This is a genomic window from Methylobacterium nigriterrae, assembly GCF_037106235.1.
Classification (GTDB): domain Bacteria; phylum Pseudomonadota; class Alphaproteobacteria; order Rhizobiales; family Beijerinckiaceae; genus Methylobacterium; species Methylobacterium nigriterrae.
The window spans coordinates 1-54,531 of record NZ_JBAWTG010000014.1 but is presented as its reverse complement, the minus strand read 5'-3'; the positions used below and the strand labels follow the sequence as shown (position 1 = coordinate 54,531).

General features: G+C 73.8%; 52 protein-coding genes and 3 pseudogenes (1 of these 55 only partly in view). 42 read left to right on the top strand and 13 right to left on the bottom strand.

The genetic code is table 11. From position 1 onward, the window contains the following. A protein-coding gene (locus WDW90_RS10390) for a sensor histidine kinase (RefSeq protein WP_336487306.1) crosses the window boundary here: on the bottom strand, positions 1–272 show its beginning. 772 nt of this gene lie to the left of the window's left edge; the window shows 272 of its 1,044 coding nt (coding positions 1–272); the start codon lies at positions 270–272; the stop codon falls past the left edge of the window. 337 nt (positions 273–609) lie between these two features. Between WDW90_RS10390 and WDW90_RS10385 the strand changes: the two genes are divergently transcribed. From WDW90_RS10385 to WDW90_RS10360, 6 genes are all read left to right on the top strand, one after another. After that, positions 610–897 (top strand): hypothetical protein, encoded by a 288-nt coding sequence (locus tag WDW90_RS10385; RefSeq protein ID WP_336487305.1) that lies wholly within the window; start codon positions 610–612, stop codon positions 895–897. Between the two features lie 256 nt (positions 898–1,153). Further along, on the top strand, positions 1,154–1,918 hold the full coding sequence (locus WDW90_RS10380; RefSeq protein WP_336487304.1) for a hypothetical protein: 765 nt from the start codon (positions 1,154–1,156) through the stop codon (positions 1,916–1,918). Next, entirely contained in the window at positions 1,863–3,140 is a 1,278-nt protein-coding gene (locus tag WDW90_RS10375) for a DNA-packaging protein (protein ID WP_336487303.1), read from the top strand. Before WDW90_RS10380 ends, WDW90_RS10375 begins: the two co-directional genes overlap by 56 nt. Positions 3,141–3,470: 330 nt before the next feature. Then, entirely contained in the window at positions 3,471–4,634 is a 1,164-nt protein-coding gene (locus WDW90_RS10370) for a phage portal protein (protein WP_336487302.1), read from the top strand. A gap of 119 nt (positions 4,635–4,753) precedes the next feature. Further along, positions 4,754–5,272 carry an HK97 family phage prohead protease gene (locus tag WDW90_RS10365; RefSeq protein WP_336487301.1) on the top strand — a complete coding sequence of 173 codons (519 nt, stop codon included), beginning with the start codon at positions 4,754–4,756 and terminating at the stop codon, positions 5,270–5,272. A 26-nt stretch (positions 5,273–5,298) separates the two neighbouring features. After that, positions 5,299–6,582 carry a phage major capsid protein gene (locus WDW90_RS10360; RefSeq protein ID WP_336487300.1) on the top strand — a complete coding sequence of 428 codons (1,284 nt, stop codon included), beginning with the start codon at positions 5,299–5,301 and terminating at the stop codon, positions 6,580–6,582. Positions 6,583–6,605: 23 nt separating this feature from the next. Here WDW90_RS10360 and WDW90_RS10355 read toward each other — a convergent pair whose 3' ends face one another. Both WDW90_RS10355 and WDW90_RS10350 read right to left on the bottom strand, forming a co-directional pair. After that, positions 6,606–7,484 carry a S1 family peptidase gene (locus tag WDW90_RS10355; RefSeq protein ID WP_336487299.1) on the bottom strand — a complete coding sequence of 293 codons (879 nt, stop codon included), beginning with the start codon at positions 7,482–7,484 and terminating at the stop codon, positions 6,606–6,608. Positions 7,485–7,630: 146 nt separating this feature from the next. Then, positions 7,631–8,455: a S1 family peptidase gene (locus WDW90_RS10350; RefSeq protein WP_336487298.1), complete on the bottom strand. Its 825-nt coding sequence runs from the start codon at positions 8,453–8,455 to the stop codon at positions 7,631–7,633. A gap of 34 nt (positions 8,456–8,489) precedes the next feature. On the opposite strand from WDW90_RS10350, the gene WDW90_RS10345 reads away from it, so the two are divergent. The 12 genes and pseudogenes from WDW90_RS10345 (at position 8,490) to WDW90_RS10290 (ending at position 19,362) form a co-directional block, all read left to right on the top strand. Further along, the gene (locus tag WDW90_RS10345) at positions 8,490–9,092 is read left to right on the top strand and encodes a head-tail connector protein (RefSeq protein ID WP_336487297.1); all 603 of its coding nucleotides are present in this window, start codon (positions 8,490–8,492) and stop codon (positions 9,090–9,092) included. 53 nt (positions 9,093–9,145) lie between these two features. After that, complete coding sequence (locus tag WDW90_RS10340) at positions 9,146–9,499, top strand: head-tail adaptor protein (RefSeq protein WP_336487296.1); 354 nt, start codon at positions 9,146–9,148, stop codon at positions 9,497–9,499. Between the two features lie 77 nt (positions 9,500–9,576). Further along, on the top strand, positions 9,577–9,966 hold the full coding sequence (locus tag WDW90_RS10335) for a DUF3168 domain-containing protein (RefSeq protein WP_336487344.1): 390 nt from the start codon (positions 9,577–9,579) through the stop codon (positions 9,964–9,966). A 17-nt stretch (positions 9,967–9,983) separates the two neighbouring features. Beyond that, complete coding sequence (locus WDW90_RS10330) at positions 9,984–10,394, top strand: phage major tail protein, TP901-1 family (protein WP_336487295.1); 411 nt, start codon at positions 9,984–9,986, stop codon at positions 10,392–10,394. An 11-nt stretch (positions 10,395–10,405) separates the two neighbouring features. Next, positions 10,406–10,789: a gene transfer agent family protein gene (locus WDW90_RS10325; protein ID WP_336487294.1), complete on the top strand. Its 384-nt coding sequence runs from the start codon at positions 10,406–10,408 to the stop codon at positions 10,787–10,789. Further along, the gene (locus tag WDW90_RS10320; RefSeq protein ID WP_336487343.1) at positions 10,759–10,938 is read left to right on the top strand and encodes a phage tail assembly chaperone; all 180 of its coding nucleotides are present in this window, start codon (positions 10,759–10,761) and stop codon (positions 10,936–10,938) included. The genes WDW90_RS10325 and WDW90_RS10320 overlap by 31 nt, the downstream gene beginning before the upstream one ends. A gap of 207 nt (positions 10,939–11,145) precedes the next feature. Then, positions 11,146–11,721 carry a phage tail tape measure protein gene (locus WDW90_RS10315; protein ID WP_336487293.1) on the top strand — a complete coding sequence of 192 codons (576 nt, stop codon included), beginning with the start codon at positions 11,146–11,148 and terminating at the stop codon, positions 11,719–11,721. A 17-nt stretch (positions 11,722–11,738) separates the two neighbouring features. Then, positions 11,739–12,374: pseudogene (locus WDW90_RS10310) on the top strand (phage distal tail protein, Rcc01695 family); the annotation flags it as partial. A gap of 20 nt (positions 12,375–12,394) precedes the next feature. Beyond that, positions 12,395–13,282: a DUF2163 domain-containing protein gene (locus WDW90_RS10305; protein ID WP_336487292.1), complete on the top strand. Its 888-nt coding sequence runs from the start codon at positions 12,395–12,397 to the stop codon at positions 13,280–13,282. A gap of 24 nt (positions 13,283–13,306) precedes the next feature. Next, positions 13,307–13,780 carry an NlpC/P60 family protein gene (locus WDW90_RS10300; protein WP_336487291.1) on the top strand — a complete coding sequence of 158 codons (474 nt, stop codon included), beginning with the start codon at positions 13,307–13,309 and terminating at the stop codon, positions 13,778–13,780. Between the two features lie 44 nt (positions 13,781–13,824). After that, positions 13,825–17,730, top strand: a complete 3,906-nt coding sequence (locus WDW90_RS10295) for a baseplate multidomain protein megatron (protein WP_336487290.1) — start codon at positions 13,825–13,827, stop codon at positions 17,728–17,730. A gap of 63 nt (positions 17,731–17,793) precedes the next feature. Then, entirely contained in the window at positions 17,794–19,362 is a 1,569-nt protein-coding gene (locus tag WDW90_RS10290; protein WP_336487289.1) for a DUF2793 domain-containing protein, read from the top strand. Positions 19,363–19,387: 25 nt separating this feature from the next. On the opposite strand, the gene WDW90_RS10285 is transcribed toward WDW90_RS10290, so the two are convergent. Beyond that, positions 19,388–19,639 carry a hypothetical protein gene (locus tag WDW90_RS10285; RefSeq protein ID WP_336487288.1) on the bottom strand — a complete coding sequence of 84 codons (252 nt, stop codon included), beginning with the start codon at positions 19,637–19,639 and terminating at the stop codon, positions 19,388–19,390. Positions 19,640–19,765: 126 nt separating this feature from the next. On the opposite strand from WDW90_RS10285, the gene WDW90_RS10280 reads away from it, so the two are divergent. The 16 genes from WDW90_RS10280 to WDW90_RS10205 all read left to right on the top strand — a co-directional run bounded on the left by WDW90_RS10280 (position 19,766) and on the right by WDW90_RS10205 (position 34,679). Continuing rightward, positions 19,766–20,401, top strand: coding sequence for a lysozyme (locus WDW90_RS10280; protein WP_336487287.1), 636 nt, complete (start codon positions 19,766–19,768; stop codon positions 20,399–20,401). 50 nt (positions 20,402–20,451) lie between these two features. Next, positions 20,452–21,003 (top strand): hypothetical protein, encoded by a 552-nt coding sequence (locus WDW90_RS10275; protein ID WP_336487286.1) that lies wholly within the window; start codon positions 20,452–20,454, stop codon positions 21,001–21,003. A 30-nt stretch (positions 21,004–21,033) separates the two neighbouring features. Continuing rightward, a complete protein-coding gene (locus WDW90_RS10270; protein WP_336487285.1) occupies positions 21,034–21,387 on the top strand; it encodes a hypothetical protein in 354 nt (117 codons plus the stop codon). 15 nt (positions 21,388–21,402) lie between these two features. Further along, entirely contained in the window at positions 21,403–21,660 is a 258-nt protein-coding gene (locus tag WDW90_RS10265) for a hypothetical protein (RefSeq protein WP_336487284.1), read from the top strand. A gap of 140 nt (positions 21,661–21,800) precedes the next feature. Next, positions 21,801–22,178 carry a hypothetical protein gene (locus WDW90_RS10260; RefSeq protein WP_336487283.1) on the top strand — a complete coding sequence of 126 codons (378 nt, stop codon included), beginning with the start codon at positions 21,801–21,803 and terminating at the stop codon, positions 22,176–22,178. Positions 22,179–22,216: 38 nt separating this feature from the next. After that, complete coding sequence (locus WDW90_RS10255; protein WP_336487282.1) at positions 22,217–22,894, top strand: response regulator transcription factor; 678 nt, start codon at positions 22,217–22,219, stop codon at positions 22,892–22,894. A 171-nt stretch (positions 22,895–23,065) separates the two neighbouring features. After that, positions 23,066–25,018, top strand: a complete 1,953-nt coding sequence (locus WDW90_RS10250) for a methyl-accepting chemotaxis protein (protein ID WP_336487281.1) — start codon at positions 23,066–23,068, stop codon at positions 25,016–25,018. Positions 25,019–25,154: 136 nt separating this feature from the next. Beyond that, a complete protein-coding gene (locus WDW90_RS10245; protein ID WP_336487280.1) occupies positions 25,155–26,573 on the top strand; it encodes a sensor histidine kinase in 1,419 nt (472 codons plus the stop codon). 179 nt (positions 26,574–26,752) lie between these two features. Then, the gene (gene ccmI, locus WDW90_RS10240; protein ID WP_336487279.1) at positions 26,753–28,249 is read left to right on the top strand and encodes a c-type cytochrome biogenesis protein CcmI; all 1,497 of its coding nucleotides are present in this window, start codon (positions 26,753–26,755) and stop codon (positions 28,247–28,249) included. A 193-nt stretch (positions 28,250–28,442) separates the two neighbouring features. Continuing rightward, entirely contained in the window at positions 28,443–28,967 is a 525-nt protein-coding gene (ccmE, locus tag WDW90_RS10235) for a cytochrome c maturation protein CcmE (protein WP_336487278.1), read from the top strand. A 32-nt stretch (positions 28,968–28,999) separates the two neighbouring features. After that, positions 29,000–31,003, top strand: a complete 2,004-nt coding sequence (locus WDW90_RS10230; RefSeq protein ID WP_336487277.1) for a heme lyase CcmF/NrfE family subunit — start codon at positions 29,000–29,002, stop codon at positions 31,001–31,003. An 11-nt stretch (positions 31,004–31,014) separates the two neighbouring features. Then, complete coding sequence (locus tag WDW90_RS10225; RefSeq protein WP_336487276.1) at positions 31,015–31,479, top strand: cytochrome c-type biogenesis protein; 465 nt, start codon at positions 31,015–31,017, stop codon at positions 31,477–31,479. Positions 31,480–31,731: 252 nt separating this feature from the next. Further along, positions 31,732–32,088: a hypothetical protein gene (locus tag WDW90_RS10220; RefSeq protein WP_336487275.1), complete on the top strand. Its 357-nt coding sequence runs from the start codon at positions 31,732–31,734 to the stop codon at positions 32,086–32,088. Positions 32,089–32,216: 128 nt separating this feature from the next. Beyond that, entirely contained in the window at positions 32,217–32,888 is a 672-nt protein-coding gene (locus WDW90_RS10215; protein WP_336487274.1) for a DUF1007 family protein, read from the top strand. After that, the gene (locus tag WDW90_RS10210; protein ID WP_336487273.1) at positions 32,879–33,904 is read left to right on the top strand and encodes a nickel/cobalt transporter; all 1,026 of its coding nucleotides are present in this window, start codon (positions 32,879–32,881) and stop codon (positions 33,902–33,904) included. The genes WDW90_RS10215 and WDW90_RS10210 overlap by 10 nt, the downstream gene beginning before the upstream one ends. Before the next feature lie 61 nt (positions 33,905–33,965). Next, positions 33,966–34,679: a hypothetical protein gene (locus tag WDW90_RS10205; protein ID WP_336487272.1), complete on the top strand. Its 714-nt coding sequence runs from the start codon at positions 33,966–33,968 to the stop codon at positions 34,677–34,679. 19 nt (positions 34,680–34,698) lie between these two features. On the opposite strand, the gene WDW90_RS10200 is transcribed toward WDW90_RS10205, so the two are convergent. Both WDW90_RS10200 and WDW90_RS10195 read right to left on the bottom strand, forming a co-directional pair. After that, entirely contained in the window at positions 34,699–35,286 is a 588-nt protein-coding gene (locus WDW90_RS10200) for a histidine phosphatase family protein (RefSeq protein ID WP_336487271.1), read from the bottom strand. Continuing rightward, a complete protein-coding gene (locus WDW90_RS10195) occupies positions 35,283–35,900 on the bottom strand; it encodes a cysteine hydrolase family protein (RefSeq protein WP_336487270.1) in 618 nt (205 codons plus the stop codon). Before WDW90_RS10195 ends, WDW90_RS10200 begins: the two co-directional genes overlap by 4 nt. 200 nt (positions 35,901–36,100) lie before the next feature. On the opposite strand from WDW90_RS10195, the gene WDW90_RS10190 reads away from it, so the two are divergent. Together WDW90_RS10190 and WDW90_RS10185 are read left to right on the top strand one after the other, a co-directional pair. Beyond that, positions 36,101–36,340, top strand: coding sequence for a hypothetical protein (locus tag WDW90_RS10190; protein WP_336487269.1), 240 nt, complete (start codon positions 36,101–36,103; stop codon positions 36,338–36,340). Then, positions 36,325–37,440 carry a glycosyltransferase family 4 protein gene (locus WDW90_RS10185; protein WP_336487268.1) on the top strand — a complete coding sequence of 372 codons (1,116 nt, stop codon included), beginning with the start codon at positions 36,325–36,327 and terminating at the stop codon, positions 37,438–37,440. Before WDW90_RS10190 ends, WDW90_RS10185 begins: the two co-directional genes overlap by 16 nt. Before the next feature lie 115 nt (positions 37,441–37,555). Here the strand turns inward: WDW90_RS10185 and WDW90_RS10180 are convergent, their stop codons facing one another. Then, positions 37,556–38,524, bottom strand: coding sequence for an SDR family oxidoreductase (locus WDW90_RS10180; RefSeq protein ID WP_431311012.1), 969 nt, complete (start codon positions 38,522–38,524; stop codon positions 37,556–37,558). Positions 38,525–38,634: 110 nt separating this feature from the next. Next, a pseudogene (locus WDW90_RS10175) lies at positions 38,635–39,142 on the bottom strand (ferritin-like domain-containing protein). Positions 39,143–39,638: 496 nt separating this feature from the next. On the opposite strand from WDW90_RS10175, the gene WDW90_RS10170 reads away from it, so the two are divergent. The 4 genes from WDW90_RS10170 (at position 39,639) to WDW90_RS10155 (ending at position 45,596) form a co-directional block, all read left to right on the top strand. Then, complete coding sequence (locus WDW90_RS10170) at positions 39,639–40,646, top strand: chemotaxis protein CheB (protein WP_336487266.1); 1,008 nt, start codon at positions 39,639–39,641, stop codon at positions 40,644–40,646. Between the two features lie 209 nt (positions 40,647–40,855). After that, positions 40,856–44,455: a CheR family methyltransferase gene (locus WDW90_RS10165; protein WP_336487265.1), complete on the top strand. Its 3,600-nt coding sequence runs from the start codon at positions 40,856–40,858 to the stop codon at positions 44,453–44,455. After that, positions 44,452–44,853 (top strand): response regulator, encoded by a 402-nt coding sequence (locus tag WDW90_RS10160; protein WP_336487264.1) that lies wholly within the window; start codon positions 44,452–44,454, stop codon positions 44,851–44,853. Before WDW90_RS10165 ends, WDW90_RS10160 begins: the two co-directional genes overlap by 4 nt. 14 nt (positions 44,854–44,867) lie before the next feature. Continuing rightward, positions 44,868–45,596, top strand: coding sequence for a Crp/Fnr family transcriptional regulator (locus WDW90_RS10155; protein ID WP_336487263.1), 729 nt, complete (start codon positions 44,868–44,870; stop codon positions 45,594–45,596). Positions 45,597–45,612: 16 nt separating this feature from the next. Here the strand turns inward: WDW90_RS10155 and WDW90_RS10150 are convergent, their stop codons facing one another. Beyond that, positions 45,613–46,008 carry a VOC family protein gene (locus WDW90_RS10150; protein ID WP_336487262.1) on the bottom strand — a complete coding sequence of 132 codons (396 nt, stop codon included), beginning with the start codon at positions 46,006–46,008 and terminating at the stop codon, positions 45,613–45,615. A 133-nt stretch (positions 46,009–46,141) separates the two neighbouring features. Here WDW90_RS10150 and WDW90_RS10145 point away from each other — a divergent pair, with 133 nt between their 5' ends. Beyond that, positions 46,142–47,128 carry a tyrosine recombinase XerC gene (locus WDW90_RS10145; RefSeq protein WP_336487261.1) on the top strand — a complete coding sequence of 329 codons (987 nt, stop codon included), beginning with the start codon at positions 46,142–46,144 and terminating at the stop codon, positions 47,126–47,128. A gap of 172 nt (positions 47,129–47,300) precedes the next feature. Continuing rightward, positions 47,301–48,179, top strand: coding sequence for a response regulator (locus WDW90_RS10140; protein ID WP_336487260.1), 879 nt, complete (start codon positions 47,301–47,303; stop codon positions 48,177–48,179). Positions 48,180–48,287: 108 nt separating this feature from the next. Here WDW90_RS10140 and lpdA read toward each other — a convergent pair whose 3' ends face one another. The 4 genes and pseudogenes from lpdA to WDW90_RS10120 form a co-directional block, all read right to left on the bottom strand. Then, positions 48,288–49,691, bottom strand: a complete 1,404-nt coding sequence (gene lpdA / locus WDW90_RS10135; RefSeq protein ID WP_336487259.1) for a dihydrolipoyl dehydrogenase — start codon at positions 49,689–49,691, stop codon at positions 48,288–48,290. Positions 49,692–49,855: 164 nt separating this feature from the next. Then, entirely contained in the window at positions 49,856–51,154 is a 1,299-nt protein-coding gene (odhB, locus tag WDW90_RS10130) for a 2-oxoglutarate dehydrogenase complex dihydrolipoyllysine-residue succinyltransferase (RefSeq protein WP_336487258.1), read from the bottom strand. Between the two features lie 92 nt (positions 51,155–51,246). After that, the gene (locus WDW90_RS10125) at positions 51,247–54,231 is read right to left on the bottom strand and encodes a 2-oxoglutarate dehydrogenase E1 component (protein WP_336487257.1); all 2,985 of its coding nucleotides are present in this window, start codon (positions 54,229–54,231) and stop codon (positions 51,247–51,249) included. A gap of 202 nt (positions 54,232–54,433) precedes the next feature. Next, a pseudogene (locus WDW90_RS10120) lies at positions 54,434–54,531 on the bottom strand (succinate--CoA ligase subunit alpha); the annotation flags it as partial.

Below are 54,531 nucleotides of genomic sequence, written 5' to 3'. Positions count from 1 at the left end.
GTGAAGGGCTTGCGCGCCGCGAAGGCCTCGGAGACGAGGGCGGCGTGGCGCTCGAAATCGTCCGGGTGCAGCCCGCGGCGCCAGCCATCGCCGATCTCCTCCTCGGCGGAGCGCCCGGTGAATTCGAGCCAGCACTCGTTGTGGTGGACCGCCTGCCCGTTCGGACCGGCCCGCCACATCATCAGCGGCACGAAGTCGGCGAAGCGCCGGAAGGCATCGCCGACCTCCAAGCGGCCCGGTGCCGGCCCGTTCGATGGTGTGTCCGCTGCCATGATGCTCCCGATTCGCCCGTTGCTCCTGGCTGATGTGCGCAATGCAGGCGCCGGTCAACGTGCCGAGACCGGCGCCGTTCCGGCCCCGCATGCCGGCCGGCGGATGGGGGCCGACAGCTCATCCGCAGGTTGCATCACGCGCAGCGCGGTCGCGTCCGCAGGCCGGCCGCCCTGCCGCGACCGGCTCGGATCCCGGCGCGGACCGGCCAGGAGCCGCAGGCACCGGGCGGCAGGTCAAGGTCACCAGGCCAAGGTCAGGAGGCCAACGGCCGGAGGCAAGCGCGAGGCTCGGGCCGTCCGCGGCCGGCGGACGGTTTCCAGCGCACCGGCACGGCCCGTGGTCGCGCCGGGCCGCCCGCCCCATATCGACGCCATGGCAGCCCTCGACATCATCCTCCAGACCCTCGACGGCCTGATCGCGGCGGACGACCCGGTCGGGGTCGAGAACGCCGACCGCGCCGTCTGGGACTACCTCTCCGCCTTCGACGGCCTCAGCGCCCAGCAGCGGGCCGCCGACGACCTCGCTCAGGCGATCGAGAGCTGGCCCGTGCGCTCCTCCCTGACGCCGGCGATCCGCGACCTCGTCGCCCGCCACCGGGCGCGGCTGGCCGAGCCGTCGGCTTAAGGTAGTCCGCGCGGATCATGCCATGGCCGGACCTGTCCGCCGTGCCGAGACGGCGGCGGTGCCTGACGGAACCGGGACGAGCGCGGCGTCGAGGGCTCGGAGGGCGCCGCGCGGGCCCACGGAGACGGGCGCCCCTGGCCCGGATCGCACATACAGAAAAAAAGCCGTTCCTAGGTTTTTATGGTTGACAGCGGCGCGCTCCTCGGGTACCTGTATCCCACGCTCCAGAAGTGTGACGAGACGGGCGGAGGCGGAGATGGCACGGCCCGCCCACCCGCCCGAACTGCGCGAGGCCGCCGCGCGGCTCCTGCGGGAGACCGACCGCACCCTGGCCTCGATCGGCGCGGAGGTCGGCGTCGCCAAGAACACGATCGGCACCTGGAGCCGGCGCTTCGGCTGGCGCCTGCCGACCTACGCAAAGGCTCCCGTCCTGGCGCCGGCCCTGTGGCCCGAGGCGCGCCGCGCCGCGCTCGCCCGGCTCTATCAGAACCCGGCGGTCGATCCGGACGATCTCGCGGCGGCGCTCGGCGCCTCGCGTCGGGGCGGGCGCTCGCTGTTCAAGGCCTGCGGGCTCGGCCCGCGCCGGGTTCGGCGCAGGGGATTGCCGCCGGTCCGGGCGGAGGCCGGGCGCACCGGCGACGGGCCGAGCCTGCGCGCGGCCCTGCGCGGCCACGTCGCCCGCCAGATCGCGCTGTTCGATGCCGGCCTCGACGCCGCCCTGCGGGGCGAGGCGCCGGGGGCCACGGATTCGGCGCGGGTCCTGCGCGACCTCGGCGGCCTGAAGCGGATCCTCGACGAGCTGGACGCAGCGGGAGGCGGGCATGCGGGAGGCGGGCTTGCGGGAGGCGGGCTTGCGGGCGGCGCGGCAGCGGACGAGCCCCAGTCCGCCCTCGCCGCCCTCGATTTGCCCGCCCTGCGCGCGAGCATCGCGCGGCGCTATGCGGCGTTCGCAGGCGAGCGGCCGGATGCCGGCCTTCCTGGCGAGCCTGCCGGCCCCGCTGCTGGCGGCGCTGGAGCGTGACTGGCTCCACCTCGCCCGGCCCGACCAGCTGCCGCCCTGCCCCGCCGCGCCCTGGACCACCTGGGCGGTGATCGGCGGCCGCGGCTGTGGCAAGACCCGCACCGGCGCCGAGTGGGTGAGCGCACTGGCGCTCGGCGACCCGGCCTTCACGGAGCGGGCGGTCGGCCGCATCGCGCTCGTCGGCGAGACCCTCGCGGATGTGCGCGAGGTGATGGTCGAGGGCCCCTCCGGCCTGCTGAGCCTGCCGCCCCGCGGCCCGCGCCCGCGCTGGTCCCCGGCCCGGCGGCGGCTCGAGTGGGAGAACGGCGCCGTGGCGCTGGCCTTCTCCGCCGAGGAGCCGGATTCCCTGCGCGGCCCCCAGTTCGGGGCGGCGTGGTGCGACGAGATCGCCAAGTGGCGCGCCCCCGAGGCCGCCTACGACATGCTGCTGTTCGGGCTGCGCCTCGGCGCCCGCCCGCGCAACCTCGTGACGACGACGCCGCGGCCGATCCCGCTGATCCGGCGGCTCATGGCCGATCCCCGAACGGTCGTGAGCCGGGCCCGCACCGCCGACAATGCCGGGAACCTCGCCCCCGCCTTCCTGGAGGAGGTGGTCGGCCGCTACGCCGGCACCCGCCTCGGGCGCCAGGAGCTCGACGGCGAGCTGATCGAGGACCGGGCCGACGCGCTCTGGACGCGGGCCGCCCTCGAGGCCGGCCGCCGCGAGCGGGCGCCGCCGCTCGCCCGCATCGTCGTCGCGGTCGACCCGCCGGCGAGCTCGGGCGCGCGGGCCGATGCCTGCGGGATCGTGGCGGCGGGCAGCGACGGCGGGCGCGCCTACGTGCTCGCCGACGCCACGCTCCGCCGCGCCACGCCCCAGGCCTGGGCCTCGGCGGCGCTCGCGCTCTACCGGCGGCTCGAGGCCGACAGCCTCGTCGTCGAGGTCAACCAGGGCGGCGAGATGGTGGGCGCCGTGCTCGCCGAGATCGACGCGAGCGTGCCCGTGACGCCCGTGCGGGCGACGCGCGGCAAGTACCTGCGGGCCGAGCCGGTCTCGGTGCTCTACGCGCAGGGCCGCGTGCACCATGTCGGCGCGCATCCCGCGCTCGAGGACGAGATGTGCGATTTCGGGCCGGACGGGCTCTCCTCGGGCGCCTCGCCGGACCGCCTCGACGCGCTCGTCTGGGCGGTGACGCACCTCCTGCTGCGGCCGGGGCCCGAGCCGCGCATCCGCCGGCTGTAGGGGCTCAGCCCGCGCCCTCGTCGCGCTCAGTGCGGCCCCTGCCGTTCGGCACGTCGGATACCCAAACCGCGCGATCCCTCGGCGTGGGTGAGGATTCCTGTCCTCGCCCTCATCCAGAGGCGCCGCGCCAGCGGCCTCGAAGGAGGGGTCCAGGACCTGCAGAGCCGCCTTGGAGGGATCCTTCGAGGCCTCCGCTGTGCTCCGGCACCTCAGGATGAGGGCGCGTGCAGGCGAGGAGCTGCGCCCTGCCCCGAGGCCGCGAACCCCTCCCCCCGATCCTCTCCCGCACGGGCGAGGGAGCGCCTCACATCTCTCGTGGAAGGCTTCTCAATGCCGAACCTCCTCGACCGGCTGGCGCGCGCCGCCGGCTACGTGCCGGCTGCCAAGGCCGCTCCGCTCGCGCCCCCCCTCACAGGCCCGAGCTTCGCCCTCTATTCCGAGGGCCGGGCCGTGTGGACGCCGCGGGACGGCACCGCGCTCGCCCGCGAGGGCTTCCAGCGCAACGCGGTGGTGCACCGCGCCGTGCGGCTCGTGGCGGAGGCCGCCGCCGCGCTGCCGCTGATCCTGACGGGGCCGGGTGCCGAGGCCGCGCGCCCGCTCGCCGCTTTGCTCGCCCGCCCCAACCCCCGCGAGGGCGGGGCGCGGCTGATGGAGGCGCTCTACGGGCACCTGATGGTCTCGGGCAACGCCTATCTCGAGGCGGTCGGCCTCGACGGGCGCCCGCGCGCGCTCTACGGCCTGCGGCCCGATCGGATGCGGGTGGTGGCGGGTGAGGACGGCTGGCCGGCGGCCTACGAGTACGGCGTCGGCGGGCGCACGCTCCGCTACGACCAGACCCGCGAGGGCGTGCCGCCGATCCTGCATCTGAGCCTGTTCCACCCGCTTGACGACCATTACGGCCTCTCGCCCATGGAGGCGGCGGCGGCCGCCCTCGACATCCACAACGCGGCCGGCGCCTGGAACAAGGCGCTCCTCGACAACGCGGCGCGCCCCTCCGGCGCCCTCGTCTTCGCGGGCGCGGCGCTGAGCGAGCCGCAATTCGCCCGGCTGAAGGGCGAGCTCGAGGCGAACTACCAGGGCGCCGGCAATGCCGGGCGCCCGCTGCTGCTCGAGGGCGGGCTCGACTGGAAGCCGCTCGCGCTCTCGCCGAAGGAGATGGACTTCGTCGAGGCGAGGGCGGCCGCCGCCCGCGAGATCGCGCTCGCCTTCGGGGTGCCGCCGCTGCTGCTCGGCCTGCAAGGCGACAACACCCACGCCAACTACGCCGAGGCCAACCGCGCCTTCTACCGCCAGACGGTCATCCCGCTGGTGCGCCGCACCGGTGATTCCATCGCCCACTGGCTGGAGCCGGCCTTCGGCCCGGCGAGCCTGGAGCCCGACCTCGACGCGATCGAGGCGCTGGCGCCGGAGCGCGAATCCCTCTGGCGCCGGGTGCAGGGGGCGGACTTCCTGAGCCCGGCCGAGAAGCGGGCGGCGGTCGGCTACGAGCCCTGAGGCCGCCGCGTCGCGGCGGCGGCGGGCTCACGAGCCTGCGCGGCGCCGGGATCAGGATCTCGCATGATTGTCCGGGCCGCTCGCCCCGGCGGCCCGGTCCCACGCTCGAGGAGCCCGCCATGGACGGCCACTTCACCGGCTATGCCAGCCTGTTCGGCGTGCCCGATCTCGGCCGCGACGTGGTGGCGCGCGGCGCCTTCGCGGAGTCTCTGCGGCGGCGGGGCGCGGGGGGCGTACGCCTGCTCTGGCAGCACGACCCGGCCGAGCCGATCGGCCGCTGGCTCTCGCTCGACGAGGACGCGCGCGGCCTCCGCGTCGAGGGCCGGCTCAACCTCGCCGTGCAGCGCGCCCGCGAGGTCGACGCGCTGATGCGCGAGGGCGGCCTCGACGGGCTCTCGATCGGTTTCCGGACCGTGCGGGCGAGCCCCGACCGGGCGGGCTACCGCCACCTCCAGGCGGTCGACCTCTGGGAGATCTCCCTCGTCACCTTCCCGCTGCAGCCCGGCGCCCGCGCCGATGCGGGCGCCGTCCCGCTCGCGGCCGAGATCCGCTCGCTCGCCCGGCGCCTCGCGCCGCGCCGCCGCTGCGCCCCCCTCCCGCGCCCCGCGCCGAAGCTGCGCCCGGCTGCGCGGGCCTGATCCCCACCCCCAGCCGAGAGGCCCCCATGACGCGTCAGCACGCCACCGAGACCGGATCCGCCACCGCCCTCGAGAACAAGGCCGGCACCGGCCGCGAATCCCCCACCGAGGTGAAGGCAGCGCTCGCCGAGCTCGCCACCGCCTTCGAGGCCTTCAAGGAGACGAACGACAGCCGCATCGCCGGGATCGAGGGGCGCCTCTCGGGCGACGTCGTGACGGAGGAGAAGCTCGCCCGCATCGACGCGGCCCTCGACGCCGCCCGCACCCGGCTCGACCGGCTCAGCCTGGAGCGGGCCCGGCCGCCGCTCGCCGGGCCGGAAGCCGTGGGCCGCGACGGGCTCGGCGCCGAGCACAAGGCGGCCTTCGACCTCTATGTCCGGGCCGGCGAGAGCGCCCGGCTGAAGCGGCTCGAGGAGAAGGCCCTCTCGGCGGGCTCGGGCCCCGACGGCGGCTACCTCGTGCCGCCGACGATCGAGCGCGAGGTGCTGCGGCGACTGGCCGCCCTCTCGCCGATCCGCGCCGTCGCCAGCGTGCGGGCGATCTCGGGCGGCCAGTACAAGCGAGCCGTCTCGACGGGCGCCGCCCAGGCCGGCTGGGTGGCCGAGACGGCGCCCCGGCCCCAGACCGACGCGCCCGTCCTCTCGGAGCTCGCCTTCCCGGCGATCGAGCTCTACGCCATGCCGGCCGCGACCCAGACGCTTCTCGACGACGCCGTGGTCGACATCGACGCCTGGCTCGCCGACGAGGTCGAGACGGCCTTCGCCGAGCAGGAGGGCGCGGCCTTCGTGACCGGCAACGGGGTCAGCCGCCCGCGCGGCTTCCTGAGCTACGACACCGTGGCGAACGCGGCCTGGGTGCCGGGCAAGATCGGCTTCGTGGCAACCGGCGCGGCCGGCGCCTTCCCGGCCGCGAACCCGGTCGACGTCCTGTTCGACCTCGTCTACGGGCTGCGCGCCGGCTACCGCCAGAACGCGGGCTTCGTGATGAACCGGCGTGTGCAGAGCGCGATCCGCAAGTTCAAGGACGCGGACGGCAACTACCTGTGGCAGCCGCCCGCCGCCGCCGACCGGGCCGCGACGCTGCTCGGCTTCCCCGTGACCGAGGCCGAGGCGATGCCCGACCCGGCCGCCGGCAGCCTCTCGCTGGCCTTCGGCGATTTCCGCCGCGGCTACCTCGTGGTCGACCGCACCGGCCTGCGCGTGTTGCGCGACCCCTACTCCGCCAAGCCCTACGTGCTGTTCTACACGACCAAGCGCGTCGGCGGCGGCGTGCAGGACCACGAGGCGATCAAGCTCCTGAAGTTCGCCTGAGCGCGGCCGGGGCGGCGTCCGCCCTACCGGCGCCGGGCCGGCCGGGCCATCCAGTCGGCGCGGCCGGCGCGCTCGCGCGGGGCCTCGCTCACCTGCAGGCGGGCGAGCTCGGCGGCGCGCGAGGCGATCCAGCCCGCGTGCTCGCCGATCGGCGTCACCGCGGTGAAGCCGCCGCAGGCGGTGCGCATGCGGGTGTTCTGCTGCATGGCGCCGCTCGACCAGCTCACCACGCCGACGATCTGGTAGCCGCCGGGGCCGCCGCGCAGGATCGGGCCGCCGGAATCCCCGAGGCACGCCCCGGCGCCCGCCGTCTCGGCCATCCGCCGCCGGTCGGTCACCACGGTGACGCGGTTGGCCACCTGCAGCGAGCCGATCGAGACGAGGTGCGCCTGGCGCAGGGTGCGGGCGGTGTTGCGCCGGTTCTCGGCCACGACGCCGAAGCCCGCGATGTCGACGCTCTCGCCCGTGGCGATGGAGCCGCCGCCGCGCGGGTCGAGGGGGAGGAAGTCGGCGCCGAGAGGCTCGGAGAGCTTGATCAGCGCGAGGTCGACGCCGGGCTGGTCCTCCGGCGTGGTGCCGGGCACGAAGTCGGGATGCATCGAGGCGGCCGCCGCGCCGACGCGGCGCGGGCGGAACTGGCGGTCGACCACCACGACGCTGTAGCCCGCCCGGTGCATCACGCAATGGGCGGCGGTGAGCACGAGGTCGGGGCCGATCAGGGTGCCGGAGCAGATCTCGCCCTGCGTGCTCTCGATGCGGACGACCGAGGCGCGCAGGCCGTTCGGGTCCCGCGAGACCTCCCCCTGGATCACGGCCCGCGCCGGCGATGGCAGCAAGGCGGCACCCGCGAGCACACCCGAGAACGCACCGAGGAACGCCTTGCGGAGGGGGCTCACCAGCATCTGTCTCTCCCGCATCCGGCCGTGCGCCGGGGCCAAGGCCCGAGAAGCGTAACGTAAGCCAATCGACCGGCCAAGCTCTGGTTCCCACCGGCGCGGCGGGCAGAAGGCCACAGCCCGTCCACAGGGCTGTCTACCGAGATTCGGGGCTACTCCCAGCTGGCGCCGCGGCCCCAGGCAGCGAGCGTGCGGTCGAGCCAGTCCCGCTGCGGCCCGACGAGCACGCCCTGCGAGACCGCCCCGCAGGCGCCCCCGCCGACCCAGGCGGAGACCGCCAGCACGGCGCCGGAGGCCGTCGCGATCGGGCCGCCGGAATCGCCCTGGCAGGCGCCGGCCCGGCCCGATCCCGGCTTGAGCCAGACCAGGATGCGGCTCGGGCCGTACGGCTCGACCACGGGAAGCGCGACGGACCGGAAGGTGCCGGTGGAGCGCGCCTCGCCCGGCCGCGCCGCGCCGTAGCCCGAGAGCGTCAGGCTCTCGCCGGCCCGCGGCATCGCCGCGCTCAGGGTCGCGGCGGCAAAGCGCGGCGGCAGCGGCGTCGCGGTGCGCAGGAGCGCGAGGTCGATCGAGCGCCGCCGCCCCGCGATGGCGCCCGCGTCGTAGCCCGGATGCACCGCGCGGGCCGCGAGCGCGACGAGCACCGGCTGCCCGGCCTCGTCCCGGAAATGCACCCGGTGCTCGGCCGGGCCGGCCGCGCAATGGCCGGCGGTGAGGACCGTGTCGGGCGCCAGCACCACGGCGCTGCAGACCCCGCCATTCGAGGACAGCACCATCACGCTGGCGCTCGCCCCCTCGGGCGCCTCGCGGCCCCCGATCACGGCCGCGGCCGGCCCGGCCCCGCCCGCGAGCGACAGGGCCGCCGCGGCCGCGCGGCAGGCCCGGCCAAGAGACGAGGCCCCGCCAAGAGACCAGGCCCGGCCGGGAGACAAGGCCCGGCCGGGAGACCGGGCCCGGCCGGCACGAGTCAGCAGCATCCCTTGTCCCTCCCCGCGCGCCCGGAGGCCCGCCATGAATCCCGCCATGAATCCGGCAACGAACCCTATCGCGAGCCCGATACGCGTGGAGGCGCCGGGCGTCGAGCCGGTGAGCCTTGCCGAGATGCGCGCCTACCTGCGCCTCGATCCCGACGACGGCGGCGCCGAGGACGCGCTGCTGGCCGCGCTCGTCGCCGCGGCCCGCGCCGCCCTGGAGCGGGAGACACGCCGCATCCTCGTGCCCGGCCGCTTCCGGCTGACGCTCGCGGCCTGGCCGCCGGGCGGCCGGCTTCCCCTGCCCCTCTGCCCTGTCACCGCCCTCTTGCGCGCCGGCCTCGCGGGACCGGACGGCGCGCTCGAAGAGCTCGCGCCCGGCCTCGTGCGGCTCGGCGGGGACGCTTTCGAGGCACCCTGTCTCCTGGTCGACCCGGCCGTCCCCCGCCTTGATGGGCACCGGGCGATCGTCGAGGTCGCGGCCGGCTTCGGCGGAGACGGGCCAGCTCTGCCCGAGCCGCTCGGCCTCGCCATCCGGCGCCTCGCCGCGGGCTGGTTCGAGCATCGCGGCGACGAGCCGGGCGGAGCAGTGCCGCCCGACGTCGCCGCGCTCGCCGCCCCCTTCCGGCGCCTGCACCTGTGAGCGGCCGCGCCGGCGCGACCGGAATGCCGCCCGCCCAAGCCAGGATCGATCCCATGACCAACGCGGCGGCACAGGCCCGTCCCCCGATCGGGGCGCGGCGACGGCGGTTCGTGCTCGAACGCCCGGTCGACGAGCCGGACGGGTTCGGCGGCACCTACCGGCGCTACGTGGCGGGGCCGCTCCTCTGGGGGGCGATCGAGCCGCTCGGCGCGGGGGAACGCCTGCGCGGCGGGCGCGCCGAGAGCGTCGCCAGCCACAGGATCACCCTGCGGGCCAGGCCCGGTCTCGCGCCCGACATGCGGCTCGCGGCCGGGCCGCGCCGCTTCCTGATCCGGAGCGTCGAGGAGCTGGGCCCGCGCGGCCGCGACCTCGTCTGCCGGGTCGAGGAGATGGAGGCCGCCGCGTGAGCCCGCCGACCTCGCCCCAGGCGCCGACCTCGCCGCCGCCTTCGCCGTCCTCGCCGCCGCCCTCGCCGCTCTTGGCCATGCGGGCCGCGATTCTGGCGCGGCTCGCCGCGGATCCCGCGCTCGCCCGCGTGATGGGCGGGAGCGCGCGCCTCTACGACGAGCCGCCGCGCGGGTCGCTGCCCGTCTACGCGCTGTTCGGGGACGCGGAGATCCGCGACGCCTCGGTCGACGGCGCCGAGCGGCACGCCCACACGCTCGCCCTCGTGGTCTTCGCCCGGCCCGGCTCCGCCCGCACCGCGGTCGACGCGGCCGACCGCATCGCCGCGCTTCTCGCCGGGTCCGACCTCGCGCTCACGGGCCACGCCCTCGTGACGCTTCGCGTCGCGGCCCTCGCGGTGACCCGCGACGCGCGCAGCGGCGAGGCCCGCGCCACCCTCACCCTCGAGGCCGTCACGGAGGCGGCCTGAACCCAGCGGAGCCCGCCATGACCGCCCAGAAAGGCAAGGACCTCCTCATCAGGGCCGGCACCGGCGCCGGCGGCTTCACGGCGGTGGCGGGCCTGCGCGCCCGCCAGATCGCCTTCAACGCCGAGACCGTCGACGTCACCAACGCCGATTCCGCCGGGCGCTGGCGCGAGCTGCTGGCGGGCGCCGGGGTGCGGCGCGCCGCGATCTCGGGCTCCGGCGTGTTCCGCGACGAGGCCTCGGACCTGCGCCTGCGCCAGCTCTTCTTCGACGGGGCGATCGAGACCTTCCAGATCGTGGTTCCGGCCTTCGGCACGATCGAGGGCCCGTTCCAGATCACCAGCCTCGAATATCGCGGCGACCATTCCGGCGAGGTGACCTTCGACATGGCGCTCGACTCGGCCGGGGCGCTGGCCTTCACGGCCTCGTGAGGAGCCGCCCCATGGCGAACAGCAGGCGCGGCGAGGTGCCGCTCGATCTCGGCGGCAGCCGCTACACCCTCTGCCTGACGCTCGGGGCGCTCGCCGAGCTGGAGGCGGCCTTCGACGCGCCGGACCTCGCGGGGCTCGCCGCGCGCTTCGCGGCGGGGCGGCTGGCGAGCCGCGACCTGATCGCGATCCTGGGCGCGACCCTGCGGGGCGGCGGCCACGACCTCGACGACGCGGCGGTGGCGAGGCTGCCGCTCGCCGGCGCCCTCGAGCCGGTGGCGGAGGCGCTCGGCGCCGTCCTCGTCGCCGCCTTCGGGGAGGCCGAACCGGACCCTACCCCGCCACGGGACGGGGCGCCCGGGGAGCAATCCCCGCCTTCCCGTGGGACGACGCGCTGAGGCTCGGCCTCCATGGCCTGCGCTGGCGCCCGCAGGATTTCTGGCGCGCGACGCCCCGCGAGCTCGCCTGGGCGGCGGGGCTTCCGCGGGAGGGCGCGATGGGGCGCGGCGACCTCGCCCGGCTCATCGCGGACTTTCCGGACAGGTGACGCGGCGCCGACCTCATCACCTCTCCCGTGCGGGAGAGGTCGAGTCCGCGAAAGCGGACCGGGTGAGGGGTGCGACCTCTCCGGATGAACCTGAACCCTCACCCTGTCCCTCTCCCGCACGGGAGAGGGGACCTGCGCTCGATCCGGCCACCCGCGGCTGGGTCGGGCCGCACGTCCCCGCAGCTCGCACACAGGCAAGATCCGACCATGGCCGACGATCTCGACCGCGCCAACGCGGCGCGCATCAAGCAGCTCGATACCCTCGACCGGCTCGCCCAGCGCTTCGGCCAGAGCCTGTCCTCGGCGCTGGCCCGCAATCTCGGGGCCGGGCGCCAGCTCGACAGCGTGCTCGGCTCGCTCGCCACGCGCCTGTCCGGCCTCGCCGTGAAGGCGGCGCTGAGCCCGGTGAAGCAGGGCATCGCGAGCCTCGTCAACGGATTGCTGAGCACGCCCTCGCTCGGCGGCGAGAGCAGCTTCGCGCGGGGCGGCGTGATCGCGTCCGGCCGGGTGCGGCCCTTCGCGGAGGGCGGGATCGTGGCGGCGCCCACCTACTTCCCGATGCGCGGGGGCGCCGGCCTGATGGGCGAGGCCGGGCCCGAGGCGATCCTGCCGCTGCGGCGCGGCAGCGACGGGCGCCTCGGCGTGGCGGCGGGCGCCGCCGGACGGCCGGTCGCCGTCACGGTCAACATCGCGACGCCGGACGTCGCGGGATTCCGCCGCTCCGAGGCGCAGGTCGCCGCCGCCCTCGCCCGCGCCGTCGCCCGCGGCCAGCGCGCGCTCTGAACCCCGGAGCTGCCCCGATGCCCGCCGACTTCCACGAGGTCCGCTTCCCCCTCGACGTCAGCCTGCGCGGCAGCGGCGGCCCGAGCCGGCTCACCGAGATCGTGACGCTGGCCTCGGGCCGCGAGCACCGAAACAGCCGCTGGGCGGATTCCCGCCGCCGCTACGATGCCGGCTTCGGCATCCGGACCCTCGACGCGCTGCACGCGGTCGTGAGCTTTTTCGAGGAACGGCGCGGGCGCCTCTACGGCTTCCGCTACCGCGACCGGGTCGATTTCCGCTCGGGCCCGCCCGGGCGCGTGATCGCGCCGACGGACCAGCCGCTCGGCACGGGCGACGGCGCCGCGCGGGCCTTCGCCCTCGCCAAGATCTACGGCGGCGGCGGCCCGGCGCCCTACCGCCGCGCCATCGCCAAGCCCGTGGCCGAGACCGTGCGGGTCGCGGTGGCGGGCCGGGAACTCGCGCGGGCCGAGTTCGCCTGCGAGGCCGCCACCGGGCTCGTGACGCTCGCCGCGGCCCCGCCGCCCGGCGCGTTCGTGACGGCCGGGTTCGCGTTCGACGTGCCCGTCCGCTTCGACACCGACGAGCTGACCGTGAACCTCGAGGCCTTCGCGGCGGGCGAGATCCCGCGCGTGCCGCTCGTCGAGATCGTGCCCAGAGCGCGGGAGGAGACCCGATGCGCGACCTGCCTCCCGCTCTCGCGGCGCGCCTGGGCGGCGGCGCCACGACGCTCTGCCATTGCTGGTCGCTGCGGCGCCGCGACGGCCTCGCTCTCGGCTTCACCGACCACGACCGCGACCTCCGGATCGCGGGCCTCACCTACGCGGCCCGGACCGGACTCGAGGCCGCCGAGGCGAGCGCGGAGCTCGGCTTCGCGGTCTCGGGCGGGGAGGTGGCCGGCGCGCTCTCCGCCCTCGGCCTCACCGAGGCGGACGTGGCGGGCGGCCTCTACGACGGCGCCGCCGTCGAGACCTGGCTCGTCGACTGGTCGGAGCCGGAGGCGCGCCTCCTCCTCGACCTCGGCACGATCGGGGAGATCCGCCGCGCCGGCAACGCCTTCGTGGCGGAGCTGCGCGGGCTGATGGACCGGCTCGACGAGGAGCGCGGGCGCAGCTACCGGGCGACCTGCGGGGCGGATCTCGGGGACGCGCGCTGCCGCGTCGACCTCGCCGGCTTCCGCACCGCCGGAACGGTCGCGGGGCTGCCGGGGCCCGGGACGCTGGCGGTGGCGCTCGCGGGCGCCTTCGCGGACGGGCTCTTCACGGGCGGGCGGCTCGCCTGGACGACGGGGGCCAATGCCGGGCTGGCGATGGACGTGCGGGCGCAGGCCGGCGACCTCCTCGAACTCTGGGAGGCGCCCCCGCGGCCCGCGGTGCCCGGCGACGCCTTCGCGCTGAGCGCGGGCTGCGACAAGCGGCTCGCCACCTGCGCGGGCACCTTCGCCAACGCCGCGAACTACCAGGGCTTCCCGCACCTGCCGGGCAACGACTTCGTGCTGCGCCAGGCCCCGGGCTCCGGCCCCGGCCTCGACGGCGGCAGCCTGTTCCGCTCAGGGACCGCCTGAGGATCATTGAAGGAGGGTCATGCCATGGCGCGGCGCGGGATCGGCCCGGACGAGATCGTGGCCGAGGCGCGGGGCTGGCTCGGCACGCCCTACCGGCACCAGGCCTCGCTGAAGGGGGTCGGCTGCGACTGCCTCGGCCTGGTCCGGGGCGTCTGGCGCGGTCTCCTCGGGCCCGAGCCCGAGGCCGCCCCGCCCTACTCCGCCTCCTGGGCCGAGTCGGCGCCGCCGGGCAGCGACCCGCTGGCGGAGGCCGCCCGGCGCAACCTCGTGCCCGTCGAGACCGCGCTCACCCGCTACGAGCCGGGGCCGGGCGATGTCCTGCTCTTCGCCTTCCGGGCCCACCTGCCGGCCCGCCACTGCGCCATCGCGACGGGCGCGGCCCGGATGATCCACGCCCATGACGGGGCCGCGGTGACCGAGGTGGCGCTGACGCCCTGGTGGCGCCGCCACCTCGCGCACGCGTTCCGGTTCCCCGGGACGGCGCCGCCGGACGGGTGAGCCCGCCTGCCTTCCGCACTGCACCGCAACGCCCGGAGCCCGCCATGGCCACCCTGATCCTGTCGACGGCGGGGGCTGCGGCCGGCACGGCGCTCGGCGGCCCCGTCGGCGGACTGATCGGGCGGGCGGCCGGCGCCGTCGCCGGCTCGCTCGCCGACGGCGCGCTGCTCGGCGGCCGGACGCCCGCGCGCTTCGTCGAGGGGCCGCGGCTCGCCGACGTGGCCGGCCTGACCTCCACCGAGGGCGACCCGATCCCGCGGGTCTACGGGCGGGCCCGGATAGGCGGCACCCTGATCTGGGCGACGCGACCGCTCGAGGTCGCCAACACCTCGGTCGAGCGCGCCTCGACCGGCGCCAAGGGCGGCGGCGGCCAGAAGACCGTGCGGACGGCCTACGCCTACTACGCGAACCTCGCGATCGGCCTGTGCGAGGGCGAGATCGCCTTCGTGCGGCGCGTCTGGGCGGACGGGCGCGAGGTCGACCTCACCGCGCTGACGCACCGGGTCCATGCCGGCGGGCCGGACCAGGAGCCCGACCCCCTCATCGTCGCCAAGGAGGGGGCCGACCGGGCGCCGGCCTACCGGGGCCTCGCCTACGTGGTGTTCGAGCGCCTGCCGCTCGCCGATTTCGGCAACCGGGTGCCCCAGTTCGCCTTCGAGGTGGTGCGGCCGGTGGCGGGGCTTGCCGGCATGATCCGGGCCGTGGATCTCATCCCGGGCGCCAACGAGTTCGGCCTCGACCCCGACCTCGTCACCGAGGATGCGGGCTTCGGCCTGAGCCGGCCCGCGAACCGCTTCCAGCTCCAGCGCGCCACCGACGTCGTCGCCTCCCTCGACGCGCTGCAGGCGCTCTGCCCGCGGCTGGCCCAGGTCTCCGTCGTGGCGTCCTGGTTCGGCGACGACCTGCGGGCCGGCCGCTGCACGGTGGCGCCGAAGGTCGACCAGGCCGGCAAGGCGACCCGCGGCGACGTCTGGTCCGTGGCGGGCCTCGACCGGGCGCATGCGGGCGTGGTCTCGCGGGCGCCGGGCGGCGGCCCGGCCTATGGCGGCACGCCCTCCGACGCCGGCCTCTTCCGCCTCGTCGCCGACCTCCACCGGCGCGGCCTCAAGGTCGTGCTCTATCCCTTCGTGATGATGGACGTGCCCCACGGCAACGCCCTGCCCGACCCGCGCGACCCCGCGGCACCCGGCCAGCCGCCCTATCCCTGGCGCGGGCGCATCACCTGCTCCCCGGCCCCCGGCATGCCCGGCAGCCCAGACGGCAGCGCGGCGGCCCGGGAGCAGGTCGCCGCCTTCTTCGAGGGACCGCTCGGCTTCGCCCGCATGGTCCTGCACTACGCCGATCTCGCGGCCGGCTGGGCGGCGGCGGGCGTTCCGCTGGCGGGCTTCATCGTCGGCAGCGAGCTGATCGGTCTCACCCGCGTGCGGGACGAGGGCGGGCGCTACCCGGCGGTCGCGGCGCTGGCCCGGCTCGCCCGCGCGGTGCGGGAGCGGCTCGGCCCGAGCGTCAAGCTCGTCTACGCCGCAGACTGGACCGAGTACGGCGCCCATGTCCGCGACGGCGGCGCCACCATCCGCTTCCCCCTCGACGACCTCTTCGCCGACCCGGCGATCGACGCCGTCGGCATCGACTACTACCCGCCGGTCACGGATTGGCGCGACGCGCCCGACCACGCCGATCTCGGGCTGGCGCGCGAGATCTACGACCGCGCCTACCTGACGGACCGGCTCGCCGCCGGCGAGGCCTTCGACTGGTTCTACGCCTCCGAGGCCGACCGCCGCACGCAGGCGCGCGAGCCCATCACGGACGGCGCCTACGGCAAGCCCTGGATCTACCGGCCGAAGGACCTCGTCGGCTGGTGGTCGAACCGGCACGTGGAGCGCGACGGCGGCGTCGAGACCCGCGCGACGGCCTGGCAGCCCTTCGGGAAGCCGATCTGGCTCACCGAGATCGGGGTGCCGGCCGTGGACAAGGGCACGAACGGCCCGAACGTCTTCCCCGACCCGAAATCCTCCGAGAACGCCGCGCCTCCCTTCTCGCGCGGCGCCCGCGACGAGCTGATCCAGCTGCGCGGCCTCGAGGCGATCCTGTCGCGCTTCGACCCGGAGGCGGCGGGCCACGATCCCGTCCGCAACCCGGTCTCGCCGGTCTATGGCGGGCCGATGGTGGCGCCGGACGCGATCTTCGTCTGGTGCTGGGATGCGCGGCCCTTCCCCGCCTTCCCCGACTACGACACGGTCTGGGCCGATGCCGGGAACTGGCGGCTCGGCCACTGGATTACCGGGCGGATCGAGGGGCTCGACCTCGACAGGCTGATCGCCGCGATCCTCTGCGACCTCGGCATCGCGGCCCCCGCCCGGATCGAGGCCTCGGCCTATCTCGACGGCTACGTCATCGACCGCCCCCTCTCCGCCCGCGCCGCGCTGGAGCCGCTCGCGCAGGCCTACGGGCTCTCGGTTTCCGCGGTGGCGGGCACGCTGCGCTTCCGCGGCCCCGGCCGCGACGCGCCCGAGCCGATCGCCGAGGCCGACCTCGTGCGCCGCCGGCCCGACGAGGCCCCCTTGAGCCTCGTGCGCGCGGAGGAGAGCGCCCTGCCGCGCAGCCTCGAGATCGGCTTCACGGATTCGGAGAGCCCGGAATACCGCCGGGCGAGCGCCGCCGCGATCCGGCCGGCCGGGGCGCGCCGGCGCGAGGCCCGGGTCGAGGCCGCGATCGTGACCCGCCGCGAGACCGCCGAGGCTCTGGCGGAAGCGCGCCTCGACGGCGCGATCGCGGGGCGGGACGGCGCGAGCTTCACGCTGAGCCCCCGCCGGGTCGACCTCGAGCCGGGCGACCTTCTGGCGCTGCCGGCCGATGCCGGCCTGCACCGGATCGCGCGCATCGCCGACAGCCCGGCCGGGCGGCGGGTCGAGACGCAGGCGGTGCCCCTTCACGGCCGCGCGCCGGCGCGCCGCGGGCTTCCGGCCGTGCCGGCCCGGCCCGCCCTCTCGGCCTTTCCCGGGCCTCCCTTCGCGCTCGCCCTCGACCTGCCCGTGGACCGGGGCGAGCCGACGCCGCTGCAATACCTCGCGGTCGCGGCCGAGCCCTGGCCCGGCGACGTCGCGGTCTGGCGCGCGGACGGGCCCGGCGCGCCGCTCGCGCTCGACCGGCTCGTCGACTATCCGGCCTGCCTCGGCGAGACCCTGACGGCGCTGCCGCCCGGCCCGCTCTGGCGCTTCGACCGCGCCGCCCGGCTCGAGGTGCGCCTGCGCAACGACGGCGCGCTCGGCGCCGTCGGGGAGGCGGCGGCGCTCGCCGGCGGCAACCTCTTCGCGGTCCGCGCGCCGGACGGCACGGTGGAGATCCTGTCGGCGGCGGGCGCCGAGATGGCGGGGGCGGGCACCTGGCGCCTGACCCGGCTCCTGCGGGGGCTTGCCGGCAGCGAGGCCGCGGCCGGCCGGGCCGCGCCGGCGGGCAGCCTGATCGTGCGCCTCGACGACCGCGCGGTGGTGCCGCTCGTCGAGCGCCTGGACGAGGTCGGCCGCGCCTTCCGCTACCGGATCGGGCCGGCCGGCCGCGACCCGGCCGACCCGCTCTTCACGGAGATCTCCGCGAGCGCCGGCCTCGTCGCGCTCACCCCCCTGAGCCCCGTGCACCTGCGGGCGCGGCGCGGGCCCCAGGGCATCCGCCTGAGCTGGACCCGCCGGGCACGGCGCGCCGGCGATGCCTGGGAGCCCGTGGATGTGCCGCTCGACGAGCCGGAGGCCTACGCGGTCGATCTCTTCGCGGGCGACGGCCGGCTCCTGCGCGCGCTGACGGCCTCCGCCCCGAGCCTGCTCTACGCGGCCGCCGCCGAGGTCGCGGATTTCGGGACGCCCCAGAGCGCTCTCACGGTCGCGGTGGCGCAGGTCGGCACCGTGGCGGGACGCGGGCCCTCCCGCCGGGCCCGGCTGCCGGTGCGGGCGGGGTGAGACGCCGCCGGATCCGTTTCCCCACCGCACCCGCTCCCACCCACGGCCTCCCGGAGCCCCGCCATGCCCGAGACCACCCGCAACCTCGCGCTGCCGCTGATCGCGGCGGGGCAGGCGCAGAAGCACGTCACCCACAACGAGGCGCTCGCACTCCTCGACGCGCTGGTGCAGCTCGCCTGCCTCGACAAGGATCTCGCCGCCCCGCCCCCGAACCCGCAGGAGGGCGACCGCTACCTCGTGGCGTCGGCGAACCCGACCGGGGCCTGGGCCGGGCTCACGGGGCAGGTCGTGTGCTTCGCGGACGGGGTCTGGGCCGGGGCGGAGCCGCGGCCCGGCTGGCTCGCCTACCTGATCGACGAGGCCGACCTCTACCTGTTCGACGGCCGCGCCTGGACGAGCTTCCGGGCGAGCCTGACGGCCTTCCAGAATCTCGCGCGGCTCGGCATCGGCACGGTGGCGGACGCGGCCAACCCCTTCGCGGCCAAGCTCAACAAGGCCCTGTGGACCGCCCGGGGCACGGGCGAGGGCGGCAGCGGCGACCTGCGCGTCGCGCTCAACAGGCAGGCGCCCGGCAACGTGCTCTCGCTCCTGCTGCAGACCGGCTTCTCGGGCCGGGCCGAGATCGGGCTCTCGGGCGACGACGGCCTCGCGGCGCGGGTCTCGGCGGACGGCGTCGCCTGGGCGGGCGCCTGGCGGGCCGACCCGGCCACCGGCTTCGTGGGCTACGGCACGGCGGCGGCGCCGGGCGCCGCCCCGCCGGGCGCGCCCGTCACGGTCGGCACGGCCACGGGCGCGGCCCTGATCCAGCTCGACTGCGTGCAGGAGGCGGGTGCCCCCGTGGCGGCGATCAGCGCGCGCGTCGGGCGTGGCACGCCGGCCGCGCCGGCCGCGATCCGCGCGGGCGACCGCTTCTTCGCGCTGCTCGGCCGGGGCTACCACGCGGGCGGCGCCTACTCGGCCGAGATGGTCACCCTGCAGGGCGTGGCCGAGGAGGACTTCTCCGCCGGCGCCCAGGGCACCGCCCTCGACGTCCAGACGACCGATCTCGGCGGCACGGTGCGGCGCTCGGCCCTGAAGGTGCGGGCCAACGGCGCCCTCGAGTTGCAGCCGCGCGCCGGGGTGCCGGGCCGGGGCCTCGGCGCCGGCCAGATCGTGTTCGACAGCACCGCGACCGCCTTCCGGGGCTACGACGGGGCGCGCTGGCTGCGGCTCTCGAACCTCGCGCGCTTCGCGGCCGCGACCAATTTCGACAATTACGTCGCGGCCGATGCCTGGACCAAGGTCCAGTTCAACATCGGCGAGGTCAACGAGCAGGGCGCGTTCCTCGCCGGCGCGAGCCGCTTCGTCGCGCCGGAGGCCGGCACCTACCTGTTCGGGGCGGCCCTCGCCTACCGGCGCAACGGCTCGGCGAGCCCGAGCGCCCTGCAGGCCCGCTTCCACCGCAACGGCGCGGCGGCCGGGCGGGGGCGCGGCGCCGCGACCGGCCTCGCCGACGGGATCTCGGTCGCCTCCGCCTGCGCGGTCCTCGCCCTCCAGGCGGGCGACGCCGTCGAGGTCTTCGCCCGCTTCACCGGGGCGGACGGCTACGTGGCGGCGGCCGAGACGGCCTTCTGGGGCCACGCGCTCGCGTGAGCGGGACTCGACGCCTGGGCGGGACTCAGTACGGGTAGCCGTAATAGCCCCGCGGCGGCCGGGCGTAGGGTCCGTCCGGGCCGTAGGCGCGGCGGTAGTAATTGTAGCGCGGCGGCCTGTAATTGCCGTTGTTGACGCCGGCGGAGCGGTCGTTGCCGGATTCGGCGGCGTAGGGCGAGAGCCCGCTGCCGGAATTGCTGTTGCCCCGCGCGGATGCGGGCTGCGCGGACGCGGCGAGCACCGCGGCGGCGGCGACCAAGATGCCGAGCCTCGTCATCTGACACTCATCCCATGAAGCGGGCCGGCGCGGCGTTCGCGCACACGCCGGTGAGCGAACGGCCGAGCCGAGGCGCCTGTTCCCGCGCTTGGCCCGCACCCCACATCAAGCATCCGGAGACAGCCCATGGAGCTCAGCGCCATCGGACGGGCCGTGCTCGTCGCCCGCGAGGGTCGGCGCCTCGCCGCCTATCGGGACTCGGCCGGGATCTGGACCATCGGGATCGGCCACACCTCGGCCGCCGGCCCGCCCCAGGTCACGCCGGGACTGACCATCACCCCGAAGGAGGCCGACGCGATCTTCGCCCGCGACGTGGCGCGCTACGCCCGCGTCGTGACCGAGGCGGTGCCCCCGGGCCTGCCCGACCACGCCTTCGACGCCCTCGTCTCCCTCTGCTTCAACATCGGGCCGGCGGCCTTCCTGCGCTCGACCGTGCTGCGGCGCCTGCGGGCCGGGGATCCGGCGGGCGCCGCCGACGCGATCCTGCTGTGGAACCGCCCGGCCGCCGTGATCCCGCGCCGCGGCGCGGAGGCCGACCAGTTCCGTACTCCCTACAGCGTCGCCCTGCCCCGGGCCCGCCGGGGCGATCCGAGCCCGATCGCGCGGCCGGAGGGCGCCTCGCCGCCCCGCCCGCGCCGGCCGGTCCCGCGCGGCTCCGGCCTGCCCCCCGCGGTCCCGCCGCGGGCGCCGGAGCCCGCCGCTCCCGGCCTCCTGGCCGGCCTGTGGCGGCGCGTCCTGGCGCGCCTCGCCGGCCGGGCCTGACCGCTTCCCGCACCGACCGCCCCATCGAACCCTTGCACAGGACGATCCCGATGCCCCGCGTCAGCCCCCCGACCCTGCCGAGCCCGCTCGCCCGCCTCGCCGCGGCGGTCGCCGTCGGCCTCCTCGCCCCGGCCGGGGCGCTCGCCGCCGCACCCGATCCCGGTGCGGTGCAACTGCCCTGGGGCGATGCCCTCGCCGCGCTCGCCCAGGGCGCGAGCGCGGCCCTCGTCCCGCTCGCGGCGGCCGGCGCCACCGCCGCGCTCGCCCGCGTCGCCGGCCCCTTGCGCTTCCTCGTCACCACGAGCCTCGTCGAGCGCCTCGTGCGCAATGTCGGCGATTACGGCCTCAACGCCGTCTCGGGCGCCGTGAAGGGCCGGACCCTGACGGTGCCGCTCGGCTCCGCCGTCATCGCGGCGGCGGTCCAGCGCGCCGCCGACCAGGCGCCGGGATGGCTCCTGAAGGAGGCGGTCGGCCTCGACGGCCTCGCCGAGAAGGTCTTCCGCAGCCTGCCGCTCGAGGCGGCGGCCGATGCCGGCAACACCCTGCGTCCGGCGCTCAGGGCCGCCCGCGACCGGGCCGGGCGGACCGGGCCGGCTTCCTAGGGTTCCACGATCGCGCGGGAGGGCGGGCCGATGGAGAGGATCGCCCTGGAGGCCGCCCGCCTGCTGTTCTCGGAAGGGGGCGCGGGCTGGATCGTCGCGGTGCTGCTCGGCCTCGCCTGCCTGCGCCTCCACCGCGACAACCAGCGCTCGCTCGAGGCCCGCATCGGCGACACCGGCGCCACCGCGACGGCGCTGGAGCGCGCCTCGCAGACCAACGCCGCCGTGGCGGCGGCGCTCGAGAGCCGCACCCGCGTGCTCGAGGATCTCGCGCGGCTCGCGGCCGAGATCGCCCGCGGCGTCGATCGCAGCGACGAGCGCGCCCGCGAGAAGTTCGACGAGATCCTGCGGCTCGTGGCGGATCTGCACCGCCAGGGCCGGCCCTGACCGGGAGAACGGGCCATGCCGATGCCACCCTCAGGCCTTGCCTGGCCGCCCGGGGCCGCCCGCCGGCGCCGCCGGGCCGCGATCGGCCGCCTGCGCGCGGCGCGCTCGCGCTTCGACGGTTCCCTGGCGGCGCTGCGCAAGGCCGCGCTCGACCACGTCGACAGCCAGGCCGTCCTCTGCACCGCCCTGAGGGCCTGCCTCGCGCGGCTCGCCGCGGGAACCGGACCCGGCCTCGATCGTATCGCTAGCCGGACCCACGCGAACCGCCGATGACATCCTGGACGCCCCCGCCCCGCCGCCGCCGAGACTCGAGCCCCGAGGGCGGAGCGTGCGATGGCGCGCGGAGCCGGGCGGCGGCTGGCCGCGGCGGTATTCAGGGCGCATTCAGTGCCAGGGACCGAGACTCGCCACCCATGCGCCACGTGCTCGCCCTCCTCGCAGCCTGCCTGACCGTCGTGGCCCTCGCCACGGGGGCGATCGGCACGCTGGCCGAGGAGACGACCGCGACCGCGCCGCAGGCGAACCCGGTCCACAGCGCGCCGGCGCCCCGCGGCGAGAACTGCCTCTCCGCCGCCGACCTGCGCGAGGCGGTGGCGGAGCGGCGGGTGATCGAGCCCGTCGCGGCGATCCGCGCGGCCCGGACCGTGATTCCCCGGGCCGACATCCAGCGCGCCAGCCTGTGCCGGCACGAGGACGGGCTCGTCTACATGCTGACGGCCTTGCGCCGGGACGGGCACTTCGTGCACGTGATGGTGGATGCCAAGACCGGCCAGGTGGCCGGCCAGTACTGACGGATGCAGGTCCGTCGCGAGATACGGAGTGTTCCAAGGTGCGCCTGCTCGTCGTCGAGGATGACCGGGACATCAACCGGCAGGTGGTCAACGCGCTCGAGGAGGCCGGCTACGTCGCCGACAAGGCCTTCGACGGCGAGGAGGGCGGCTATCTCGGCGAGAACGAGCCCTACGACGCGATCATCCTGGACATGGGCCTGCCCAAGGCCGACGGCGTGACCGTGCTGCAGCGCTGGCGCCGGGCCGGGGTGAAGACCCCCGTCATCATCCTGACGGCCCGCGACCGCTGGTCCGACAAGGTCGACGGCTTCGACGCGGGCGCCGACGACTACGTGACGAAGCCCTTCCACATGGAGGAGCTGATGGCGCGCGTGCGCGCCCTGCTGCGGCGCGCGGCCGGCCACGCCACCAGCCAGATCACCTGCGGCCCCGTCACCCTCGACACCCGCTCCGGCCGCGTCTTCGTCGACGGCAACCCGGTCAAGCTCACGAGCCACGAGTACCGGCTGCTCTCCTACCTGATGCACCATACCGGCCGGGTGGTCTCGCGCGCCGAATTGACCGAGCACCTCTACGACCAGGATTTCGACCGGGATTCCAACACGATCGAGGTCTTCGTCGGGCGCCTGCGCAAGAAGCTCGCGGTCGACCTGATCCAGACCGTGCGCGGCCTCGGCTACTTGGTCGACCCGAATCAGCCGGCCGCGCGGGTGTGACGGGCTCGGGCGAGGCAGGGCCGCCAGGCCGTGAAGCCGCGGGACGGCCCCGGTCTTCGGCGTTGCCTCAGCGGATATAGCCTCCAGAGCATTCGCGAATAACAGTATCGTTCATTCATTTTTGAGTATTTTTGCCCATAATCGACCGACATCCGAGGATCGGTCACCGGCATGCTGGGCAAATTTTCCAACCACGCAACCGTCAGGCAGGCGTGGCTCGACGCGCTCGACCGCTCGTTCGGAACGATCGAGTTCGCCCTCGACGGCACCATCACCCACGCGAACCGGAACTTCCTCGCCCTGGTCGGCTACGATCTCGAGGAGATCCGCGGGCGCCACCACCGCATGTTCGTTCTGCCCGAGGAGGCCGCCGGCGCGGCCTACGAGGCCTTCTGGCGCGACCTGCGCGAGGGCCGGTTCCGGTCCGCCGAGTACGAGCGGGTCGGAAAGGACGGGCGGCGGATCTGGCTGCAGGCGACCTACAATCCCGTCCTCGGCCGGAACGGCCGCCCGGCGAGCATCGTGAAGTTCGCCGTCGACATCACCAAGCAGAAGCGCTTCGACGCCGCGTTCCGCGGCGAGATCGACGCCATCGGCCTCTCGCAGGCAGTGATCCAGTTCGACCTCGACGGCAACATCCTCTCGGCCAACCGGAACTTCCTCCACACGGTGGGCTATCGCCTCGACGAGATCCAGGGGCGGCATCACAGCATGTTCGTGGAGCCGGACTACGCCAGGAGCCCCGAATACGCGGCCTTCTGGGCCGCCCTGCGTCGCGGCGAGTACGGCGCCGGCGAGTACAAGCGCCTCGGCCGCGACCGCCGCGAGATCTGGCTGCAGGCGACCTACAACCCGATCCGGGACCTCGACGGGACCGTGTTCAAGGTCGTCAAGCACGCGACCGACATCTCCGCCGACAAGCGGCGCAACGCCGACGCCTCCGGGCAGCTCGCCGCCGTCAACCGCTCCCAGGCGGTGATCCAGTTCGATCCCGAGGGCCGCATCCTCGACGCGAACGAGAACTTCCTGGCGGCCGTCGGCTACCGGGCCGACGAGGTGCTGGGCAAGCACCACAGCATGTTCGTGGGAGCCGACTACGCCAAGGCCCCCGAATACGCGGCCTTCTGGGAGCGCCTGCGCAAGGGCGACTTCATCGCCGGCCTGTTCCAGCGCTTCGGCCGCGGCGGCCGCCCGGTCTGGATCCAGGCGAGCTACAACCCCGTCTTCGATCCCGACGGGCGGCTCGCCAAGGTGGTCAAGTATGCCACCGACGTGACCGGCAGCATGCAGGCGCGCAAGGTCGCCATCGACGCGGCGGAGCGCACGCTCGACGACGTCCAGACCGTGACGGACGCCGCCGAGGCGATGGACGTCGCCGCCCAGTCGATCTCGCGGAGCATGGCGCGCTCCAAGGCGGCGGTGGACGAGATCCACGGGCAGGCGCACGAGGCGGACGCCTCGACGCTCCGCCTCGGCGAGGCGGCCGAGGCCATGGGCGGCGTGGTCCAGCTGATCGCCGGCATCGCCGAGCAGATCAACCTGCTCGCGCTCAACGCCACCATCGAGGCCGCGCGCGCGGGCGCCGCGGGGCGCGGCTTCGCGGTCGTCGCGGCCGAGGTGAAGAGCCTCGCGACGCAGACCACGACCGCGACGGCCAAGATCTCGACGGAGATCGCCGGCATGCAGGGCGCCTCGTCCGACGTCGCCGCCAAGCTCGGCTCGATCACCGCGGCCATCGGCACCATCAGCACCTACGTGGACGAGGTCGCCGCCTCGACGGCCCGGCAGAGCGCGTCGACCGGCGAGATCCTCGTCAGCATGCGCCGGGCGGCCGACGGAGTCTCGGGCATCAGCATGAGCCTCGACGACTGGACGGTCGGCATGGAGGAACGCCGCCTCGACCACCGGACCCGGGTCCTGCTCGCGGCGACGATCGACCTCGGCGGCGGGCGGAGGCAGGTCTGCACGATCCGCAACCTCTCGGCGAGCGGGGCGAAGCTCCACCTGCGGGAGGAGACGGCCCTGCCCGACCGCTTCACGCTGACGTTCGACCAGGACGGGCGCCGCTGCGCCTGCGCAGTCACGCGCCGCGACGGGCACGACATCGGGGTGCAGTTCACCTGAGCCGGGCGATCCGGAGCGCCGGAGCGCCGAGGGGACGGCCCCGTCTTCTCGGGCGGGCCGGGGGGTGCTACCGCAGGCAGCCCGACACCGAACGGTCGGAGGCGGCCGAACGGCGGCCCGGCCCCGCAGCCCGCCCATGAACACCCTCCTCGACATCCTCTCCCTGCGCCGCCGCTCCATCGCGGTGCGCCTCGCCGTCTCGGCGCTGCTGGCGAGCTCCGCGATCCTGCTGATCGCCGCCTGGATCCTGACGACCCTCTACCGGGAGAACACCGAGCGGGCCTTCGACAGCCGGCTCCTCGTCTTCGCCAACAACCTCGCCACCGACCTCGTCTCGCCGAGCGACCCCGAGAGCCGCTCCTTCTCGCTCGGCGATCCCCGCTTCGACCTGCCGCTCTCCGGCTGGTACTGGCAGGTGGGCCGGCCGGACGCCAAGCCCCGGGATCTGCGCACCTCGCGCTCGCTGGTCGGCGTGCCGCTGAAGGCCGCCACGAACCCGGACGGCAAGGCCGGCATCGGGCAGATCCGCCAGGGCTACGGCCGCGGCCAGGACGACCGCCTGCTGCGCATCATCGAGCGCGACGTCGATCTCGGCGAGGAGGGCCGCTACACCGTCCGGGTCGCAGGCCCCGCCGACGAGATCGTCAACGACGTCGACCGCTTCCGCTTCTCGCTCTTCGTCACCTTCGGCCTCCTCGGCCTGTTCCTAGCGCTCACCACCCTCCTGCAGATCCGCTTCGGCCTCGCGCCGCTCGCGCAGATGCGCGCGGCGCTCGGCGCCATCCGGCGGGGCGAGGCGGACCGGATCACGGGCGAGTATCCACGCGACATCGCGCCGGTCGCCGGCGAGGTGAACCTCCTCATCGAGACGAACCGCGAGATCCTGGAGCGCGCCCGCACCCAGGTCGGCAACCTCGCCCACGCCCTCAAGACGCCGCTCTCGATCATCGTCAACGAGGTCGGCGGCGCCGACGCGCCGGAGGATCTCGCCTTCAAGATCCGCGAGCAGGCCGCGGTGATGCGCGACCAGGTGAACTACCACCTCGACCGGGCGCGGGCGGCCGCGCTCGCGGGCACGCTCGGCACCTCGACGGAGGTGGAGCCGGCGCTCGCGGGGCTGGTGCGCACCTTCGGCAAGATCTACCGCGACAAGGACATCGCCTACGAGGTCAGCGTGCCGGCGGGCCTGCGCTTCCGGGGCGAGCGCCAGGATTTCGAGGAGATGGTGGGCAACCTCGTCGACAACGCCTCGAAATGGGCGGCCGGCCGGGTGGCGATCCGGGCCGAGGCGGTGGCGCAGGACGGCTATCCCCATCTCCTCGTCGCCATCGAGGATGACGGGCCGGGCCTGCCGCCCGAGGATCGCGAGGCCGTTCTCGGGCGCGGCCGGCGCCTCGACGAGACGAAGCCCGGCTCGGGGCTCGGGCTCTCCATCGTGGCCGACCTCGCCGCCCTCTACCGCGGCCGCTTCCGGCTGGAGGAGGCGGCGCTCGGCGGCCTGCGCGCCGTCCTCGAAGTGCCGGGGGACGCCCCGGCGGGCGTCGCCCATCACTGAGGCGCGGCGCCGGGCGCGGCCCGCCTGCCGAGCTCGCGCTTGCCACACCTTCCCGGCGCGTGACACCGTGTCACCCGACGGCGGCGTCGTGCGGGCCCGAGGCCCGATTTACATGGAGACCGGGCCCGGAGAGGCCCGGCGAACTTCCCGGCCGAACCGGCCGGCGATCTTGGGGTCCGATGACGGCGATCTGGTTCATCCTGGCGTTCATGACCGGCGCGGCGGTGCTCGCCCTGCTCTGGCCGATGTCGCGCCGCGCCGCCGGACCGGTGCCCGAGTCCGGGCAGAAGGCCACCGAGGCCGCCTTCTACGAGGACCAGCTCGCCGAGATCGAGCGCGACCTCGGCCGCGGCCTGATCGCGCCGTCGGAGGCGGAGGGCGCCCGCACCGAGGCTGCCCGGCGCCTCCTGCGCGCGAGCCGCGCCCCGGCGGTCGCCGACGAATCCGGCATCGCCGAGCCGCATCTGCGCCAGCGCCGGGCGGCCTCGGCCTTCGCGCTCTCGACGATCCCGCTCGTGGCGCTCCTCGCCTACGGGATCTACGGCTCGCCCGACCTGCCCGCCCAGACCGCGGCCGAGCGGCAGGCGGCCCAGGCCGGCAGCCAGGACCTGATGAGGGCGATCGGCCAGATCGAGGCGAAGCTCGCGACCGACCCGGGCGACGCCCGCGGCTGGTCGGTGCTCGCCCCGGTCTACATGCGGCTCGGCCGCTTCGACGACGCGGCCCACGCCTACGAGGCGCTGAGCCGCCTCAAGGGCGAGACGCCGCAGGTCCTCGCCGAATGGGGCGAGGCGCTCGTCGCCGCCGGCAACGGCGTCGTCTCGCCGGAGGCGAAGGCGATCTTCGCGCGGGCGGCCGGCCTCGACGCGAGCGCGGCCAAGCCCCGCTTCTACCTCGCCCGCGCCGCCGAGCAGGCCGGCGACACGGACGGCGCGATCCGCGAACTCACGACCCTGGAGCAGGCCGGGCCCGCGGACGCCCCCTGGCTGCCGCTCGTGCGCGAGACCCTGGCGCGCCTGAAGAAGGAGCCCGTCCCCGAGGCCGCCGGGGCGTCCGACCGGACCGCCGAGCCGGGCGCCGCGCCGTCCGCCGATCCGAACGCCGCGATCCGCGCCATGGTCGACGGGCTCGACCAGCGTCTGCAGAAGCAGGGCGGCAGCGTCGACGAGTGGCTGCGCCTCGTGCGCTCGCGCAGCGTGCTCGGGGAGCGCGACAAGGCGCTCGCCGCCCTGGAGCGGGCGCGCTCCGCGCTCGGCGCCGACGGGCACGCGCTCGAGCGCCTCGACGCGCAGGCGAAGGAGCTCGGCCTCGCCGCCAGGGCGACCGAGCGGGCGCCGCCCGCCGCCGCGACGCGGGCCTCCGCGAACCCGGACGGGGCGGAGCGCGCGGACACGGACGCCGCGGTCGCGGCCATCAAGGCGATGCCGGCCGCCGAGCGGGACGCCGCCGTGCGCGGCATGGTGGCGGGGCTCGACCGGCGGCTCAGCGCCAAGGGCGGCACCGCCGACGAGTGGCTGCGCCTCGTGCGCTCCTACAGCGTGCTCGGCGAGCGCAAGCAGGCGAGCCGCACCCTCGACCGGGCCCGGATGGCGCTCGCGGCCGATGCGGGTGCGGTGGAGCGGCTCGACGCCCTCGCCCGCGAGCTCGACCTGCACGGGACCGGCGGCAAGCCCTGAGGCGGCCCCCGGCAATGGTCCTGGCCCGGCGGCCGGCAGGGCCGCCCCCTGACAATCGGTCCCGGCCGCGGCCCTTGACCCGCACGGCCCGGGAGCCGACACCCTTCTTCACGCGAGTGGAACGACAACGAGGGACGCGGCCGGCGGGCAGCCGGGATCGCGGCCCCGCGATCGCATTGGGACGAGACGAACCGTGACGCGCAAGAGCCGCCGCCTGATCCTGATTGCCTGCTGCGGCGCCGTGCTGGCGGTCGCGGTCGGGCTGATCCTGTCCGCGATGAGCGGCTCGATCGTGTTCTTCCGCTCGCCCACCGAGGTGGCCCAGCAGGGCATGACGCCGGGCACGCGCTTCCGCCTCGGCGGCCTCGTCAAGGACGGATCGGTGCGGCGCGGTGCGGACCAGCGGGTGGAGTTCGCCGTCACCGATACCAACGCCACCGTTCAGGTGACCTACCAGGGCCTCCTGCCGGACCTGTTCCGCGAGGGACAGGGCGTGGTGACGGAGGGCACGCTCGGGCCCGGCGGCGTCTTCCGGGCCGACAGCGTGCTGGCCAAGCACGACGAATCCTACATGCCCCGCGAGGTCGCCGACGCGCTCAAGGCCCAAGGTCGCTGGCAGGAGGGCGCCGGCAAGGCCGCCGATCCCGCCGCGGCACCCGCCCGGAACGCCACCTCCGCCGGCGGCGGGACGACCCTCGGGCCGCGCAGCGAGCGCTGAACCGCGCCGGATACGGGAAGGAAGGACAGCCAGTGCTCGTCGAGGTCGGCCATTTCGCGCTCGCGCTCGCGCTCGCGCTCTCTCTGGTCCAGGCGGTGATGCCGGTCTGGGCGGCGCGCTCGGGCGACCCGGCCCTGCGGCAGGTGGCCAAGCCCGCGGCGCTCGGCGCCTTCGCGTGCATGCTCTTCGCCTTCGCGGCCCTCAGCTACGCCCACGCCACCTCGGACTTCTCGGTCCAGAACGTGGTCGAGAATTCCCACACCACCAAGCCCTTCATCTACAAGCTCTCGGGCGTCTGGGGGAACCACGAGGGCTCGATGCTGCTCTGGGTCCTGATCCTGACCCTGTTCGGCGCGATGGTGGCGGTGGCCCGCGAATCCGTGCCGCCGGTGCTGCGCGCCAACACGCTGTCGGTGCAGGGGCTCATCACCTTCGTGTTCGTGCTGTTCATCATCACGACCTCGAACCCCTTCACCCGGGTGACGCCCGCCCCCATCGAGGGCAACGACCTCAACCCGCTGCTGCAGGATCCCGGCCTCGCGATCCACCCGCCGCTGCTCTACCTCGGCTATGTCGGCTTCTCGATCACCTTCGCCTTCGCGGCCGCCGCCCTGATCGAGGGGCGCATCGACGCCGTCTGGGCGCGGGCCGTGCGGCCCTGGACGCTGACCGCCTGGAGCTTCCTGACGCTCGGCATCGCGATGGGCTCGTACTGGGCCTATTACGAGCTCGGCTGGGGCGGCTGGTGGTTCTGGGACCCTGTCGAGAACGCCTCCCTAATGCCCTGGATCGCCGGCACGGCGCTTCTGCACTCCACCGTGGTGATGGAGAAGCGCGACGCCCTGAAGGTCTGGACCGTGCTCCTGTCGGTGCTCACCTTCTCGCTGTCGCTCATGGGCACCTTCATCGTGCGCTCGGGGCTCCTCACCTCCGTTCACACCTTCGCGACCGACCCGACCCGCGGCGTCTTCATCCTCGCCATCCTGGTGCTGTTCATCGGCGGCGCGCTGACCCTGTTCGCGTGGCGCGCGCCGCTGCTGCGCCAGGGCGGCCTGTTCGCGCCGATCTCCCGCGAGGGCGCGCTCGTCCTCAACAACCTGTTCCTGGTGGCGGCCTGCGCCACCGTGTTCGTGGGCACGCTCTATCCGCTCGTCCTCGAGATGGCGACGGGCGAGAAGATCTCGGTGGGCCCGCCCTTCTTCAACAGCACCTTCGTGCCGCTGGCGGTGCCGCTCCTGCTGATCGTGCCCTTCGGGCAGACGCTCGCCTGGAAGCGCGGCGACGCGCTCGCGGCCGCCCAGCGCCTCTTCGTCGCCCTGGGCCTCGCCCTCGCCATCGGGCTCGCCGCCCTGGCGCTGACCTGGGGCGGGCCGGTGCTCGCCCCCGTCGGCATCGGTCTCGGCGCTTACCTCGTGCTCGGCTCCGCCCTGGAGATCGCCGCGCGGGCGCGGGGCTACGGCGCGAGCCGCGCCCGCGCCCCGCGCGACGTCTGGCGCCGGGCGATCGGGCTGCCGCGCTCGGCCTGGGGCACGGCCCTGGCGCATGGCGGCGTCGGCATCGTCGTCCTCGGCATCGCCGCACAAGGATGGGCGACGGAGGGGCTCGCGACCCTCAAGCCCGGCGAGCGGCTCGCCGCGGGCCCCTACGTCGCCACGCTCGACCGGGTCGCGCCGCGCCCGGGCCCGAACTACGAGGAGACGGCCGCCTTCCTCACCGTGCGCGACCGGGACGGCAACGCGGTCGGCCGGGTCGACACCGGCAAGCGCTTTTACCCGAGCCGGCGGATGAGCGTGACCGAATCCGGCCTGCTGACGATCGGGGCGAGCCAGGTCTACGCGAGCCTCGGCGAGGTCCAGCCGGACAGCACGATCGGGCTGCGCCTCTACTACAAGCCGCTGGTGCTGCTGATCTGGCTCGGCGCCGTGGTCATGGCGATCGGCGGCGCCGTCTCGCTCACCGACCGGCGCATGCGCGTCGGCGCGCCCACCCGTGCCCGAGCCAAGGCCCTGCCGCCCGGCGCGGTGCCGGCCGAGTGATGGCCCGGTCGATGGCCCGCCGCGCCCTCCTGGCCCTCTTGGCCCTCGCGCTGGTCGTCGGCGCCGGCGCCGCGCAGGCCGTGCAGCCCGACGAGGTGATGAAGGACCCGGGCCAGGAGGCGCGCGCCCGCGAGATCTCGGCCGGCCTGCGCTGCCTCGTCTGCCAGAACCAGTCGATCGACGATTCCGACGCGCCGCTGGCCAAGGACCTGCGCGTCCTCGTGCGCGAGCGGATCCAGGCGGGCGACACGAACCGGCAGGTCGAGGATTACGTCGTCAGCCGCTACGGCGAGTTCGTGCTGCTGAAGCCCGTCTTCGCCCTGCACACGCTGCTGCTCTGGCTGACGCCCGGCGCGGTGCTCCTCGCCGGCGGCCTCGGGATCTGGCGCCTCGCTCGCCGCGGGCGCGCGAGGCGTGCCGAGGCCCTAAGCGCCGCCGAGCAGGCCGAGATCGCCGCGCTGCTGCGGCGCGACTGAAATTCTTTTCACGACCGCCTCAAACGGAATTTTCGTTCGGGGTCGGAATATTTCCAAATCCGATCGAGACCCATGCAAATTCAGGCAGTCAACGGCGCCATCCTGCATCTTCTATGCGACAGGCGCATTTGTGCGATGCCACAATCATATCTTCGCAATGCAGCATGAAGGGTCCATCTTGCGGTCTCCCGGTGCTACCGGCTTTCCGTACGGGCGCTCCCGGCGGACAGTAACCGCACAGGACCTTCCACCATGCGCACGCTCTCCCTCGCCCTCGCGGCCACCCTCTCGCTCGCCGCGATCACGGCGGCCCCCGCCGTCGAGCTGAAGCCCCTCAAGGCGACCTCCGTCGACCTCGGCACCTTCCGGGGCTCGATCTATTACACGGCCGCCCGGGACGGTTACCGGGTCGTCGCGACGCTCGCCGCCGTCAACAGCCACGCCGACCAGCCGCAGGTCGTGCGCCTCGTCACGACCCTCAACGCCGACCAGACCGTGACCCTCTCGATCCCCGGCAGCCTCGGCGCCGACGGGCGGGACGCCACCGTCGCCTTCTCGCGCAAGGGCGACGTGGTCGACGTGGCTCTCGCCGACATCGCGGCCGAGTGAGTCCGACGGGCGAGAGCGGGGCCGAGGCGCCTCGCTTTCGCCCCACTGGACCGCGAGGAACGCGGGGCAGGCGGGCCGCGAGGCCCGTTGACGGTTCGTTAACCACGAGACGCGAGCGTCCCGCGACCATGCCGATCGCCTCGCCCCTCCGCAGCCTCGTTCTCGCCCTCGCGGTCGGCTCGGCCCTCGCCGGGCCGGCGCTGGCGCACCCGCATGTCTGGGTCACGGCCAGGGCCGAGATCGCCTACGCCGAGGGCGGCAAGGTTGTCGGCATCCGGCATGCCTGGACCTTCGACGCCGCCTACTCGGCCTTCGTCACCCAGGGCCTCGACAAGAACGGCGACGGCGCGCTGACGCCGGACGAGCTCGCGGACCTCGCCGCCGAGAACACCCGCAACCTCTCGGAATTCTCCTACTTCACGAAGCTGAAGGTCGCCGGCCGGGAGCAGAGCTTCGGCGAGCCCGCCGAGCCCCGCATGGCCGTGCAGGGCGACACGCTCACGCTCAGCTTCCTGCTGCCCCTCGCGGCGCCCGCATCGCAGGGCCGGGGCGTCGTGACGCTGGAGGTCTACGACCCGACCTACTTCGTCTCCTTCAGCCTCGCGGAGGGGGCGGACGCCGCCCGCCTGGCCGGCGCGCCGGCCGGCTGCGCCGCCACCGTGACGCGGCCGAAGGCGCAGGATTCGCGGACCGCCGATGCGGCCAAGCCCGGCATGACGGAGGCCTTCTTCGAGGCGCTCACCGCCGCCTCGACTTACGGCGTGCAATTCGCCAACCGGATCATCGTGGCGTGTCCGTAGGCGCGGCTCTGCCGGCCTCCGCCGCCCCGCCGCGCGGCAGGCTCGCCCTGCGGCTCGCGCTGATCGCGGGCGCGATCGGGGTCGCGGGCCTGATCCTGGCCGGCCTGATGTGGCTGATCGCCCCCGGCATCGCCGCACCCCCGCCCCGCTCCCCCTTCGGCATCGGCTTCCGCGAGGCGGCGCCCTCCGCCACCGGCCTCGGCGGCTGGCTGCTCGCCGTGCAGGCGAGCTTCTCGCGGAGCCTTCAGAGCGCCGTCACCGCCTTCAAGGCCGGCGGCGCGTGGGGCCCGATCGTCGGACTCGGGCTTGCCTACGGGGTGTTCCACGCCGCCGGCCCCGGCCACGGCAAGGCGGTGATCGCCGGCTACATCCTGGCGGGCGAGCGGGCGCTGCCGCGCGCCTTCGCCCTGAGCTTCGCCGCGGCGCTGCTGCAGGCCCTCGTGGCGATCCTGATCGTCACGGCGGGCGTCCTCCTCCTCAACACCACGGCCGCCGGGATGACGCGGGCCGGCGCCATGATCGAGACCGTCAGCTTCGCGCTCGTGGCGCTGATCGGGCTCGCGGTGACCTGGCGCAAGGCCGGGCGCCTGGCCGCCCTGGGCACGCTGCGGGCCGCTCCGCAGGCGGCCTGCGGCCCGGGATGCGGGCACGTGCACCTCGCGGATGCCGAGGCCATCGGCCGGCTCGGCACCTGGCGGGAGCGGGCCGGCGTGGTGCTGGCGGCAGGCACGCGCCCCTGCGCCGGGGCGATCCTCATCCTCGTCGTCTCGGCCTCGCAGGGCATGCTGGCCGTCGGCATCGCCGCGACGCTCGCGATGGCGCTCGGCACCGCCCTGACGACGGGCCTGCTCGCGAGCCTCGCGGTCTTCGCCAAGGCCCTGGCCCTGCGGCTCGCGGGCGGGCGCGGGCAGGCCGGCGCGCTCGCGGTCGGCGCCCTCGAGCTCCTCGCCGCAGCCTTCGTGCTGGTGCTGGGCCTCGGGATGCTCGCCGGCCTCGCGGCGGCCGGCGGCGCCTGAACGTCGCGCCCCCTCGCCAGGGAAGTCCCGTCGTGCCAGTTTCCGGCACGGAGGCGCGACCATGACGGCAGGCTTCGAGCATATCCTGAACTGGCGGCTTCTCGCCGGCTCGCATCCGTTCCCGGGGCCGGACGGCGGCACCTGCATCAACGAGGCGGCCATCGTCGCGGCGGGCCTGCCCTACCGGGCGATCCGGGCCTCGGCGGATTGCCCGCCCTGCTTCTCGCGCCCGCTCTCGGCCTACGCGCTTGGCCTCAACGACGCGATGCCGGATGCCGAGCGCCCGCGCCTGATGGCCTTCGTGCTGCGGCTGTCGGGCTCCGCCGACACGGACGAGGTCGAGGCCGAGCGCACCGCCTTCCTGGCGCGCGAGAGCGTGCGCCGCATCCTGCCGCCGCTTCTCGACCGGGCCGGGATGGCGGATCTCGCCGCGCGCTGCGAGGCGGCCTCGGGCCTGCCCGCCGCGCTCGCGGCCGCCCGCGCGGCGGCGTGGCGGGGCGGGAACGTCGCGCAGGGCGCGTCCCTGCGGCGGGCCTGGTTGCAGGGGGCGCTCGCCTCGGCGGTTGCCCGGACAGCGACGGCGGCGGTGCAGGCGGCCGGGGAGCCCCGCGCGGCGGCCGAGGTCGCCGAGGGCGCCGCTCCCTTCCTCCCGGAAGCCTGGGCGCTCGCCGCCGCGATCCTCGACGAGGCCCTGCGCATCGGCCGGCAGGCGCCCGGGATCGATCTCCTGCGCGCCAGGGACCGGCTCGACGCGGCCCGCGCGGTGCGGGCCTGAGGCGGCCGCCGGGCGCCCCTCAGGCGAGGGCGGGCTCGGCCGAGAGGTCGAGCTCGGTGCTCGCGCAATTGTCCAGCCACTCGCCCGTCAGGTGAAAGAAGAAGGTGCCGTGGCCGACCACCGCGATGGTGCGCTCCGGCCGGGCCTTGAGCCACTCCCGGAAGCCCGCGACGCGCGCGTCGAAGAGGGCGCGCGGCTCGGTGTGGTAGCCGCCCGCGCCGGGCTCGCCCTCCGCGTGCCACCAGATCTCCGGCAGGTGATCGACCAGCAGGTGCGGGAACTCGGCCGCGATCTGCGAGGCGGCGCGCCCGACGTCGCAGCTGCTCTCCTGGCATTCCCGGTGCAGCACCTCGACGAGGATCTCGGGGTGGGCCGGATGCTCGCCGAACAGGCCCATCGTGGTCTCGATCGCCCGGGTCAGCGGCGAGGTCACCACCAGTTCGAAGGGGATGTCGCGCAGGGCGCTGCGCGCGGCCGCGACCTGCGCGTGGCCGCGCGGCGTCAGGCGCGCATCCACGTGGCCCGGATCGCGTCCGGTGAGGCGGTGCGCGGCGTTGAAGGTCGATTCGCCGTGGCGGATGCAGACGATGCGGGTGGTGGCGGTCATCGGATCCAGTTTTCCAGGACCGTCGCGGTCGTGACGGTCTCGACCTGCTGCCCGTAGCGGGAGCGGTACAGGGTGAGAAGGGCGTCGTGGGCGACGTCGGAGGAGCTGCAGAGCGCGTCCGTGACGACGACGACCCGATAGCCGCAATCGACCGCCCCGAGCACGGTGGTGAGGACGCAGACATCGGTCTCCCCGCCCGTCACCACAAGGGTATCGATGCCGCCGGCCCGCAGGCGCGCGTCGAGGTCGGTGCCGATCCAGGGGGAGTAGATGCGCTTGTCGAAGATCCGGGCGGGCGGCGCGAACCGGGCGAGTTCGGGCACGAGCTCGACCATCTCCGGGCGCATGCGCTCCAGCGTCATCGAGGCCCAGCGCTCGTAGTAGCGCGCCCAGGTGCCCCGGCCCTCGCCCGGGTGGCGCGCCGGGATGAAGCGGGTGAAGAGCGTGCGCTCCGGCTTGGCCTCGACGAGGCGGACGATGCTCGGGAGCACGCGCTCCATCCAGGGCGTATGCCAGTCTGTCTCCTCCGCGAACATCCGCTGCATGTCGACACAGAGATGCATGCAGGTTGCGCCCAGGTGTCCGTTGCGCAACTGATCCTCATCGAACGACATAATCTCCGCTTTCTCATGTCCCGGGAGGGCAAGAACGGCGTCAGAACGATGATGTTCCGCGGACAATTTCTCAGCCTGCGCAGACCGATGATGTTCGCAAGCTCGAATACTTACATGCGTTAAGGACGCCTGCCGCCGTGTCATCGATGCTGCCCGGAGCCTGCCGTGATGGGAGGCCTTGCGGAAGGCGCGTCGATCTCATGCAGGACCCGGCCGAGGGCGAATTCCCACAGGGCACCGGGCGGGATGCGGGGCCGGGCGCGGTTCCGGTCACGTTTCCGGTCACGGGCGCATCCGATGGCCGGCGCCTCCGCGGCGAGCCGGATGAACCCGCCGCCGAACGGGCGCACGGCCGTGCCCTCGACCGGTTCGAGCGCATCGGCGGCATCCGGGAGGAGCGCCCGCTGCGCGCACGGGAGGCCGCATGCCAGCCCCGCTGAGCGGACTCCACGTCCTTCTCACCACGGACGCCGTCGGCAGCATCTGGACCTACACCCTCGACGTCGCGCGGGGCCTCGCACGGCGCGGCAGCGCGACGACGCTGGCGGTGGTCGGCCCGGCGCCGGATGCGGACCGGGCCGCAGAGGTGCAGGCAATCGCGGATTGCCGCCTCGTGGTCACCGGCCTGCCCCATGACCGGACCGCCTCCGACGCCGCCGCCCTGCGCGACGCGGCGGACGGCGTGGCAAGCCTCGCCTGGCGCCTGCGCGCCGACATCGCGCACGTGCACAGCCCCGCCCTCGTCGCGGGCGGCGGACTGCCGGTCCCCTCCGTGGTGACCTGCCATTCCTGCGTCGCGACCTGGTGGGACGCGGTCGAGGACGCGCCGCTCTCGCCGGACCTTGCCTGGCGGCGGGATCTCGCCGCGGCGGGCCTCGCCGCCGCCGACATCCTGACCGCGCCGACCCACGCCTTCGCGGAGCTGACCGCCGCCGCCTACGGCCTCGACGCGCCGCCGCTGGTGGTGCGCAACGGGCGCACCGCCTCCGGCCCCGTGCAGACCTGCACCGGCCTGCCCCTCGTCTTCACCACCGGCCGGCTCTGGGACCGGGGCAAGAACCTCGCCACCCTCGACCGGGTCGCGGACGGCCTTCCCGTGGCCGTGCAGGCGGCTGGCAGCCTCGCGGGCCCGAACGGCGAGCGCGTCACCCTCCGCAGCGTGCAGGCTCTCGGGCAGCTTCCGGCCGAAGAGGTCGCGACGCGGCTGGCGCGGCGGCCGGTCTTCGCCTCGCTCAGCCGCTACGAGCCCTTCGGCCTCGCCGTGCTGGAGGCCGCGCAGGCCGGATGCGCCCTCGTACTCTCCGACATACCGACCTTCCGGGAACTCTGGGACGGCGCGGCGCTGTTCGTCGGGCCCGAGGATCACCGCGCGGCCGAGGGCGCGATCACCGGCCTCCTCGCCGACCGCGACCGGCGCCGCCATCTCGGCGAGGCGGCGCGGGCGCGCTCCGAATCCTACGGCCTCGACGCCATGCTGGCGGGGATCACGGCCGTCTACGCCACCGCGAGCGCGCGCATCCCGGCCGGGGTCGCCGCATGAGGACAGCCGGTCTCGCCCGCCCCTCGGCCAGGCGGGCCGCGGCCGACGAGCCCGTGGGCGGGGCCCGACGAACCTCCCGTTCGACCAGGGTCGGTGCGGCCCCCGGACGCGCCTGCTACCGGCGGGCGCCGCCGCGCATCAGCGCCGCGGCCGCAGCGACTCCCGCCGTCATCAGCAGGCCGGTCGCCGCCGGGTGGAGGGCCGCGCGGGTGTAGAAGCTGCGCCGCTGCACGTAGCCCGGATGGTCGCCCCGCACCTCACCGTCGTCTCCGGCTTCGTGCAGGGCGCCGGACCGATGGCGGGGCGGCTCGTCGCGCATCTGCTGGCCGACCATGGTGCGGCCGATCCGGTCGAAGGTGCGCGGAGCCACCGCCTGGAAGGCGCTCATCAGGCGCCCGGCGCCGCCCACGTATATGTCGCGCTGCGGGTGCTCCGACGCGCTCAGGATCGCGAGGGCCACCTCCTGCGGGTCGTAGACCGGCGGCGGCAGCTTCGGCTCGTGGTCGGTGTAGTTGCGGGCATGCTGCGGGAAGGGCGTGTCGATCGCCGCCGGCTTGATCAGCGTGACCGCGACGTCCGCCCCCTCCTCGTCGAGCTCGATCCGGAGCGCGTCCGTGAAGCCCTTGATGGCGTGCTTGCTCGCGCAATACATGCCCTGGAGCGGGAAGGCGATGTCGGAGGCGACGCTGCCGAGGTTGATCAGCACGCCGCCGCTGCGCTTCAGGTGCGGCACCGCCACCAGCGAGCCGTAGACCACGCCCCAGAAATTGGTCTGGAACAGGCGGTCATGGTCCTCGTCGCTCACCTCCTCCAGGCGCCCGAAGATCGACAGGCCGGCATCGTTCACCCAGGTGTCGATGCGCCCGTAGCGCTCGATCGCCGCGTCCGCGATGGCCTGCACCGCCTCGCGCCGGCCGACATCCGCCACCACGTGGATCGCCTCGCCGCCGCGCCCGCGGATCTCCTCCTGTATCTCCGTCAGCGCGTCGCCGTTGCGGGCCGCGAGCACGATCCGGGCGCCGTGGGCGGCGGCGGAGCGGGCCGTGGCGAGGCCGATGCCGCTCGACGCGCCCGTGATGACCATGACCTGCTCGTGCAGGGGTTTGCGTGAGGCATGCACGGCGGCTTCTCCTTGGTCGGCGTGGAACGGATCGCGGGCGGAGGCCGTCCGCGTGGCGGGCCCGGCGGTTCGCCTCAGCGATCCGCCTTGGCGCCGCCGGTGGTGAGTTCGAGGTAGCGCAGGGTCGTCGGCCGGGCCAGGTCGCGCACCGTGCGGGCCATCGCCTCCTCCTCCTTCAGGGAGGTCTGGAAGGCCGTGACGTGCTGGTTCTGGCCGCCGCCTCCGCGATGGCGATCAGCGAATCGTAGACCGCGATCTCGTAGTTCTCGAAGGCGTGGTTGGCGAAGGTGTTCTTCAGGATCTCGTCCTGGGCCGGCGCGTGGGCGAGTGCCGCCATGTTGCCCATCAGGCCCATGACGCCTTCCTTGAGCGCGGAGGGACTCTCCGAATGCGCCCCCAGGGCCTCCTCCAGCCGGTCCCGCTGCCGGTGCGTCTCCTCGATATGCTTGCGCAGGGCCGCTCCATCTCGGGATAGCGCTCCAGTCGCTCGACCTGCCGCTCCATGATCTGCAGCGCCTGCAGTTCCACCGCATGGGCGTTCTTGAGCGCGGTGACGTAGATCGATCGGACGTCGACGGCCATGGTGCGTCTCTCCTGGGATGGCGGGGCGAGCCGGCGCCGCGGTCTCTCGGAGCGCGGGACCGCTCGGCGTTCGGGGTCGCATCGTTCGTGTGGGCCCCGGGCTCGCAGCATTCGCTCGGGCGTGCTGGTGCAATCGAAGCTATCGAGCAATGTTTTTGCCCGGCATCGGTTCCCGATACCTGGGCCATGTCGCCGCGCGCACAGTATTAACTTGGATCAATCGAGCTTGAGCATGTCACGTCTTGATGACAAGCCTGAGGTTGCGCCGATCGCACCGATGAAGGGCCTCAGGCCGACGAACCCATGGCCGATCGCCGGGCGCCGGCCGGCTCGCCGCGCGGCGTTCGGCCGCTGGCCGGGTCAGGCCCGCGCCGGCCGATCCCTCGGCCCTGAAAACTTGCTGCATGTTCGTGCGGGCGCCGGCGCCGCGGTTTAGACTGTTACGGGGCCAGCCTCGAAGGGCGCCGGCTTGCGGCAGGTCCCCGGGGTACGGAGCTTGGCCACCAGCGACATCATCGTGATCGGCGGATCGACGGGCGCGATCGACGTCCTCCGCACGGTCTGCGGGGGGCTCAGGGCCGGGCTGCCCGCGGCGATCCTGGCCGTGGTGCATCTCAGCCACGACAGCCTGAACCAGCTTGGCCGCATCCTCGACGAGTCGGGCCCGCTGCCGGCGGCGACCGCGCGCGAGGGCGAGCCGATCGAGAACGGCCGGATCTACGTCGCGCCGGCCGGGCTGCACATGCTCGTCACCGACCGCACGGTCGCCCTGCGGCGCGGGCCGCGGGAGAACATGGCGCGCCCCGCGATCGACCCGCTCTTCCGCTCCGCCGCCCTGAGCCACGGGCCGCGGGTCATCGGCGTCCTGCTCTCCGGGCGGCTGAACGACGGGGCGGCCGGGCTCGCGGCCGTGAAGAGCTGCGGCGGCCGGGCCGTGGTGCAGGACCCCGACGACGCCCTCGCTCCCGAGATGCCGCGCGGCGCCCTGCGCACCGTCGCGGTCGACCGCTGCACGCCGGCGGCGAACCTCGCCTCGGTGATCGCCGAGCTCGCGGCGACGCCACCCGGCCCGGCCCTGCCGGTCCCGCCGGATCTCGGCCTCGAAGTCGCCATCGCGGCCGGCGGAAGCATCGACAGCAACGTGCTCCGGGCCTTCGCGGAGCCGGCGCCCCTCACCTGCCCCGATTGCGGGGGCGTCCTGTCCCAGGTGCGGGCGCCCGGGCCGCTGCGGTTCCGCTGCCAGGTCGGGCACGGCTTCACGGGGCAGGTCCTCGCCGACAAGCAGGAGGGCGCGGTCGACGAGGCGCTGCGGGTCGCGCTGCGCATCGTCGAGGAACGGGTCGAGCTCCTGGCCCGCCTCGCCCGCAATTCCGAGGAGGCGGGACAGCCCGCGATCGCCGCCACGTACATGGCCCGGTCGCAGGAGTACCGCGACTACGCGCAGACCATCCGCAACGCGATCCTGTCGGCGCTTGCGCCGCTCGGGGAGCCGGCGGGGCGCTGACGCCCGGCGGGCGGCGCGAAGCTTCGGCCCGGGCCCGGATCGGGCCGAACGGGTGCAACCGGAAAAAAGAACGGCGCATCCGGCGCCGAGGTACGGTATTCTCGCGCGCGGCGTCGGCATGCGCGGGCGCCGCCGGCCGCAGGCACGGGGCCGGACGAAGCGAGGGAGACGCGTCCGCGGCGCGGATGCGCGTGTCATCGGGAACGAGCGTGAGCGACCGCGAGACCGAATCCGAGCCCGCGCGTGAGGACGGCGAGACGCCGTCCCGTTCGACCCCGGTCATCGTCGGGGTCGGGGCCTCGGCGAGCGCCGTCGAGTCGATCGACGCTTTCCTCGGCCATATTGGCGACGGCGAGGCGATCGCCACCATCCTGATCGTGCAGCATCGGGACGCGCTCGAGGAGGAGCGCATCCTCCGCCATCTGCGCCGGATGCCGCAGGTGACGGTGGCGCCCATCCTCGACGGCAAGCCGGTCGAGGCCGGGCATGTCTACGTCGCGGGCGTGGGCATGATCCTGGTGGTGCGCGACGGCCATTTCCGGGTCACCCCGACCGGGGCGGATTCGGCCGAGAGCGGCACCATCGACAGCTTCCTGGTCTCGCTCGCCGAGGATCAGGGCGAGCGCGCGGTGGCGGTGGTCCTCGACGGCACCGGCAGCGACGGGACGCTCGGCGCCACCGCCGTGAAGGAGCGCGGCGGCCTGACGCTCGCCGCCCAGCGGGAGGATCACCACGACGCGGGCAGCGCCGCGAGCAGCGCCGCGGCGGCGATCGTGGACTTCGTGATGCCGCCCGAGCAGATGGCCGAGCACATCGCGACCTATGCCCGCCATCTCACCCGGATCCAGCAGACCCGCAGCTTCTACGAGATCCGCCAGGCGGTCTCCAAGCACCTCACCCGCATCGCCGCGGTCCTGCGCAACAAGACCGGCCACGATTTCCACGGCTACAAGCAGAACACCTTCCTGCGCCGCGTCCAGCGCCGGATGCAGGTCGTGCAGACCGACGACATCGAGGCGTATGTCGACCACCTGCGCGCCGACGCGGGCGAGGTCCAGCACCTGTTCAACGACCTGCTGATCGGCGTGACGCAGTTCTTCCGGGATGCCGGCGAGTTCGAGTTCCTCGAGAAGGAGGTCATCCCGAAGCTGTTCGCCGGCAAGGGCGCGGGCGATCAGGTGCGGGTCTGGGTGCTCGGCTGCGCCACCGGCGAGGAGGCCTACTCGCTCGGCATCCTGCTGCGCGAGAACATGGGCCGCCTCGACATCGTGCCGCAGGTGCAGATCTTCGCCACCGACATCGACGGGCGGGCGCTCGCGGCGGCGCGGGTCGGGCGCTACACGGAATCCATCGTGAGCACGATGAGCCCGGAACGGCTCGCGCGCTGGTTCGTGAAGGAAGGCAACACCTACTGCATCGTCAAGGAATTACGGGAGATGTGCATCTTCTCCCAGCACAGCGTCATCAAGGACGCGCCCTTCTCGCGGCTCGACCTCGTCTCCTGCCGCAACCTGCTGATCTACCTGAACAACGACCTGCAGAACCGCGTCATCCCGCTGTTCCACTTCGCCCTGCGCCCGAACGGCTACCTGTTCCTCGGCAATTCCGAGAACGTGACGCGGCACGCCAAGATCTTCGCGCCCGTCGACCGGCGCTACCGCATCTTCCGCCGCCTCGACAGCGTCACCCGGGTCCTGCCCGACTTCCCCCTGGCGACGCCCTCCGACCCGCGCGGCGCCGAGACCGAGAAGGGCGCGCGGACGCGCGAGATCGTCGGCACCATGACGCGGCGGGCCGAGCGCATCGCCGAGCGCTACGCGCCGGCCTACGTCATCACGGACGCGGCCTATGAGGTGCTGCACTTCTCCGGCCGCACCGGCCAGTACCTCGCGCCCTCGCCCGGCGCCGCGAGCCTGAACCTCCTCAACCTCGCCCACCGGGACCTGCGCCTCGACCTGCGGGCCGCCCTGCACAAGGCCGAGGTCGAGGGCAAGCCGGTCAAGACCGAGCGCATCCAGATGGGCATCAACGGCCACCGCCGCCTGCTCACCCTCGTCGTCGAGCCGCTGCGGGCGAGTCCGGAGGATACGACCAACTTCGTGGTGATCTTCCAGGAGGGGGAGCTGCTCGAGGGCGACGAGGCTACGGACGCCTCGCCGAGCTTCGCGCGCGACGAGCACGTGCAGCGGCTCGAGGCGGAGCTGCGCCTCACCCGCGAGCGCCTGCAGGCGACCATCGAGGAATTGGAGAGCACCAACGAGGAGCTGAAATCCTCGAACGAGGAGTACCAGTCGGTCAACGAGGAGTTGCAATCGGCCAACGAGGAGCTGGAGACCTCCAAGGAGGAGCTGCAATCGACGAACGAGGAATTGCAGACCGTCAACAGCGAGCTTGGCCACCGCGTCAACGAGCTCGACCGGGCCAACAGCGACCTCAAGAACCTGCTCGAGAGCACCCAGATCGCCACGGTGTTCCTCGACAACAATTTCTGCGTGAAGAGCTTCACGCCCTCCGTGGTCGAGATCTTCCACCTGATCGAGAGCGACCTCGGCCGGCCGATCATCCACATCGCGCCGCTCATCGTCTACAGGGAGCTGCAGGAGGACATCCGGCGGGTGCTGCGGACCCTCGGCACGATCGAGCGGGAGGTGGAGAACCCGGGCACGGGCGCGCGCTACCTCGTGCGCGTGCTGCCTTATCGCAACATCGACAACTTCATCGCGGGCGTCGTCCTGACCTTCCTCGACATCACCGCCACCGCGCGGGCGGAGCGGGCCCTGCGAGAGACCGAGGAGCGCTTCCACCACATGGAGCGGGCGGTGCCGGCCTTCCTCATGACCCTCCTGCCCGACCTCGAATGCGACTACGCCAACCCGCGCTTCTACGAGTATACGGGGCTGGAGGCGGGGCGCGCGCTCGGCCAGGGCTGGCTGGCGGCGATCCACCCGGACGAGCGCGAGGCCTACCAGGCGGCCTGGAACCGGGCGCGCGAGACCGGAGAGCCCATCGTGCAAGAGGGCCGCATCCGCGACCGGCGGGGCCGCTTCCGCTGGTTCACGACGCGCGCGGAGGCGATGCGCGACGCCGACGGCGCGATCGAGAAATGGTTCATCTCCTGCACGGACACGCACGAGCGGCGCCGCGCCGAGGACCGCCAGCGCCTGCTGCTGGCCGAGCTGCAGCACCGGGTGAAGAACATCCTGGCGGTGGTGCGCTCGGTGGCCAACCGCACCTCCGACAGCGCCACCTCGCTGGAGGAGTTCCTGGCCCATTTCGACGGCCGCCTCGGGGCGCTCGCCCGCACCCAGAACATCCTCACGCGCACGGCCGATTCGAGCATCGACCTCGCCGAGCTGATCGGCGACGAGGTGATCAGCTACTCGGGCCGCGACGGCGTGCAGGTCACGCTCACCGGCCCCGGCGTCAGGCTGCGCCAGAAGGCGGCCGAGACCCTCGGGCTCGCGCTGCACGAGCTGGCGACGAACGCCGTCAAGTACGGGGCGTTGACGGGGCCGGACGGGCACGTGGCGATCACGTGGCGCTCCTTCGGGGAGGACGGCGACGAGCGCCTGATCCTCGAATGGCGCGAGAGCGGCGTGCGGCTCGTCAACACCGATCCGAGCCGCCGCGGCTTCGGGCGCGAGCTGATCGAGGAGGGCCTCACCTACGAGCTCGGCGCGACGACGGCGCTGGAATTCCTGCCCGGCGGCGTGCGTTGCGTGATCGAGATCCCGCTCGGCGGGCGCCAGGCCGCGAGCCCGCTGATCGAGATCGATCCGGGCCGTGCCGATGACGGTCAAGGTGGATGATGGTGGACACGTCCGAATCAGCTGCGCTGCGGGACCGGGCTGTCCTGGTGGTGGAGGATCAGTACTTCCTCGCCGGCGACATCGCGCGCGCGCTCGCGACGGCTGGTGCGCGCGTGGTGGGCCCGGTGCCCGACCTCGCGCGCGGCCTCGCGCTCAGCCGCGAGCAGGGCCTCGACGCCGCCGTCCTCGACATCAACCTCCAGGGCGAGGACGTCTACAGCCTCGCGGAGGAACTCCTGCGCAAGGACGTGCCCGTCGTCTTCACCACGGGGGTCGACCGCACCGTCCTGCCGGCCGCCTTCGAGAGCGTGCCGCGGCTCGAGAAGCCGATCCAGCTCGCCGATCTCATCCGAACCCTGTCCGACCTTCTCCGTGACGCGAGGCCCGTCGTTCCGTGATAGCGGCTTGGGACATGACCAGCGCGCCGGCCGATCCCCTGGTCCGGCGCCTCACCGCCTTCGGCACTCTCGGGCCGGGGGAGATCGATCTCCTGCGCGAGGCAATCCAGCGTCCCGCCTCCGTCGGGCCGCGCGCCGACCTCTCGTCCCAGAACGGGAAGGGGGCCAAGGCCCGGCTGCTCGTGGCCGGCTGGGCCGCCAGGCAGCGCGTGCTCTCCGATGGACGGCGCCAGATCGTCGGCTTCGTCCTGCCCGGCGATTTCGTGAGCTTCAGCCTGCACCGCGCTCCGCTCCGCTACGCGAACACCGTGACGCTGACGCAGGCCGTCCTGGCCGAGGCCGACATGCTCCTCGAAGCCTGCACCGCGCAGAGCTACGCGTCGCCGCTCGCGGCGACGATGCGGGCGATCGCGGCCGTCGAGGAAGCGCTCCTCGCCCACCACGTCACGCGGCTCGGGCGGCAGACGGCCTACGAGCGCCTGAGCCACCTCTTCCTCGAGCTGCGCGAGCGGCTCGCGCTGGCAGGGATCGAGCCGGGCGACACCTTCACCCTGCCGATGACCCAGGAAGTGCTGGCCGACGCTCTCGGCCTCAGCGTGGTCCATACCAACCGGACGCTGCAGCAGCTGCGCCGCGACGGCCTCATCCGCATGAGCGGCGTGAAGGTGACCCTGGTGGATGCCGCCGCCCTCGCCGCCCTGTCGGACTACGTGCCGCTCACGCGGCTCGTCGCCAGGACCTGAGCGGTCGGCCGGGCGCTCAGGCGAAGCGCCCGCCGCGCTGGATCACCTCGATTCTGTAGCCGTCCGGATCGGTCGCGAAGAAGAAGGTGGCGAGGGCCTCGTCGCCGTGCTTCAGCGTTCTCACCGGCGTGGCGGGCAGCCCCTCGCGGACGAAGCGCGCCTGCTCGGCCTCCGCGTCGTCGACCGTCACCGCGATGTGGCCGTAGCCGTCGCCGAGATCGTAGGGCTCGGTGCGACCCTTGTTGACGGTGAGTTCCAGCTCGAAGGGCGAGGCGGGATCGCGCAGGTAAATCAGGGTGAAATCGGGAAAGTCGAAGCGGTCGGCGACCGCGAGGCCGAAGGCGCGGGCGTAGTAGTCGCGCGCGCGAGTCTCGTCGAGGACGCGGATCATCGCGTGGACGGGTTTCGACATGGGCGGGTCCTCCTTCGTGATGCGGGCCCCCGCTAACTGGCGGAGACGCACGGCAAGGCGAGCCCATCCTCTCAACCGGACGTCAACCGGATCCCGGCATGGATGGGCTCCCGGTTGCCGAGCCCGACGCCCCATGCCCCTCCGACGCGCCCTTCAGCCCGCCTCCGAGCCGGTCTGGCCCGGCGATGCGGCCCTTCGGGCGGCCGTGGCCGCCTGGCAGGACGGGCTCGCGCGCGAGCGCCGGATGGCCGCCAACACGGTCGAGGCCTACGGGCGGGACCTGCGCCAGTTCCTCGTCCATCTCGACGGGCGGGGCCGGCCGCCAGCCATCGCCGACCTCGTGGCCATGAAGCCCCGCGACGTGCGCGGCTTCATGGCGGCGCGCCGGGCGGACGGCGCCTGCGGCCGCTCCCTGATGCGGGCGCTCGCGGGCGTGCGCTCCTTCGCCAGGCACCTCGAGCGCGAGGGCCACGGCACCGTGGCGGCACTCGGGGCCGTGCGCTCCCCCAAGGTCGAGCGGCGCCTGCCGCGCCCGCTGCCGGTGAGCGCCGCCAAGGCCATCACGACGGCCGACCTCCGGGCCGGCGAGGACCGGGAGCCCTGGATCCTGGCGCGCGACGCGGCGGTCCTGGCACTCCTCTACGGGGCGGGCCTGCGCATCGCCGAGGCCCTGTCGCTGAGCCGGAGGGACGCGCCGGTGCCCGGCATCGATACCGTCCGGGTCACCGGCAAGGGCGACAAGGAGCGGATGGTGCCGGTGCTGCCGGTGGTGGCGCGGGCCGTGGCCGATTATCTCGCCGCCTGCCCGCACGCGCTGCCGCCCGAGGGGCCGCTCTTCGTCGGCGCGCGGGGCGGGCCGCTCTCGCCGCGCATCATCCAGTACGCCGTCGCCTCCCTGCGCGGCGCGCTGGGCCTGCCCGCCAGCGCGACGCCGCACGCCTTGCGGCACTCCTTCGCCACGCATCTGCTCGCCCGCCAGGGTGAATTGCGCGCGATCCAGGAACTCCTCGGTCATGCCTCCCTGTCGACGACCCAGCTCTACACGCAGATCGACGCGGTCCGGCTGATGAGCGCCTTCGATGCTGCCCATCCGCGTGCGGGACGACGGCCCTCGACTTGAACAGAAGCCGCTTCTCCTTCAAGGCGCGCGGGACGATCTCGGTCTTGCTTGCGGAGCGCTCGAAACTTACTCAACACAGATTGCGGATATGTCGAGAATTTCAAGTTAAGGTAGTGAACACCTTTGTTGCGCTACGGTGTCCCGGACTCGACCGGACACCCCGCTGGAAGCCATGCCCGACCCCACCACCGAGAGACGCGCAGCGGCCCCGGGCGCCACGGCGACGAACGTGCTGATCGCCGACATGGATGCCGACCGCCGCGCCACCCTCGCGCGGATCGTGCACCGCTTCGACCCGGGCGCGCAGATCACCGAGGCCGCGACCGGAGAGGCCCTGATCGACGTGGTCCTGACGCGGCGGCCGTCGCTCGCCTTCGTGGGATTGCAACTCGAGGGTCTGAGCGGGCCGGAGGCCGTCGCGCTGGCGCGCAAGCGCGGCGGCGCCCTGCCCTGCCTCGTCCTCGTCGCCGCACGGGTCTTTCCGCAATGGCAGGAGCTCGCCCAGAGCCTGCAGGCCTACGAGGTTCTCAAGACGCCCCTCGATCCCGACCACATCGAGAGCCTGCTGCAGGCGAATGCGCGCCGCCAGAAGCCGACCTCCGTGCTGCTCGCCGCCTCGTCCGAGGCCGGCCGGAGCATGGTCGGCCGGGTCCTCACCCGCAGCGGCTTCAACCTCGCGGTGGACGAGACCGACAGCGGACGCCACGCCCTCAAGCTCCTGCGGATGGGCAGCTACGGCCTCGCCTTCATCGACACGAACCTCTCGGGGATCGACGGGCTCGAACTGGCCTGCCAGGCTCAGCCCCTCGGGCTCGGCACCCACCTCACCCTGATGACGTCGGGCGATCCGGAGCCGATCGCCCACGCGGCGCGCTATTTCGGCGTCTCCTTCGTCCTGAAGATGCCGTTCTACGCCCGCGACATCGACCTCGCGCTCCACCACGCCCTCGGCCTGCGCCGGCCCTACCTGCTCAACGCGCTGACCGCCCCGCCGGCCCCGACGACGCTGCTGCGGGTCGCCGACCTGGCGCAGGCCCGCCGCTCCGCCTGACGCGGCCGGAGCCTTCTCCGCCGAAGCGACCACCGGCTCGGCGCGAGACCATGCGTCGCAACGAGCAGATGGAGCGCGGGCCGTGATCCGGGGATCACGGACCGCGCTCTAGATATGAAGCGCCCGCTTGCCGACCGCGAGGGCGGCTTCCTTGACGGCCTCGGTGAGGGTCGGGTGGGCGTGGCAGGTGCGGGCGACGTCCTCGGCGCTCGCCCCGAACTCCATCGCCACCGCGACCTCGGCGATCAGGTTTCCGGCATCCGCGCCGACGATGTGGACGCCCAGCACCCGGTCCGTGTCGGCGTCGGCCAGGATCTTCACGAACCCGTCCGTGGTGTGGTTGACCTTGGCGCGGCCGTTGGCCGTGAAGGGGAACTTGCCGGCATTGTAGCGGATGCCGTCCTTCTTCAGCTCCTCCTCGGTCCGCCCGATCGAGGCGACCTCCGGGAAGGTGTAGACCACGTTGGGGATCACTCCGTAATTCACGTGGCCCGACTGGCCGGCCAGGATCTCGGCCACCGCGACGCCCTCGTCCTCGGCCTTGTGGGCGAGCATCGGCCCGGCGATCACGTCGCCGATGGCGTAGATGCCGGTGACGTTGGTGGCGTACTGGCTGTCCGTCTGGATGCGGCCCTTGTTGTCGACCTGGACGCCGACGGTCTCGAGGCCGAGCCCCGCCGTGTAGGGCACGCGCCCGATGGCGACGAGTACCGCGTCGGCCTGGATCTTCTCGGCCTCGCCGCCCGCGGCGGGCTCGACGGTGACGGTGGCGCCCTTCTTGCCCACCTCGACGCCCGTGACCTTCGAGGACAGCTTGAAGGTGATGCCCTGCTTGCCGAGGATCCGCTGGAACTGCTTGCCGACCTCGCCGTCCATGCCGGGCAGCACCCGGTCGAGAAACTCGACCACGATCACCTCGGAGCCGAGCCGCCGCCAGACCGAGCCGAGTTCGAGCCCGATCACGCCCGCGCCGATGACGACGAGCTTCTTCGGCACGCTGCCGAGCTCGAGCGCGCCGGTGGAGGAGACCACCACCTTCTCGTCGATGGCGACGCCCGGGAGACTCGCCACGTCCGAGCCCGTCGCGATCACGACGTTCCGCGTCTCGAGGAGCTGGTTGCCGCCGTCCTCGCCGATGACCTCGACGCGGCCCGCGCCCGCGAGCCGGCCGGTGCCGTGGTAGCTGTCGACGCCGTTCTTCTTGAGCAGGAACTCGACGCCCTTGGTGTTGCCGGCGACGCCCTCGTCCTTGAAGGCCATCATCTTCTTGAGGTCGAGCTTCGGCTCGCTCACGATCACGCCGAGGTCGCCGAAGTGCCGGCCCGCCTCCTCGAAGGCCTCGGAGGCGTGCAGCAAGGCCTTCGAGGGGATGCAGCCGACGTTGAGGCAGGTGCCGCCATGCGTCGCCCGCTTCTCCACGACCGCCGTCTTCAGTCCGAGCTGGGCCGCCCGGATGGCGCAGACATAGCCCCCGGGGCCGGTGCCGATGACGACGAGATCGTAGCTGCTCATGGTGTGCGGTCTTCCTTCTCGTCTCTTCGGGCCCGGCGGCGAGCCGCAGCGATGCAAGCGGCCGCGCGACACCGGTCGCCCGGCCTTCTGGGTCGGCTCGCGCCCCTTCGTTCACGCCGAAGGCGGCACGCGCGGGATCATGGACGCGTCGCGATACGCCGGTATTACAGGTCCAGCACGAGCCGGGCCGGGTCCTCGAGAGCCTCCTTGACCCGCACCAGGAAGGTCACGGCCTCCTTCCCGTCGACGATGCGGTGGTCGTAGGAGAGCGCGAGATACATCATCGGGCGCGCCTCGATCTTGCCGGCCCGCACCACCGGGCGCTCCTCGATGCGGTGCATGCCGAGGATGCCCGATTGCGGCGCGTTGAGGATCGGCGTCGACATCAGCGAGCCGTAGATGCCGCCGTTGGTGATCGTGAAGGTGCCGCCCTGCATCTCGTCGATCGACAGCTTGCCCTCGCGGGCCTTCTTGCCGAAGCCGGCGATCGTCTTCTCGATGCCGGCGATCGAGAGGTCGTCGGCGTCGCGCACCACCGGCACGACGAGGCCCTTGTCGGTCCCGACCGCGATGCCGATGTGGTAGTAGTTCTTGTAGACGAGATCCTGCCCGTCGATCTCGGCGTTGACCGCCGGCACGTCCATGAGCGCCCCGATCACCGCCTTGGTGAAGAAGCCCATGAAGCCGAGCTTCGTGCCGTGCTTCTTCTCGAAGATGTCCTTGTACTGGGCGCGCATCGCCATCACGGCCGACATGTCGACGTCGTTGAACGTCGTCAGCATCGCGGCGGTGTCCTGCGCGTCCTTGAGCCGGCGCGCGATGGTCTGGCGCAGCTTCGTCATGCGCACGCGCTCCTCGCGCGCGGCGTCGTCGGGCGCGGAGGGCGCGCGCGGCAGGGCCGGGCGGGCCTCCCGGGCGGGCGCCTGCGGGGCCGGTCCCTTGTCGTGCCCCCTGGCGATCGCCGCCAGCATGTCGCCCTTGGTGACGCGGCCGTCCTTGCCGCTGCCGTTGACGCCCGACGGGTCGACCCCGCTCTCGCGCGCGAGCTTGGCGACCGCCGGGCCGTTGTCCCCGGCCGGCCGCGCGCCCGCAGGCGCCGCATCCCCGTGATTGCCGTAGGCCGCGGCCGATTCCCTCGCGGGCGCCTGCTCCGCGGCCTTCCGGTCCTCGGCCGTCGGCGCGCTTTCCCTGGCGGGCGCGGCAGCCGGCTTGGCGCCGCCGGCGCCCGCCTCGACGATCGAGCCGAGCAGCGCGCCGGGCTCGACCGTCTCGCCGTCCTTCACCAGGATCTCGCCGAGCTCGCCCGCGGCCGGCGCGTTCACCTCCAGGGTGACCTTGTCGGTCTCGAGCTCGACGAGCGGCTCGTCGGCCGCCACCGTGTCGCCCGGCTTCTTGAACCAGCGGCCGATGGTGGCCTCGCTCACGGATTCGCCGAGCGTCGGGACGAGGATGTCGGTTGCCATGGGTCTTCACGCCGGGGTTGGGGCCGGCGAGCCGGCCCGGATGCGGAGGCGGCGCCGCTGTCCGGCGCCGCCAGTTCGGTGGGTCGCGGGTCTCAGACCGCGAGCGCCTCGTTGAGGAAGGCCTGGAGCTGGGCCTGGTGCTTGGACATCTGGCCCACTGCGGTCGAGGCGGAGGCCGGGCGGCCGACGTAGCGGGGACGCTTCACGGCGGAGCCGGCCTGGCCGAGCACCCATTCGAGGTAGGGCTCCACGAAGAACCACGAGCCCATGTTCTTGGGTTCCTCCTGGCACCAGACGACTTCGGCGTTGCGGAAGCGGCTCATCTCGGTGGCGAGCGCCTTGAGGGGGAACGGGTAGAGCTGCTCGACGCGCATCAGGTAGACGTCGCTGACGCCCCGCTTCTCGCGCTCCTCGAACAGGTCGTAGTAGACCTTGCCCGTGCAGAGCACGACGCGGCGCACCTTGTCGTCCTTGACGAGCTTGATCCCGCCCTCCTCGTGCTCGGCGTCGTCCCACAGGATGCGGTGGAAGGTCGAGCCCTCGGCGATCGCCTCCAGCCCCGACACCGCCCGCTTGTGGCGCAGCAGCGACTTCGGCGTCATCAGGACGAGCGGCTTGCGGAAGTCGCGCTTCAGCTGCCGGCGCAGGATGTGGAAGTAGTTGGCCGGCGTCGAGCAGTTGGCGACCTGCATGTTGTCCTCGGCGCACATCTGGAGATAGCGCTCCAGGCGTGCCGAGGAGTGCTCCGGCCCCTGGCCCTCGTAGCCGTGGGGCAGGAGCAGCACGAGGCCCGACATGCGCAGCCACTTGCGCTCTCCGCTCGAGATGAACTGGTCGACGACGACCTGCGCGCCGTTGGCGAAGTCGCCGAACTGCGCCTCCCAGAGCACCAGCGCGTTCGGCTCGGCCAGCGAGTAGCCGTACTCGAAGCCGAGCACGGCCTCCTCCGACAGCATCGAGTTGATCACCTCGAGGCTCGCCTGGCCCTCGCGGATCGAGTTCAGCGAGGTGAAGCGCTGCTCGTTCTCCTGGTCGATCACCACCGCGTGGCGCTGCGAGAAGGTGCCGCGCTCGACGTCCTGGCCGGAGAGCCGGACCCGGTGGCCCTCGAGGAGCAGCGAGCCGAAGGCCAGAGCCTCGGCGGTCGCCCAGTCGATGCCCTGGCCCGTCTCGACCGCCTTGGCGCGGTTGTCGAGGAAGCGCTGGATCGTGCGGTGCAGGTGGAAGCCGGGGGGCGCCTGGGTGATCTTCTGGCCGATCTCTCGCAGCGTCTCGGCCGGCACGCCGGTCTGCCCGCGGCGGGGATCGTCCACGTCCTCGCGCACGGCTTTGAAGCCGGACCAGCGACCGTCGAGCCAGTCGGCCTTGTTGGCCTTGTAGTTGCCGGCGACGTCGAGCTCGCTGTCGAGCATCGCCCGGAACTCGGCCTTGCGGGCGTCGAGGGCCTCCTGCGTGACGGCGCCCGACTCGACGAGCTTGCGGCCGTAGGTCTCCAGCACGGTCGGGTGCTTGCGGATGCGCTGGTACATCTTCGGCTGGGTGAAGGCCGGCTCGTCGCCCTCGTTGTGGCCGAAGCGGCGGTAGCACAGCATGTCGATGACGACGGGCTTGCCGAACTTCTGCCGGTACTCGGTGGCGACCTTGGCCGCGAAGGTCACGGCCTCCGGGTCGTCGCCGTTGCAGTGGAAGATCGGGGCTTCCACCATCTTCGCCACGTCGGACGGGTAGGGCGAGGAGCGCGAGAAGCGGGGATCGGTGGTGAAGCCGATCTGGTTGTTGATGATGAAGTGGATCGAGCCGCCGGTGCGGTGGCCCTTCAGGCCCGACAGGCCGAAGCATTCCGCGACCACGCCCTGGCCCGCGAAGGCGGCGTCGCCGTGGACGAGGAGGGGCAGCACCTTCTTGCGGTCGACGTTGGGCTTGGCAAGCTGATCCTGCTTGGCGCGCACCTTCCCCAGCACCACCGGATCGACGATCTCGAGATGCGAGGGGTTGGCGGTGAGCGAGAGGTGGACGTTGTTGCCGTCGAAGGTGCGGTCGGAGGAGGCGCCGAGATGGTACTTCACGTCGCCCGAGCCCTCGACCTCGGCCGGCGAGGCCGAGCCGCCCTTGAACTCGTTGAAGACGGCCCGGAAGGGCTTGGCCATCACGTTGGTCAGCACGTTGAGGCGGCCGCGATGAGCCATGCCGAGGACGATCTCCTCGACGCCCAGCGCGCCGCCGCGCTTGATGATCTGCTCCAGCGCCGGGACCATCGCCTCCGACCCGTCGAGGCCGAAGCGCTTGGTTCCGGTGTACTTGAGGTCGAGGAACTTCTCGAAGCCTTCCGCCTCGATCAGCTTGTTGAGGATCGCCCGGCGCCCTTCGGGCGTGAACGAGATCTCCTTGTCCTTGCCCTCGATCCGCTCCTGGATCCAGGCCTTCTCGGCGGGATCCGAGATGTGCATGAACTCGACGCCGAGCGTCTGGCAGTAGGTGCGCTCCAGGATCTTGACGATCTCGCGGATGGTCGAGAACGCGAGGCCCAGCACGTTGTCGAGGAAGATCGGGCGATCCCAGTCGGATTCCTGGAAGCCGTAATGCTGCGGATGCAACTCCTCGTGGTCGCCGCGGGGGGCGAGGCCGAGGGGATCCAGCTTGGCGTGAAGATGGCCGCGCATGCGGTAGGAGCGGATCAGCATGATCGCGCGGACCGAATCCTTGGTCGCCTGCTCGACCGAGACGCCGGTCTTGGCGACGACGGCGGCGCCGTCGACGCCCTTGTCCTTGACGTCGCCCTTGGCGCGAATCTTGTCGCCGACGGCCTTTTCCAGGGCGCCCCAATTGCCGTCGAGCGCCGAGACGATCTCGCCGTTGAGCGGGACGGGCCAGTTCGGCTTCTGCCAGGAGGCGCCGGCCGCGTTCTTCTCGACGAGGCCGCCATCCTCGCCCAGCGCCTTGAAGAAGGTCTGCCACTCGGGATCGACCGAGCTCGGGTCCCTGGCGAAGGCCGCCTGGAGTTCCTCGATATAGGCGGCGTTGCCGCCATAGAGGAACGAGGTTTCGAGGAGCGCTTCGTTCACGTCCTGACGTGCCATCGTTCGTTCATCCTGCCGCTTTGCGGGGCCTCCGCGCCGCTCGGGCCCGGCTCCCGCTCACCTGTCCGGCCGCCTCGACCGCGGCCGGCTTCGAACTGCACCAGAGCGCGGCACCCGACGCCGCGCGCCATGGTCCAGCCCATATGGGTGCGGCGCGGCTGCATCGGGTGCAGGGCTGCCGCGCGGCATTCTTCCCCGGCTCTCACCCTTTGAGGCGTTCGAGGAGGGTTGCTCCGAGGCGTGCGGGGGAGGGCGAGACGCGGATGCCGGCCGCCTCCATGGCGGCGATCTTGTCCTCGG

Excerpts from the sequence above, each read along its gene's own strand:
- odhB (WP_336487258.1), bottom strand. The coding sequence starts at position 51,154 with ATGGCAACCGACATCCTCGTCCCGACGCTCGGCGAATCCGTGAGCGAG.
- WDW90_RS10280 (WP_336487287.1), top strand. The coding sequence starts at position 19,766 with ATGGAGCTCAGCGCCATCGGACGGGCCGTGCTCGTCGCCCGCGAGGGT.
- WDW90_RS10205 (WP_336487272.1), top strand. The coding sequence starts at position 33,966 with ATGACGGCAGGCTTCGAGCATATCCTGAACTGGCGGCTTCTCGCCGGC.
- WDW90_RS10355 (WP_336487299.1), bottom strand. The coding sequence starts at position 7,484 with ATGCTGGTGAGCCCCCTCCGCAAGGCGTTCCTCGGTGCGTTCTCGGGT.
- WDW90_RS10275 (WP_336487286.1), top strand. The coding sequence starts at position 20,452 with ATGCCCCGCGTCAGCCCCCCGACCCTGCCGAGCCCGCTCGCCCGCCTC.
- WDW90_RS10295 (WP_336487290.1), top strand. The coding sequence starts at position 13,825 with ATGGCCACCCTGATCCTGTCGACGGCGGGGGCTGCGGCCGGCACGGCG.
- WDW90_RS10215 (WP_336487274.1), top strand. The coding sequence starts at position 32,217 with ATGCCGATCGCCTCGCCCCTCCGCAGCCTCGTTCTCGCCCTCGCGGTC.
- WDW90_RS10360 (WP_336487300.1), top strand. The coding sequence starts at position 5,299 with ATGACGCGTCAGCACGCCACCGAGACCGGATCCGCCACCGCCCTCGAG.
- WDW90_RS10195 (WP_336487270.1), bottom strand. The coding sequence starts at position 35,900 with ATGTCGTTCGATGAGGATCAGTTGCGCAACGGACACCTGGGCGCAACC.
- WDW90_RS10250 (WP_336487281.1), top strand. The coding sequence starts at position 23,066 with ATGCTGGGCAAATTTTCCAACCACGCAACCGTCAGGCAGGCGTGGCTC.
- WDW90_RS10155 (WP_336487263.1), top strand. The coding sequence starts at position 44,868 with ATGACCAGCGCGCCGGCCGATCCCCTGGTCCGGCGCCTCACCGCCTTC.
- WDW90_RS10190 (WP_336487269.1), top strand. The coding sequence starts at position 36,101 with ATGCAGGACCCGGCCGAGGGCGAATTCCCACAGGGCACCGGGCGGGAT.
- WDW90_RS10160 (WP_336487264.1), top strand. The coding sequence starts at position 44,452 with ATGATGGTGGACACGTCCGAATCAGCTGCGCTGCGGGACCGGGCTGTC.
- lpdA (WP_336487259.1), bottom strand. The coding sequence starts at position 49,691 with ATGAGCAGCTACGATCTCGTCGTCATCGGCACCGGCCCCGGGGGCTAT.
- WDW90_RS10260 (WP_336487283.1), top strand. The coding sequence starts at position 21,801 with ATGCGCCACGTGCTCGCCCTCCTCGCAGCCTGCCTGACCGTCGTGGCC.
- WDW90_RS10140 (WP_336487260.1), top strand. The coding sequence starts at position 47,301 with ATGCCCGACCCCACCACCGAGAGACGCGCAGCGGCCCCGGGCGCCACG.
- WDW90_RS10325 (WP_336487294.1), top strand. The coding sequence starts at position 10,406 with ATGGCGAACAGCAGGCGCGGCGAGGTGCCGCTCGATCTCGGCGGCAGC.
- WDW90_RS10150 (WP_336487262.1), bottom strand. The coding sequence starts at position 46,008 with ATGTCGAAACCCGTCCACGCGATGATCCGCGTCCTCGACGAGACTCGC.
- WDW90_RS10245 (WP_336487280.1), top strand. The coding sequence starts at position 25,155 with ATGAACACCCTCCTCGACATCCTCTCCCTGCGCCGCCGCTCCATCGCG.
- WDW90_RS10270 (WP_336487285.1), top strand. The coding sequence starts at position 21,034 with ATGGAGAGGATCGCCCTGGAGGCCGCCCGCCTGCTGTTCTCGGAAGGG.
- WDW90_RS10305 (WP_336487292.1), top strand. The coding sequence starts at position 12,395 with ATGCGCGACCTGCCTCCCGCTCTCGCGGCGCGCCTGGGCGGCGGCGCC.
- WDW90_RS10340 (WP_336487296.1), top strand. The coding sequence starts at position 9,146 with ATGACCAACGCGGCGGCACAGGCCCGTCCCCCGATCGGGGCGCGGCGA.
- WDW90_RS10350 (WP_336487298.1), bottom strand. The coding sequence starts at position 8,455 with ATGCTGCTGACTCGTGCCGGCCGGGCCCGGTCTCCCGGCCGGGCCTTG.
- WDW90_RS10330 (WP_336487295.1), top strand. The coding sequence starts at position 9,984 with ATGACCGCCCAGAAAGGCAAGGACCTCCTCATCAGGGCCGGCACCGGC.
- WDW90_RS10300 (WP_336487291.1), top strand. The coding sequence starts at position 13,307 with ATGGCGCGGCGCGGGATCGGCCCGGACGAGATCGTGGCCGAGGCGCGG.
- WDW90_RS10315 (WP_336487293.1), top strand. The coding sequence starts at position 11,146 with ATGGCCGACGATCTCGACCGCGCCAACGCGGCGCGCATCAAGCAGCTC.
- WDW90_RS10145 (WP_336487261.1), top strand. The coding sequence starts at position 46,142 with ATGCCCCTCCGACGCGCCCTTCAGCCCGCCTCCGAGCCGGTCTGGCCC.
- WDW90_RS10335 (WP_336487344.1), top strand. The coding sequence starts at position 9,577 with ATGCGGGCCGCGATTCTGGCGCGGCTCGCCGCGGATCCCGCGCTCGCC.
- WDW90_RS10185 (WP_336487268.1), top strand. The coding sequence starts at position 36,325 with ATGCCAGCCCCGCTGAGCGGACTCCACGTCCTTCTCACCACGGACGCC.
- WDW90_RS10225 (WP_336487276.1), top strand. The coding sequence starts at position 31,015 with ATGGCCCGCCGCGCCCTCCTGGCCCTCTTGGCCCTCGCGCTGGTCGTC.
- WDW90_RS10370 (WP_336487302.1), top strand. The coding sequence starts at position 3,471 with ATGCCGAACCTCCTCGACCGGCTGGCGCGCGCCGCCGGCTACGTGCCG.
- WDW90_RS10290 (WP_336487289.1), top strand. The coding sequence starts at position 17,794 with ATGCCCGAGACCACCCGCAACCTCGCGCTGCCGCTGATCGCGGCGGGG.
- WDW90_RS10285 (WP_336487288.1), bottom strand. The coding sequence starts at position 19,639 with ATGACGAGGCTCGGCATCTTGGTCGCCGCCGCCGCGGTGCTCGCCGCG.
- WDW90_RS10180 (WP_431311012.1), bottom strand. The coding sequence starts at position 38,524 with ATGGTCATCACGGGCGCGTCGAGCGGCATCGGCCTCGCCACGGCCCGC.
- WDW90_RS10345 (WP_336487297.1), top strand. The coding sequence starts at position 8,490 with ATGAATCCCGCCATGAATCCGGCAACGAACCCTATCGCGAGCCCGATA.
- WDW90_RS10375 (WP_336487303.1), top strand. The coding sequence starts at position 1,863 with ATGCCGGCCTTCCTGGCGAGCCTGCCGGCCCCGCTGCTGGCGGCGCTG.
- WDW90_RS10220 (WP_336487275.1), top strand. The coding sequence starts at position 31,732 with ATGCGCACGCTCTCCCTCGCCCTCGCGGCCACCCTCTCGCTCGCCGCG.
- WDW90_RS10265 (WP_336487284.1), top strand. The coding sequence starts at position 21,403 with ATGCCGATGCCACCCTCAGGCCTTGCCTGGCCGCCCGGGGCCGCCCGC.
- WDW90_RS10200 (WP_336487271.1), bottom strand. The coding sequence starts at position 35,286 with ATGACCGCCACCACCCGCATCGTCTGCATCCGCCACGGCGAATCGACC.
- WDW90_RS10365 (WP_336487301.1), top strand. The coding sequence starts at position 4,754 with ATGGACGGCCACTTCACCGGCTATGCCAGCCTGTTCGGCGTGCCCGAT.
- WDW90_RS10125 (WP_336487257.1), bottom strand. The coding sequence starts at position 54,231 with ATGGCACGTCAGGACGTGAACGAAGCGCTCCTCGAAACCTCGTTCCTC.
- WDW90_RS10380 (WP_336487304.1), top strand. The coding sequence starts at position 1,154 with ATGGCACGGCCCGCCCACCCGCCCGAACTGCGCGAGGCCGCCGCGCGG.
- ccmI (WP_336487279.1), top strand. The coding sequence starts at position 26,753 with ATGACGGCGATCTGGTTCATCCTGGCGTTCATGACCGGCGCGGCGGTG.